Origin of the sequence: Rubripirellula reticaptiva (assembly GCF_007860175.1) — a bacterium.
Lineage (GTDB): Bacteria > Planctomycetota > Planctomycetia > Pirellulales > Pirellulaceae > Rubripirellula > Rubripirellula reticaptiva.
In genome coordinates this window covers 230,686-288,356 of sequence record NZ_SJPX01000004.1, presented here as the reverse complement: position 1 = coordinate 288,356, position 57,671 = coordinate 230,686, and the positions used below count along the sequence as shown (strand labels likewise).

General features: G+C 54.5%; 27 protein-coding genes (1 of these 27 running past the window's edge). 16 read left to right on the top strand and 11 right to left on the bottom strand.

Going from position 1 to position 57,671, the window contains the following annotated elements; translation table 11 throughout:
- Positions 1-11,981 carry the 3' portion of a PKD domain-containing protein gene (locus Poly59_RS18030; protein ID WP_186776362.1) on the top strand. It extends 10,252 nt beyond the left edge of the window, so 11,981 of the gene's 22,233 nt are visible here — the last part of the coding sequence; its start codon lies beyond the left edge, outside the window; it ends in the stop codon at positions 11,979-11,981.
- Positions 11,982-12,093: 112 nt separating this feature from the next.
- Entirely contained in the window at positions 12,094-12,708 is a 615-nt protein-coding gene (locus Poly59_RS18025) for a PEP-CTERM sorting domain-containing protein (protein ID WP_146535518.1), read from the top strand.
- A gap of 289 nt (positions 12,709-12,997) precedes the next feature.
- Here the strand turns inward: Poly59_RS18025 and Poly59_RS18020 are convergent, their stop codons facing one another.
- From Poly59_RS18020 to Poly59_RS18010, 3 genes are all read right to left on the bottom strand, one after another.
- Positions 12,998-13,714, bottom strand: a complete 717-nt coding sequence (locus Poly59_RS18020) for an SGNH/GDSL hydrolase family protein (protein ID WP_146535517.1) — start codon at positions 13,712-13,714, stop codon at positions 12,998-13,000.
- A gap of 78 nt (positions 13,715-13,792) precedes the next feature.
- Positions 13,793-15,259 carry a DUF1501 domain-containing protein gene (locus tag Poly59_RS18015; RefSeq protein ID WP_146535516.1) on the bottom strand — a complete coding sequence of 489 codons (1,467 nt, stop codon included), beginning with the start codon at positions 15,257-15,259 and terminating at the stop codon, positions 13,793-13,795.
- A 61-nt stretch (positions 15,260-15,320) separates the two neighbouring features.
- On the bottom strand, positions 15,321-17,780 hold the full coding sequence (locus Poly59_RS18010) for a PSD1 and planctomycete cytochrome C domain-containing protein (protein WP_146535515.1): 2,460 nt from the start codon (positions 17,778-17,780) through the stop codon (positions 15,321-15,323).
- Positions 17,781-18,282: 502 nt separating this feature from the next.
- Between Poly59_RS18010 and Poly59_RS18005 the strand changes: the two genes are divergently transcribed.
- The 5 genes from Poly59_RS18005 to Poly59_RS17985 all read left to right on the top strand — a co-directional run bounded on the left by Poly59_RS18005 (position 18,283) and on the right by Poly59_RS17985 (position 25,023).
- Positions 18,283-19,491 carry a XylR family transcriptional regulator gene (locus Poly59_RS18005; protein ID WP_146535514.1) on the top strand — a complete coding sequence of 403 codons (1,209 nt, stop codon included), beginning with the start codon at positions 18,283-18,285 and terminating at the stop codon, positions 19,489-19,491.
- Between the two features lie 162 nt (positions 19,492-19,653).
- Positions 19,654-20,334: a lysophospholipid acyltransferase family protein gene (locus Poly59_RS18000; RefSeq protein WP_146535513.1), complete on the top strand. Its 681-nt coding sequence runs from the start codon at positions 19,654-19,656 to the stop codon at positions 20,332-20,334.
- Positions 20,335-20,530: 196 nt separating this feature from the next.
- On the top strand, positions 20,531-22,066 hold the full coding sequence (locus Poly59_RS17995; RefSeq protein WP_186776361.1) for a GerMN domain-containing protein: 1,536 nt from the start codon (positions 20,531-20,533) through the stop codon (positions 22,064-22,066).
- On the top strand, positions 22,059-22,778 hold the full coding sequence (locus tag Poly59_RS17990) for a hypothetical protein (protein WP_146535511.1): 720 nt from the start codon (positions 22,059-22,061) through the stop codon (positions 22,776-22,778). Before Poly59_RS17995 ends, Poly59_RS17990 begins: the two co-directional genes overlap by 8 nt.
- Before the next feature lie 52 nt (positions 22,779-22,830).
- Positions 22,831-25,023, top strand: a complete 2,193-nt coding sequence (locus Poly59_RS17985) for a type II secretion system protein GspD (protein ID WP_146535510.1) — start codon at positions 22,831-22,833, stop codon at positions 25,021-25,023.
- A gap of 83 nt (positions 25,024-25,106) precedes the next feature.
- Here the strand turns inward: Poly59_RS17985 and Poly59_RS17980 are convergent, their stop codons facing one another.
- From Poly59_RS17980 to Poly59_RS17960, 5 genes are read right to left on the bottom strand one after another with little or no spacing between them, the layout of a single operon-like run.
- Complete coding sequence (locus Poly59_RS17980) at positions 25,107-27,296, bottom strand: biotin/lipoyl-binding protein (protein ID WP_146535509.1); 2,190 nt, start codon at positions 27,294-27,296, stop codon at positions 25,107-25,109.
- A 3-nt stretch (positions 27,297-27,299) separates the two neighbouring features.
- Positions 27,300-28,730: an efflux RND transporter periplasmic adaptor subunit gene (locus tag Poly59_RS17975; protein WP_146535508.1), complete on the bottom strand. Its 1,431-nt coding sequence runs from the start codon at positions 28,728-28,730 to the stop codon at positions 27,300-27,302.
- A gap of 14 nt (positions 28,731-28,744) precedes the next feature.
- Positions 28,745-29,638: an efflux RND transporter periplasmic adaptor subunit gene (locus Poly59_RS17970; protein ID WP_246151751.1), complete on the bottom strand. Its 894-nt coding sequence runs from the start codon at positions 29,636-29,638 to the stop codon at positions 28,745-28,747.
- 11 nt (positions 29,639-29,649) lie between these two features.
- Positions 29,650-31,647: a preprotein translocase subunit SecA gene (locus tag Poly59_RS17965; RefSeq protein ID WP_146535507.1), complete on the bottom strand. Its 1,998-nt coding sequence runs from the start codon at positions 31,645-31,647 to the stop codon at positions 29,650-29,652.
- On the bottom strand, positions 31,644-33,620 hold the full coding sequence (locus Poly59_RS17960) for a TolC family protein (protein ID WP_246151750.1): 1,977 nt from the start codon (positions 33,618-33,620) through the stop codon (positions 31,644-31,646). The genes Poly59_RS17965 and Poly59_RS17960 overlap by 4 nt, the downstream gene beginning before the upstream one ends.
- A gap of 297 nt (positions 33,621-33,917) precedes the next feature.
- Here Poly59_RS17960 and Poly59_RS17955 point away from each other — a divergent pair, with 297 nt between their 5' ends.
- The 3 genes from Poly59_RS17955 to Poly59_RS17945 all read left to right on the top strand — a co-directional run bounded on the left by Poly59_RS17955 (position 33,918) and on the right by Poly59_RS17945 (position 45,168).
- A complete protein-coding gene (locus Poly59_RS17955) occupies positions 33,918-41,111 on the top strand; it encodes a DUF4347 domain-containing protein (RefSeq protein ID WP_146535506.1) in 7,194 nt (2,397 codons plus the stop codon).
- Positions 41,112-41,178: 67 nt separating this feature from the next.
- On the top strand, positions 41,179-43,644 hold the full coding sequence (locus Poly59_RS17950) for a response regulator (RefSeq protein ID WP_146535505.1): 2,466 nt from the start codon (positions 41,179-41,181) through the stop codon (positions 43,642-43,644).
- A gap of 273 nt (positions 43,645-43,917) precedes the next feature.
- Positions 43,918-45,168, top strand: a complete 1,251-nt coding sequence (locus Poly59_RS17945; RefSeq protein WP_146535504.1) for an HD domain-containing phosphohydrolase — start codon at positions 43,918-43,920, stop codon at positions 45,166-45,168.
- Here the strand turns inward: Poly59_RS17945 and Poly59_RS17940 are convergent.
- Positions 45,154-46,590, bottom strand: a complete 1,437-nt coding sequence (locus Poly59_RS17940) for a DUF389 domain-containing protein (protein WP_146535503.1) — start codon at positions 46,588-46,590, stop codon at positions 45,154-45,156. The genes Poly59_RS17945 and Poly59_RS17940 overlap by 15 nt on opposite strands.
- 183 nt (positions 46,591-46,773) lie before the next feature.
- Between Poly59_RS17940 and modA the strand changes: the two genes are divergently transcribed.
- The 4 genes from modA to Poly59_RS17920 all read left to right on the top strand — a co-directional run bounded on the left by modA (position 46,774) and on the right by Poly59_RS17920 (position 51,502).
- On the top strand, positions 46,774-47,592 hold the full coding sequence (modA, locus tag Poly59_RS17935) for a molybdate ABC transporter substrate-binding protein (protein ID WP_146535502.1): 819 nt from the start codon (positions 46,774-46,776) through the stop codon (positions 47,590-47,592).
- Entirely contained in the window at positions 47,589-48,410 is an 822-nt protein-coding gene (locus Poly59_RS17930) for an ABC transporter permease (protein ID WP_146535501.1), read from the top strand. Before modA ends, Poly59_RS17930 begins: the two co-directional genes overlap by 4 nt.
- A 9-nt stretch (positions 48,411-48,419) precedes the next feature.
- A complete protein-coding gene (locus Poly59_RS17925) occupies positions 48,420-49,067 on the top strand; it encodes an ABC transporter ATP-binding protein (protein WP_146535500.1) in 648 nt (215 codons plus the stop codon).
- A 128-nt stretch (positions 49,068-49,195) separates the two neighbouring features.
- The gene (locus tag Poly59_RS17920; protein WP_146535499.1) at positions 49,196-51,502 is read left to right on the top strand and encodes a peroxiredoxin family protein; all 2,307 of its coding nucleotides are present in this window, start codon (positions 49,196-49,198) and stop codon (positions 51,500-51,502) included.
- Between the two features lie 20 nt (positions 51,503-51,522).
- Here the strand turns inward: Poly59_RS17920 and Poly59_RS17915 are convergent, their stop codons facing one another.
- Both Poly59_RS17915 and Poly59_RS17910 read right to left on the bottom strand, forming a co-directional pair.
- On the bottom strand, positions 51,523-53,439 hold the full coding sequence (locus Poly59_RS17915) for a DNA gyrase/topoisomerase IV subunit B (RefSeq protein WP_146535498.1): 1,917 nt from the start codon (positions 53,437-53,439) through the stop codon (positions 51,523-51,525).
- Between the two features lie 53 nt (positions 53,440-53,492).
- Positions 53,493-55,928 (bottom strand): DNA gyrase/topoisomerase IV subunit A, encoded by a 2,436-nt coding sequence (locus Poly59_RS17910; protein WP_146535497.1) that lies wholly within the window; start codon positions 55,926-55,928, stop codon positions 53,493-53,495.
- A gap of 441 nt (positions 55,929-56,369) precedes the next feature.
- Here Poly59_RS17910 and Poly59_RS17905 point away from each other — a divergent pair, with 441 nt between their 5' ends.
- Together Poly59_RS17905 and Poly59_RS17900 are read left to right on the top strand one after the other, a co-directional pair.
- Positions 56,370-56,939, top strand: coding sequence for a hypothetical protein (locus tag Poly59_RS17905; protein ID WP_246151749.1), 570 nt, complete (start codon positions 56,370-56,372; stop codon positions 56,937-56,939).
- 110 nt (positions 56,940-57,049) lie between these two features.
- Complete coding sequence (locus Poly59_RS17900; RefSeq protein WP_146535496.1) at positions 57,050-57,427, top strand: hypothetical protein; 378 nt, start codon at positions 57,050-57,052, stop codon at positions 57,425-57,427.
- Positions 57,428-57,671 lie beyond the last annotated feature (244 nt).

Genomic DNA, 57,671 nt, shown 5'->3' with positions numbered 1-57,671 from the left:
ACGACGAAATCGATGGCGGCAGCGGTACAGACCGCATGTTGTACGTGGGCGGTAATCTCGATCGCCGTGGCTTCGAAGTGCCCGATTTTGCGGCCTTGCGTTACAACACCGGCTTCCATCGCTACGAATTCACCAGTCTCGTATGGGACATTGGCCAGCAAAAGTTCTTGCATGATTACGTAGATGCCAACGGCAACGGCCAGCAAGATGCCAGCGAACCGGACCTGGCCACGTTCAAGCGTGACTATTTGTTCTATCAGACGAACAACGTCGAGAACACGCAAATCGAATTGCAGGCTGGCGACGATACCTTCCATGCGGATCCAAGTTACGTCTTCCCCGAAACGCTGGAAGAATGGGGCATCAAGCTTGGCAACTATCAACAAGGTGCCACCGAAGCAGGACTGAATATCAGCGGTGGTCCAGGTACCGATCAACTATTCGGCGGAGCCCTCAGTGACAAGATTAGTGGTGGTCCCGGCGATGATCTTATCATGGGTTCGCAGGGCAACGACGAGCTTCTTGGTGGCGGCGGCAACGATCAGATCTTTGGTTTGAAGGATACTTCGGCCATTCCGCTAACGCCGCGCCTACCGGGGCAAGTGATTGCCCATACTTCCTTCGGATTCTCGGAAGAATACCGTTACGAGTTGGTTGCGCCCTACTTTACATTGCCCGAGGCGGGACGCCCCGGTGTTTACCTAAACAGCGAAGAATACAAATCCGGTCCGATCGTCCACTTTACCTTCGATTCTCCCGCCGATCTTGGCCGAAATGTCGGTCGACAGGGTATTGCTGCTCAGCTGGTGGATGTCACCTATGCGAGCGGTGGAATCAATGCCGGTGCAGCCGCATTTTCGGCACCGACATCCAAAGTAAACGTTCAGCCGAACCTCGAATCCACTTGGACGGCATCGGCCTGGTTCCAGAATCTCAAGAGCAGTGGTCCACAACACTCAATCTTCAAGACGTTGTTGTATCCGACCGATGGGTTCATCTACGACCTGTCGATCGCAATCGAGGAAAACACGTCAAACCTGGGGATCTACATTGTGCGAGAGGGAACCTCCGCCTTTACTTTCTACGACAGCGGGTTTGATGTTTCGCCGAGTGAATGGGCAGATCAGTGGCACCAGTTGACGGTGGTAGCGAATACCGATGGTGCGACATTCTATCTTGATGGACAAAGCGTTGGGCAAGCAGTTATCCCAGCGGCGCTGCTCGATGCAGGCCAGCAGTTCAATGAGGTGAACAATCAGTTTTCGAGTGAGCTGGACGAATTCTATCTGTTCAACGAATCGTTTACACCAGAGCAAGTTGCCGAGCACTATGGAACATCGCAACAGACTCAGGCTCAACTCACTTCGCAAGCATTTGGTCTGGAGGGCGTCGACGCGAGCGAGCAGCTTTCTAGCTTGCGAACTGTCGGCGATTTCAATGGCGACGGCTACGATGATTTCATCGCGAGCGGCACAACGACTAGCTATCTTTTGTTCGGACCAGTTGATCTCGATGCCATCGAACAGATTGATCAAGTTGCGGACATCGTCATTGATCACACAGCTCTAGGGAGACCGGCGACAAGTCAAGGTGACATCAACGGCGACGGCATCGGCGATCTAGCGTTTGTGCGCAGCGAAAATGGTACGGCCATCGTCACCGTTGTGCTCGGCGGCAAGACCATGGACGCGGGTACGTCTCTCCTCGCTAAGCCATGGCCGCGAAATTGGAACGAAGCGTTTGTGTCAGGTTTCGTCAATAATGTGGGTACAAGCAGTTTCCGCACGATCAACTTGCAGGGTGCGCATTTATCTGAACGTGTAAACTTGCATCTTTTGGACATGACGGGTGATTCCCGAGATGATGTCGTTATCCTGGGAGAATCCACCGTTGGTGCGGAATCTATAGAACTGGGCTACTACACAATCGGTTACGTCTATTCAGGAGATGAGATCTATAACGTTGCGGCTCCGAATGACAATCGTCAGTTAGGTCTCTATGACCAATTAGCTCTAATCTCTTCGCCTGAATCATCAAATATCCAGGCAACCGTCGTTGGCGACGTGAATGGTGATGGCATCGATGATTTGCTGCTTGGCAATCGTTTGATGCGATACGTTTTGTCACAGACAATCAACCGCGACCTCGTATTCCGACCCAGTCTCGGATTGGCAAACGGAGGGTCCGCAGACCTTAGCTTCGTATTGAATGGGATTGTCGAAAACCTTCAAATAGATTTCGAGAGGTCCAATAACCAACTAGAAACGATAGTCACACAGATCAACCAAAAGCTGTCGCAATCGGCACTGGCGGGTTTAGTCTTTGCAAATATTGACCAGACTAACCCAGCGGACAAACTGCTTCGATTCGGTGTCACTGAAGGGCACAAAACGAAGCTTGTAGTACTAAGTAAAAACGGAAGCGCCCTGGGAATAGGTTATCAAGAACCCCCTTTCGACTATCCAACATTTAATTCGCAATTTGGCGATCAAGGAAACAAATCGATTCCTCGACCTGGAACTGTCACATCGCAACTCTTCTCTCTTAACAATATTGGTTTGGTGACTGACATTGATGTTAGTGTTGCGATTCAACACACTTGGACTTCCGATTTGACTGTAACACTAATCTCACCTGACGGGGAGCGAGTGAGGCTTGTATCTGGGGCCGGCGGGAGTGGCAACAACTTCGGAACCTTCAACCCTGGCGCCGGCATTGCATCGTATGCGAGGTTCGATGACTCTGCGGCGACAGCAGTTTCTGCCGGTTCTGCTCCATTTGCGACTGCGGGAGGGTATCGCCCAGATCAATCCTTGTCGGTACTTAACGGCAAAACGGCTTACGGAATCTGGACGCTTGAAGTCACGGATAGCCTAGGGATTGAAGTTGGCGGGCTACTCGTAAATTGGGGGCTTACCTTCAGAACGAATATCATGGCGGGGGCTCTTAATTTCTCCCTTAACAGCCCTCATATTTTTGGCGTGTCTGAAGAAATAATAAATTCATATCAAACCATCATATCACCGTTTTTGCCAAGTCTTTCCGATGACCTTGAACCAGACGATTACTATCCAGAAAATGATTTCCTGGCGTTGCAAAGCACACCCCGTCCAAAACGTTATGCAATAACCGTCACAACTTTTGGTAATGAGTCGGGAACGCCTTATGCGCTCGGTGACTTGAACGACGACGGTCGCGATGACTTTGCGATCGTCCAAGGTGTTCCAGGACAAAATCTTGGACAGAACAATATCTATTACGGCAACGCCGGTCGAACCGTAAGCGCAACTCCAAACGCCAGCATCGATGGATTTACAGGGGTCCTCACGAGCGGTGACTTTGATGGTGATGGTGCACTGGATCTCGCAGCGACAACAGCTGGAAAAGAATCGAGTTCGGTGTTCGTGTTCCATAACATGGCTGACGTCATCGAATCGAAGAATGCGAACGGTTTCGTTCCCCGTTTTTCTTTACATGAAGCCGACACGATCGTTCCCTACTCGGACGAATTCCAGTCGACGCGAAAGTTGTCGACTGTCGATCTCAACGGCGACGGTATCGACGACATCACGATCAGCAGTTCACTCGCGAAGAGCCAAAGCGGAAATATTCAAGCTGGACAGGTTTACGTCGCGCACGGGGCACTCAAACAGGTCGAACTGCCGACTGCGGGTATCTTTGATATCGAGAATTTTTCGGTTCCAGGCAGTGGTTCGTTCGTTGTAAATCCAGAGACGGGACGCACTGAGGTCTTTTCCAACGCAGGCGAGCCCTTCGAGCTACCGTCCGAAGGTGACGACAAGTGGTTCCGCTTTACGACGCTGGGAGACGGTAAAGCAGGCAACTATATTCGTCTGCTGACGGATGCTGCATCCCCGACGTTTGTCACCGAACAACCTGTGAATTCTCCGCGTCGTCGCGCTCAAGACCTGGACATTGCCCATTGGTCACATGTTTCCAGTGACAACATTGAGCAATCCACCAATATCCCGCACGTGAGCATTCAAGGAACTGGCGACGGTACCTACGACTATTACAAGTTCACAGCGATCGCTGGCAGTCGAGCGATCTTTGATATCGATAACAATAGCTTTGATACAGAGCTGTTCCTGTTCGACGCTAGCGGTAATCAACTAGCTACAGACGACGACGGTCAAGGTCCGGGCGCAGATTCAGGTCAAGGAACCGGGACTGCGTCGTTCATTGATCACACGTTTTCAGCGTCTGGCACCTTCTACATCGGAGTGGCAAAATATGATGCGATTTCCCAGAATGGAGAAATCGTAGCCAATAACGCAACTGGGGGCCCTATTCCCGCCGGGCAAACGTACACGCTACACGTTTCGGTGGACCATCACGAAATTAAGGGGCCAGTCGACTTGATCGACGCAAACGGCGGGATTGTCGCGGCCCATCAATCGGTGTTCGATCTGCGCAATGTTCCAGCCGGCACCTATTACCTGCGCGTGCATGATACAGCGTCCACATTTACCTTTGACATGGACGCTCCTTCTCGTGGACAATTCGCGGGTACTACTACGCTGCCAGATCGCGATTTGATCGATGGTGGAGATGGGGACGATTTGCTGGTCGGCAACAACGATATCGACCGCATCTTCGGTCGTAGCGGAGCGGACAGCATTACCGGTGAGCCTATCGAAATTCGCGATTCCACTCCTGGCGACGTGGTTGTGTTGACCACGCTCGAGGAAAGTATTTCTCAGGATACGCGGCCAGCAGTGGATCCATTGGTCGAAATAGAAAATGCGGCTCTCAATCGTGCGATAGCCAGTGCCCTTGGCAAGCCTGCAACAATTGACGCAAGTGGCATTCCACAGATCTACGGTCCGGTGCGAACAAGTGATCTTGTTTCAATTTCCACACTGGATGCCAGTGGACTTGGCATCCGAACATTGGACGGCTTGGACAAATTGACGAACTTGCAGTCGCTGGATCTTTCCGGTAACTCGGTAGCTAGTCAAAATACAACGTCGTTTGACGGCAAGTACGCAATCGTAGCGCAGAACAGCGAAGTCATTCTCGATTTTGGAGCCAGCAAAACGATCAGTGGGATTGCGATTTACAACGGTTTTGGCAATCGAGATGATGGCACGTACACACTAAGGTATTTATCTTCAACGGGCTTCTTTCTGCCGCTTGGCACTTGGACCGTCAGTGGAACAACCAGCGGGGGCAATGCAGGTGTAGACTCGTTCTGGCTCGTTTTCAACACGCCTATCACTACCAACGAGTTGTCGCTGACCGCGACTTCGTCCGATGGCGGCACGGTAAGCTATCGTGAAATCGAGGTTTTCGAGAACGGTGCGGCGCAGCCCAACATTGGCCCCGTGGCGGGGCACGTGAAGGTTGGATCCGGTAGCCAGCTTTATCTCGCTACTCATCAAACCGAGACCGGATCTGATACTTCGACGAATCCGGAAGTAACCAGTGGAGGTGGTGGTACTTTGGTACCGTACGCGGCTGTGGGCGGAACGTATCCCGTCAATGGATACGGTGCAGCCAATTTGAATAACGGCGACATTGTGCAGGCGAATTTTGCTCAGCTTACGACGCTTAGCAGTTTACGATCTCTCAACCTGAGCGGCAACGAGAACGTGACGGACATTCAGTCACTCGATGGGTTGTCCAAGCTCAAGGATCTCAATCTGCATGGTACGGGAATCGCGAATCCGTTCACGACTCAAATTGTTGAACAAATTGGCCAAAATTCGACGCCTCCGCAGCCGATCGACGATGGACCTTGGAGCCTGCAAGCGAACGCGGCAATACCGACCGCGACCACGATTCCGCATATCACAATTCAGGGAAACTTGAATGGGTTTGGCAGCAAAAGATTCTCGTTTACCGCGTTAGAAGGTTCGCGAGTGATATTCGAAGTACCGCCTCGCGCTTTCATCATGGGGCTCTATCTCATTGACGATACGGGTGCTAGCAGTGCTTCGCATGTTGCAGCTCCAGGGTCAACGGCGCTGATCGATTTCACCATTCCTGCTTCGGGCACGTACGTCATACGGGCGTACAATTTGTCAGCAGGGTCTCCCAGTAATTCACCGTACACACTGTACTCGTCCGTTGAGAATCACAATAGCATTCTGTACGCACCCTCCGACGCGATTGGTAAACTGACCAGTCTCCGCAGCTTGACTCTACCTATATCGGGTCTGTCGCCAGCGAACCAAAATTTGACTTCGCTCGAAGGCAACTTGGTGACACTGACAACGGCCTCCTCAGGTGCCTGGAAGGTATTCGATCCAGCAGGCGCGCCGGTCGCAACGGGAACGGGAACGACGATTACCTTCACGCCAAACGGTACTGGCAAGTACACGGTATCGCACGCGGCAACTGGTGCGTTCCCATTCTTCTCTCAAAACCTGGCACCCGTGATCGCAGGCACACCGCAGACGGTGAACTTGAATGAGGGTGACAGTAAGACGGCGGACGAGTTGCTGGCTGCAGCGGGCCTGACTATTACCGACCCAGGTTTAACTCCACCGACACGACAGGTAACCGTCACCGACGCCAGAGGTGTTGTGACCGATTTGACCACGGGCTCGTTAGCGATGAACAATGATGTCATCGACTTGGATCCAGCCATATTGGATGGGGCTTCTGACGTAACGATCGCGTTTTGGCTACGAACTGCGACGACACGCTTTCAAGCTGTCTTAAGCGCCGCCAATGCACAGGTTCCATCCGGTGACAATGAACTGTTGATTGCAACACAAGGCAATACCGTCAGCTTCTATCACCGAGGCAACATCACCACATTCACATCCGCCACTTCGTTTAGCGACAACCAATGGCACCATTTCGTTATCCTTCGCAATGGCTTAGATACTTCGGTAGCGGTTTACATCGACGGGCTGCAGATTGGCAGCACGCAAGCGATGCCACTTGCACCATTGCAAGTCGCGGCAGGTGGTTTAATCGTAGGCCAAGAGCAAGATAGTGTTGGAGGAGGCTTCGATCCCAACCAGGCACTGGATGGCAAGCTCGACGAGCTAGGGATTTGGCGTCGAGCGTTAACTGCCCAGCAGATCGCCAAGATCCATGCCGAGGGTGTCGTTGGCACCGAAGCCGATCTTTCGGCCTACTACCCACTCAACGAAATGGGTGGGGATATTGCCGTGGATCGCAGTTCCAACGCTCGCAACGGAGTCGTGAGTTCACTCGATGTCGCCACTCCATTCACCTGGTCCACCGACAGTGGCGTAAGTCCGATGGCTTTTGCGGCCATTGACGAAGGCGACTTCACGTTGACCGTTATAGCCCACGATGACCAAAGTGCAGCGGATCGAGCTGAGGCAATGATCCAGGTTGCCAACGTCGCTCCCACACCAGTGATCGTCCAACAGACAACCGGAACGCTCATCGCGGGGCAACCGGTGAAGTATGACGCGCTTTCATCCACCGACCCCGGCGTGAATGACAAGCTATCGTACTTCTGGGAAGTCTCATTCAATAGCGAACCTGCGGGTTTTGTGTCGTCAGAAAGTAACTTCGAGTTCACGCCGATGTTCGCTGGTTCCTACGTTGTTACGTTGACGGCAACGGACTCTTTCGGGGCGGCTACGTCGACGATGTCCACCATCTCAGTCAATCCGTCGATTGCGGTGGTTGCGAACCAATCCGGTGACGAAGGCGACGTGTTCATGTTCGATTCGTCGAGCGTTTCGCAGAAGGCCTTGAACGCGACTCGCACCTATGCTTGGCAAGCCTTCGCTGCCGGCTTGCCCGATATCGCCGGCACGGAATCGACCTTCGCGTTCGCGGCCGCGGACAATGCGACATACTCGGTTGAACTGACGGTAACTGACACCATCGGCGCAACTGCGTTTGCCACTACCCAGATTGTCTCGACCGTCGTTACAAGCAACGTCACGCCGACGATTGCCTTTGGGGCGACGACGTTTGGAACGGAAGGCGTTCAAGTCACGTTGGCACCGGTGATTCACGACGCCGGCTCAGCCGACACGTTGACTTATTCTTGGACAATCGTCGACGAAAATTCGAATCCAGTCTCGTTAACTCCTGCTGCGAATCTGCCAACTGTCAGCTTCATTCCGCAGGACAACGGTACTTACACCGCTACATTGACGGTGACGGATAAAGACGGAGCAGCAACCTCGCCGACGAGTACGCTAATCATCGTTGCGAATCGAGCTCCCGTGGTGACCGCTCCCGCCGATCAGACGATCGACGAAGGCGTGAACAATAACGAAGTCACGATGCAATTCACGGTTAGCGATGTAAGCGCCGACGGTGATTTCAACTACGAGTTGGATTTCGGCGATGGGACGTCTGAAACTTACACATATCCGGGCACCTATGATGTCTACGTGCAGCACAAATATCCAGACAGCGGTGTATATGTTGCAACGCTGAAGGTGACGGATAAAGACGGCGGCGTTGGAACAGATTCAACGAAGATCACCATCGAAAACCTGGCACCGCAAAATGTAACTCTGTCCGGTCCAACGACAGCGAACGAAGACACCACGGTGACATTCACTGGCACGGCGTCTGACATCAATGGGTTGATTATTGGAACGGTAGATCAAGAACCATTGCGTGGCCAAGTCGACTATGGCGATGGAACTGTGTTGCCAATTCGAATGCAGTTGCAACGTCCTCCAATGGCTGGCCCAGACCTCTTTGCGGAAGTCGAGCCGAACAACACGTACGCGACGGGGCAGGATCTGGAGGTTCTCCCTTGGAAAGAGAACAGTCCGATTCCAATCGTTGGTGGTTTCCCGGGCGTTAGCGTCCGCGGGTTGGGCGACGGAACCGACGACTGGTACCGCTTCGTTGCACCGCAATACGGCTTTGACGTTTTCGCTGTTCGCGATGCCAATTTCGATGCGGTGCTAACCATTGTCAATGTTGATACTGGAACGCTATCTACCGGTGACATCTGGGCAAACGAACTGAACTATATCGAACTTTTCGCAAATGCAACCGCTGAGTACGCGATCCTAGTACAACGTTCGGATGGAGCGGGAGGCGCGACGACGTTGCAAGCTGGTGACGAGTACACTCTCGATCTGGCAGTTGAATTCCATCCGCTTGCGATTGCGCAGCTCAACAACTACGCCTTCACCTCCAAACACGTCTACGCTAATCCAGGCACGTACAACGTGACGGTGACGGTTCAAGACGACGACGGTGGCAGCACGACATCGAGTGTGTCAACGATTACGATCGCCGATACAACATCACCAACGGTATCCGCACCGCCTGTTGTGCCGAATCTTCGCAACACGCCGATTGACTCTTTGGTCATCACTTTCAGCGAAGGCATTCAGAACTTTGGCATCAACGACCTTGTGCTTACTCGCAATAGCGGCAGCAATCTATTGCCCGGCGGTGCGACACTCACCGACAATGGTGCAGGCACATGGACTCTCGGCAATCTCGACTTACTGACGTCGAGTGACGGACGTTACGAGCTAGTTTTGAACAGTTCGACGTCCGGAATCACCGATTCAGTCGGACACGCTCTGGCGAACGGTTTGCGACTCACCTGGAGCGTCGACCTGACGGCACCTGCGGTCACCGTGGAATCGCTGACGACGATCAATAGCAGCCCTCGTTTGACGGGTACAGTCAATGATCGAACGGCAAGCATTGCCGTTACGATCGATAGCAACACGTACGCCGCCGAAAACATGCACGATGGCACGTGGCGTCTTCTCACCGACCAGATTGCTCCCCTAGCGGTGGGTGTCTTCAATGTGGATGTCGTGGCGACAGACCCGCTGGGCAACTCACTTGCGGATACGACGAACAACGAACTGGTGGTTATCGATGCCCCGTCCACTTCGCAGTTCGGTACCGAAGTTGTCGTGACATTAGGGTCAGGCGTTTCCCACTCCATCGTGGTTCGACGAAGTGGAGACGACTTGCTGGTGATTGATCAGGCCGGACCTTCCTTGCTGAGCAACACGTTGCTGGCGACCACAAGCTCACTGACCATCTTAGGGTCTAACTTGGACGCTGATGCGATCGTCATCGACTACGCGACGGGCGGCTATTTCCGGTTGGCCGGCGGAATCGATGTGTTCGGCGGCAGCGGTGCGGGTGACTCGTTGACTGTAACAGGGACGGGGAATACTCAGTCGGTCTACTCGATGGATATGGCGCCGCTCGGAAATGCTCGGTTGACGAACTTTGATGTTGGCGGATCGAACACGATTCGATTCAGCGACTATGAAGCATTGACTTTTGACGGCATGCTGACGTTTGCCGCGACGAGCGTGCTAAACATTGGAAGCAACGAATCCTTGACGATTGGTTCAAGCAGCCCCGTGGATATGGGGAGTCTCACGCTCATCAACGGCGGAACACTCGCGTCGACAAGCACAATCGTCTTAGGTGCGGCGGAATCCTTGATCGGCTTCGGCTTAATCGACGGCCCGTTCGCCGGCGAAACAGGATCGTTGATTCAAGCACTTGATTCCCTCACGATTGGGAATGCGTTGTCCCCGATCGGTTTTGCAACGCGAGGCGAACTACAAGTTGGCACCAGTACGGTAACGCTTCTCGATTCCAATCAAGCGGTCTTGGGATCACTCACGACGTTGGGCTCTGGCGGTGTTGCGGGCACATTGATATCCGCCAACGGCGTACTGATTGACACCGGAAATAACTTGACCGGCTTCGGCACGCTCAACACGCCCGATGATATTGCCCTGTTATCAATGATCAACGGCAGCGTCACGGGCAACAGCCTGACCGGGCCGGTCGAACCGATCACGCTTCCCGGTTATTACAAAGGCGTCGGGAACCTGAACAACGTCAGTATCACCGGCACGTACAGTCCAGGTTTCAGCCCCGCGCAAATTATCAGCGGAAGCGTAGACTACGCTTCTGGCGCCGACGTCATTTTAGAAATTGGCGGCACGACGCCCGGTAGCAGTGGCCATGACCAAATCGTTCACACAGGAACTGCCTCGCTTGATGGTGATTTGAAAGTCGAACTGATCAACGGATTCGTGCCCGCACTGGACGACTCGTTCACGATCATGACGTCGACCGAAGGGATTAGCGGCACATTCGCTGTCGAAACGCTGCCAGCTCTATCCGCTGGCCTGGGCTGGGACGTGGTGTATTCCGCAGGCGAAGTTCGCTTGGATGTGATCGGCGTCGACGATACTCCGCCGACGATCACGGAGGTGAAAATCGCTTCGTCGTCGTGGTCGTCCTTCTTCAAGTCATTCGTTGACCCGATCGACGCGGAAGGCTTGTCGCTGCCCGGTGCTGATCAGCTCAAGAATATGACTTGGTCCAAACTGGACACGATCATCGTTGAGTTCAGCGAGGACGTGCAGCAGTTTGGCGGATCGGATATCGACCTCAGCAACCTTTCGCTGGCGGGTCTCAACATCCTCGACTACGAAGCTTCACCGGGTCTGACCGCAATCTATACCGACGGTGGCGGGGCGGGGCCGTTCAAGCTGACCATCCAACTCGACAGCAGTGTGGTGTTCGGCGCTGAAAAATTGCTGCTCACCATTAACGACTCGGTTCAGGACACCAGCGGCAACTTACTCGACGGCGATTGGACTGAATCGATCAGCACGGTGTCGGGAAATACAACTGCCGGAGGCGACTTCACCTTCCGCATCAATGTGCTTCCCGGTGACACGTCGGGCGATGGCTTCTTGCTCGGGGATGACACCGACAACGTTGCAGCAGTGCAGTTCACGTTCGCCGGCGGTGACGGCTACGATCCGTTCACGGACATCAGTGGCGACGGCTTCTTGCTGGGGGACGATACCGACACGGTGGCAGCGGTCCAGTTCAGCTTCTTGCCTTTCGGCAACCCAGTTGCTCCGCCGGAAATTCCCAGCCCAAGTCCGTTGATTGCTTCTGCTGATTCGTTGTCGCTGCTCAGCGAAGAGGAATCCGAAGAAAGTTGGGCCGATTCGGTGGACGCCACCCTAAAAGAATTGTTCTGACTAGGCTGATGCTTCGCGATCGTTGTCTCGACAATTTTTCTTCGCGTTGCTTTTAAATTCCGTTCAATAAAACGGAAGAATCCATATTTTGTCACTCGGTAAGTAGGTAGAGATGATCAAGAGAATGTTGCTAGGACTTGCTGTTGCTTTGGCAATTGGTTCTAGCGGTGCATGCAATGCGGCCATCGTGGTTTCGGGAGAATTTTTCCCCGTCACCGAGCAATTCACAGGCGATGTCGCGATTGGAATTTATGCCACATCCAACGTAGATACGGTAATTTTGTCGTACAACGTTCCGACGTTGTTTACGAACCCGGCGGTTGCGAGCTTCGTGAGCTTCGAAGCAACCAATTTTGGATTCGGAACTGAAACGGCGAATGTCTTGAGTGCTCCATTTGCCGCGAATCGCGGTTTTTCAGGAGCAGCCGGAAATGTGCCGGCGATTGCCAATCAGCGATTGAAGGTTGGCGAGATTACCTTTTCGGTATCCAATGCCCCTGCGGGACAGACCGAAGTCGGTCAATTTCTCAACACAGGCTTCGATGCAAACTTCTTTCAGTTCAACACTTCCCAAGGCACCGTGAACGCCAGCAACGGGCTCGCGACTGTCGGAAACCCCTCGCTTGGAATTCAAGCCACAGCAGTGCCCGAGCCATCTTCGTTGGGTGTACTTGCGATTGGTTTGGTGGCCAGTACTTTTCGTGGTCGCCGCAAGCGAGTTGCCTAGTAACACCGCAAAGATGCGATTGCAATTCTGAAATTTCGAGACGATGGCGATGGCCCAAACGGACTGGCCATTGGCTCGACGCCACGTGGAACCGGGGTCTGGATTGCAAATGATCGACTTGAGCAGCGGCCACGTCGTCGACGACGTGGCTGCAATTTAAGGATCGCGTGGTGAAGGGAACCTACGACGTCTTCGTCTTCCCCGACAAAACTCGCCCTTTCACTTGCGCGTGATTCGCTTTCATAAATGTGTCAACTGCGAGCGTTGAAGTCTCTGCCAAGACGTCTATTTACTCTTCAGCCGGAACCAATAGCTGGACAAGCAGCTCGGCAACCACTTCATGCCCATCACGATTGGGGTGATTTGGCTGAGAAAGCAACGAATCAATGTCCGTTCCGCTCTCAACACGCTTTCGAAACGCGTCATAAGAATCGACCAGGGGGACGTTCATATCCTGAGCGATTCGCCGGACCTGATCGGCATGCTGAGCCAACAACGTTGCTTGGTCCGAGATGTCTTCGTTGGAATCGGGTGTCGGCGTCAGCAACACGACTTGAACGCCGGCATCCTGGGCCTCGCCGATCATCGACCGCCAAGCCTGCTCGGAGTCGTCCAGGCCCGCAAATCGATCGTTTAGCGAATAGTCGATGAAAACCAAATCCGGGCGCATCGACAGCACGTCGGCCTTGAATCGCTTGGCACCGCGAAGCGAATTCTCGCCGCCGATGGCGGTCACGCAAACGTCGATCACCGCGGTCGGAAAATGCTGGCAGAGTTGCCGGTGCAGCAGGCTAGGGTAAGCATCAAACGTGCGAACATTGCCGTCACGAAAGTATCCCGCGGGCACCGAATGACCATGAAAGACCAGCCGAACCGTTCGGTTCTTGGGCCACTTCTTTCTCAGCTCAACCCGTAACTCGTCAAATACGGGATCCGCGCCGAACACGTTCACCGCTGGCGTGACCATCAACACGAAACCCGCAATCAATAGGGGGAACCGCTGCATGAAACGAACTCCGAAGACGAATCTGCCGTCACCAACGTTTGCACGGAGACGGCGGAGGACCAATAGGCTCTCAACTCGTTAAGCGATGATTTCGTGGATTGGTTCGATCGGTTCGACGCCGACGAGTTTCTGTTCCAGCCCACTGTAGAAGTACGACAGGTGGTTGGGATCGAGTCCGAGTTGGTGCAGGATTGTGGCGTGCAAGTTCTTGACATGCAGCGGATTTTCGACCGCAGCAGCACCTAGTTCGTCGGTCGTTCCGTGGCTGACACCGCCCTTTATTCCGCCGCCTGCCATCCACATCGTGAAACCGTAAGCGTTGTGGTCTCGGCCGCTGCCGTTGGCATACTCGGCAGTCGGTTGGCGTCCAAATTCGCCTCCCCAAACCACCAGCGTTTCGTCGAGCATGCCGGTTCGCTTTAAGTCGGCAAGTAGCGCAGCGATCGGTTGATCGGTGTGGCCGGCGTGTTTGTTATGGTTGACTTCCAAGTCACCGTGGGCATCCCAGTTGTCATCGTTGTGGGCGCCACCGCTGTACAGTTGTACGAAACGGACACCGCGTTGAACCAAGCGACGCGCCATCAAGCAGCGAGTCCCAAAATCGCGTGTGCCTTCTTTGTCGATGCCGTACATGGCAAGTGTCTGAGCGTCCTCGCCCGCTAAGTCGACGGCCTCCGGCGCAGTCGACTGCATATTGTATGCCAGTTCAAAGCTGGCGATCCGCGAAGCCAAGTCATCGTTTCCGGACCGACCAACCAAATGACGGTTATTCGCATCCTGGATCGAATCGATCAGCTTGCGTTGTAAGCCTTCGGGAAAATCAGCGGGCGGTGCGAGGTCCAGGATCGGCGCACCTTTGCTACGGAAGACCGTTCCTGCATAAGTTGCGGGCATGTAGCCGCTGGACCAGTTTTTTGCGCCACTGATGGGGCCACCGGTCGGGTCCAACATGACCACAAAACCGGGCAAGTTTTCGTTGACGGTCCCAAGTCCATAGTTGACCCACGATCCCATTGCTGGGTTGCCCGACAGAATCTTGCCGCTGTTCATCATCAGCATTGCCGAGCCGTGAATTGGCGAATCGGCCGTCATCGAGTGCAAGAAAGCGATGTCGTCGACATGTTTGGCAACGTTCGGGAACAGCGAACTGACCCATTTGCCGCATTGACCATGCTGTTTGAATTTCCAACGCGGTTCCACAATCCGTCCCCCCGCTTTGTGACCTCCGCGACCAAACGTCTTGACGTCGACCGTCTTGCCGTCCATGCCGATCATCTTTGGTTTGAAATCGAACGTGTCGATGTGGCTGGGGCCGCCATACATGAATAGAAAAATCACCGACTTCGCCTTGGGAGCAAAGTGAGGCGGTTTGGCGGCAAGCGGATTTTGGAATTTTGTTTCGCTTGCACCCGCGGAACTGGCAAAGAACCCGTCACGAGACAGCATCGAAGACATCGCCGCAGCACCAAATCCAGCTCCGGATTGCCAAATGAATTCTCGACGAGTGCGCCCACAGAATCCGGTTCGTTTTCGATTTTCAGTCATGGATCTTTTAGAAGTTAAAGCTGCAGTTGGAATTCAAACAATGAAAAGTCGCGAGACTTGATCAATCGACGAATAGGAACTCGTTCCAATTCATCACCGACAAGCAATACAACTGGACGGCTCGCGTTCGCGATAAACCGTATTCATTTTGCAGGGCAACGATCAATTCGTCGCCCGACTGTTCCTCGTCCTCGGTCGCCTGACGCTGCAACACTGCGCTGATTGTTCGCCGGACAATTTCGGGATTGTCCGATGCGTCAGTCAAGTCACTCGCGCCGATCGATTCGGCCAACCGAGCCCCTTGCTGGTGAATGAAGTCGCTATTAAGTAACGACAGAGCCTGTCCCGGTTGCAGCGTGGTGAAACGTTCTTCGCACGTCAGGTCGGGATCGGGAAAATCGAACGCCGTCAGCAATGGCGTCAGTAGCGATCGCTTGACATGAATGTAAGCACTGCGCCGATTGCGTTGATCATCAGGCGAGTCGCCCCAACCTTCGCCAGGCCTTGATTGACCGGCCAACACTTCGGCGGACAACTGCGGATAGAAACTGGGGCCGCCGATACTAAGGTTCAGTGAACCATTCGCCGCAAGAATCGAATCACGAACTTCTTCGGCAGCCAATCGGCGCGGATCAAATCGCCAGAAACGATTGTTGTCCGGATCAACCGACTCGCCCTTTTCATGGCTGGCCGATGACATTTGATAGGCGCGACTGGACATGATCAGGCGGTGCATCGATTTCAATTTCCAATCTCCATCGATCAATCGCCGAGCCAACCAATCCAACAGCACCGGGTGTGTCGGCGGGGTGCCGAGTTGTCCAAAGTTATTGCTGCTGCGAACAATCCCACGACCAAAGTGAAACTGCCACAATCGATTTGCCATCACACGTGCCGACAACCGATTGTCCGGGTCCGTCATCCACTCGGCCAACACGCGGCGGCGACCGGCTGTTTTGGCTGCCTCGTCGAGTTCAGGGAACGTAGGCGTTTCGCTGCCAAAGATGGTGGGAAAGTCTGGCTCGACCGGATCGGATGGCGAATGTGGATTACCACGGAACAGCACAAACGTCTGTTCGGGTTTGGCTTCGCAGCGCGCCAGCCCCATTACCGTTTCACGTTTTGGCAAAGCTTTGCGAAGCATTCGGGTATCAGCTAGTTCATGCACCAAACGCTGATAAGCCGTCCACTGATCGGCGTCCAAGAATTGCTGCAACTTGGCATCGAGGACTTTTTTGCGGGCACGCGGCTTGCCTTCGGTAGCACGCTGATCCGGGCCTTTCATCTTTGCGATGCCAGCCTGCTCGATGTCGTGCATTTCAGATTCGATGCGTTTGACTTCGTCGTCGATTCGTTGGTGTTCGGCAGCGATCGCAGGCGGAGTAATATCGATCTGGTTATTCGTCGACCCGTCACCGCGGGTCGCAAACGACGTCACGTCAGCCAAGAATGCTACCATGCTGTAGTAATCAGCCTGCGGGATCGGATCGATTTTGTGATCATGACAACGGGCGCAATTGATCGTCAGACCGAGAAACGCTTGTCCGGTCGTCGTGATGATGTCGTCAATCTCGTCGAAACGAGCTTGCAGTGGATCGGCCGGTTCATCGTCCCAGATCCCCAGCCTGTAGTAGCCCGTTGCGGTCAGCGATTCTTGGGTGACGTTATCCAGTTCGTCACCGGCAAGTTGTTCGCGGACAAATTGGTCGTACGGTTTGTCTTTGTTGAACGCGTCAATGACGTAGTCGCGGTACTTCCACGCGTTTTGCTTGGGGTTGTCACGTTCAAAAGAATTGGTTTCGGCGTAGCGAACCAAGTCCAACCAGTGCCGCCCCCAACGAACGCCATACTGAGGCGAATCGAGTAATTCATCGACGAGTCGCTCGAATGCCAGTGGATCTTCATCTGCAACAAACGCTTGCACCCGAGAAAAACTGGGGGGCAACCCAGTCAAGTCATAGTAGGCACGACGGATCAATTCTTGGCGAGTCGCTTGCGGACTGGGGCTCAGCCCGACATCGGCAAGCGAATCGTAAATGAACGCATCGATTGGATTTTCGTTCCAATCCAAATCGGCCACGACAGGTGGCGTCGGATCCTTCATGGGCTCGAACGCCCAGTGGTCACTCCAATCCGCCCCTTCGGCGATCCAAACCTTCAACGTCTCGATTTCTTCGAGTGACACCGGATCGCCTTCGGGCGGCATCTTTTCGTATTCGTCGTCGGACGTAATTCGAGCGATCAGGGCACTCGCCTCGACGTCGCCGGGCACGATCGCAAAATCACCAGACTCAGTTTCGGCGTAGGCTGACTCTTGGTCGACGAACTTCAAACCGCCTTCGGCCTTGTCGGGACCGTGACAGGCATAACATCGCTTAGCCAAAATCGGCTGCACTTGGCGTGCGAAGTCGATCGATTTCGAATCTTGCGCATCGACTGCCGAACCGCCGACCGAAAGGAACAGCGCGAACGGTATCAGAAAAACGAACGAAGTCGCGGTTCGACGAAAACTTGTCGTCATCGGGATCAAACCAGGGATGGCGGAGGAGGTGGGTGGTGGGCAGGAATGCAGACACCAACAGGATCTCACGAATCATTAGTCCTGAACGAGTCCTAAACTGCGGCGAGTCCTGTCCCGTTATCCTAGCCATTGAAGAACAAACGCCCAAGCGTTTAACAGCAATTCGATGAGCAACTTTTCGTGTGACCGCGTCTTCCAAATGTCTGATCCGGCATTACGGATGGCATACCGCGTAGACGTCCGTTGCCATCATCGGAAGAATTCGCACCTGGCAAACAATCTCAATATTTGAATTGCATTTCGGAAAAAATGGCGTTTTAATGGTTTCCACCGCGACACGCGACTGAGATCCTTTTCAACCTGCGTTCTTCAACGCCGAACGCGTGCATGGGGAATGACAGTTGCAGATGCCCAGATGAACCAGTTTCGGTTCATTTGAAGCAGCATTCGGCTTCGCAATCGCGTTCCCACCATCTGATCAGTTTTCCCTGTTAAGTTTGTGATGAACGAAAAATCTCAGTTGGATCTTCCCGCGGCATCCATTCTGGATGTCCCAACCGGGCACGACCGCCCAAACGTATTACTGATTGTTGAAACGGCCATGTCGTTTGGCCGAGGTGTGCTAGAGGGAATTAGCCGTTATCTGATGCAGAACCCTGGGTGGGCAGTGCAACTGAACATTCACGAGTTCCTAACCGCGCCACCGACTTGGCTAGAGCAGTGGGAGGGTGATGGCATCATCACTCGATCCACGACACCAGAAATGGCCGACCTGGTTTTACGGTGGGGGATTCCGACGGTGAATTTGACGGACATTTACGGCGAACAGGGAATTCCGTCGATACTGTGCGACCACCAGGCAATCGGCCGAATGGCGGCTGAGCATTTGATCCAGCGCGGACTGACAAGCTTCGCTTTCTGCGGCTTCAGCGATCACTATTGGTCTTCCGAACGCCAGTTGGGATTTACAACCGCGGCTAACGAACACGGATGTGAAGTTCACACGCATTTGCTGAACTGGTCCAAAGCGCGCCGATTTGGGTGGGAGAAACAGCAGGCCCAGATCGTCGATTGGCTGAAGAGACTGCCCAAACCAATCGGTGTGATGGCATGCAATGATTTTCGCGGCCAGCATGTCCTGGAAGCCTGCCGGACTGCGGGAATACAAGTTCCGGATCAAGCAGCAGTGATCGGCGTCGACAACGATCAGGTGATCTGTGATTTCTGTCAGCCGCCGTTGTCGAGCGTCATTCCGCCGGCAGAGCAGATTGGTTTCGAAGCGGCGTCATTGCTTGATCGTTTGATGAAGGGCGAAAAACCAAAGAATGCGAATCGACTGATTCCCCCCATTGGAACCACCGCTCGTCAATCGACCGACGTGTTGTCGATCGAGGACGCTGAGGTGGTGATGGCAATCAAGATCATTCGCGAACGAGCCTGCTTGGGCTTGAACGTGACGGATATTTTGCAAGAAGTTTTGATTGCCCGCAGCTCGCTAGAACGACGCTTTCGCAAAGCGATCGGACGCTCGCCCCAAGCCGAAATCCGTGACGTCCAAATGAAGCGTGCTCGCCAGTTATTAGTCGAGACCGACCTTTCCCTTGCTCAAATCGCTTCGCTGACCGGTTTCAAACATTCCGAGTACTTCAGCGTCGTTTTTAAACGCGAAGTCGGCCAGACGCCGGGCCAATACCGATCGATGATGAGCTAGCACTGGCTTGCGGCGCAACAGGGCCTGCCGAGATGCGCGCGTGAAACACACCAGGTGAGCGATCATCTTATCTTTGCAATCGAGTTTTTGACGTTTGCCGGGACCGGGAAACTTCGTATATCCAGGGGCCACGCATTTGATTTCTGTACCCTCGAAAGCCCCATGATGAAACGGATTGTCCCTTGGCTCGTCGGATTTGCCGTCTACGGACTTCGATTGACGTGCCGGGTTCGAGTCCACAACGACCCCCGTGGACGAATTCGAAGTCAAACAGGCCGCACTTATGTGTTTGCCCAACTGCATGCCCACCAAGTGGCGGCAGGGATGTTCGGCGATCCCGGAACCGGTGCGATGGTTTCCCGGTCCGCCGATGCTGAAATGATCGTGCCCACGCTTCGGTTGTGCGGTAAGACTCCCGTCCGCGGCAGCAGCGGCAAATCACGCAAAGGCGGCGCAACCGCGTTACATTGCCTTGTCCGTCACGTCGAATCAGGTTGGCCGGCAGTGATCGCAGTCGATGGTCCGCGTGGACCACGTGGGTCCGTTCAGAAGGGTGCGGGTTTCTTGGCCCAAAAGACAAGGACGCCCGTTTTGCCGGTATTGGCGATCCCAACACGTCGCTGGATCCTTAGCCGGACTTGGGACCGAATGCAGATTCCCAAGCCCTTTGCGATTGTCGACGTTTACTTTGGCGAACCAATCGACGTTGGCGCGGACGACGACATGGACGAAATCGCCGAAACCGTGCGGCGTTCGCTCCACGAACTCGAACACAGAAACGATCTAACCGAGCGGCCTGATTCGCCAACACCGAAAACCGCGATTCTCTTGCGTGCTGCTTAAGAATCAAACTGTTGGCGCTATCAAAATTCGGCATAACCGGAACTTGTGGCATGGCCCGACCGCGCTCGGCCCTAGCTAGGCCTGAGCGTTCAGATTGCATCGACCCGAACAACTGATCCAACCGACTTGATCCCTGAAGGGTAGTGCCACGTCCATGGGCGTGTGCCATTTTAAGTCTGTTGGGACCGATTCGACGATGGCCGATCCGATTCGCAAAAAAGGGAGCCGAACCACACATCCAAGTGATGTGGTGGCCTCGCGTTGCTTTGGTCTGCGCATCGAAAGCCACTTGCTTCAAGTTGCAATCGCGACACCTATCGGTAACGATCGCTATAAAATCACGATCGATAGCCTTGCCTGTCCTGAACCGGATGGATGGCTGAACTGGGATGGACGCTTTGCGTTAGTTGAGGCGTTCGAAACGCTCGTCGACCGACACGGCATGCAGCGGCATCCCATCGCCGTATCGCTGGACGGTGACTTCTGTGTGACTCGGGTTACGATCGGCACGGCCAGTGAGGTTGATCACGAACTTACGATGTTAGCCGATCGGATTCCTCGCTATCTACAACTTGGTCCGGGCGAAAAAGTAACCGGCAGTGCTCGCCGAAAGATTGACGCGACCACCGACTACGCGGTTACCGGCGTCGTAAACCGATCGCTGATTCAATTGATTTATGACTCACTTCGAAACGCGGATATCGAAGTCATGTGGGTCGAGCCGTCCTTGGTAGGTATCGCCCGGTTGGTTGGCGAGCCCACTTTGTGGGGCGATCAACCGATCATGATTGCTGACGGAACGGGCAAGCAATGGGATGTCGGCATCGCTAGCTCTGGTCGTTTGCTATTGGACTATCGACCGGCTAGCGCCAACAGCGAACAAGGTTTGCGTGATGCACTCGATGGACACATCACACGACTGAAGCGATTTTGTCACCGCCACTTGCGAGGTGTATCTGGCGAACTGAAAGAGATGTTGATCTGTGGCGATGGCACACGACCACAACTTGCGGTTGATGCAATCGGTCATGATTTCGACTTGCAACCGAAAACCCTGCGAGTCCCAGAACTCCCTAACATCTTCGAGATTAGCGACGAAGATCGTCAGTCTAGTTGTGTACCGGCCGTCGCAACAGTGTTCCCGCTGCTGACGCGGGTTCAAGCCAGTGATGTTCCTGACCTGTTAGTTCAGGTTCGCCGAGCACCGGATTTATCTTGGCCTCAACAAGCAGCCAAGATGCTGTGGCCAGTTGCCGTTGCCAGCATCTGCATGATCACTTCCTATGGCCTAGTGTCCAAAGAACGGCGCCGACACGCCGGAACGAAACAAGGGCGTACTGAACTGCAGTCCCAGATCGTCGCCAGTAATATCAAGTTCAGCCAACTTGCGCGCAAACGTGAACAGCTCGATCACTTCAAGTTGATCGAAAAACAAACAACAGAGCCGGACTGGTCTGAGATGCTGACCAACGTCACGCAAAGCTTGCCCGAGATGGCCAAGCTGAACGAGTTTCGAATTGAATCAGGCGGTCAAGTTCTGATGGACGGTACCGTCATCGAAGAATCCATTGTGTACGAAGTCGTCAACACATTGCGGCGATTGCCGGGGGTGACACAGGTTGCCCTAAAAGGAACGACACCTGAACAAGACACTCAATCGACTCGCTTCGCCATTCGACTGACGACCAAGCAAGCCGAGCGTCCATCTCAAATAGGAATCGACGATGAATAAGATCGATTCCAAATCACCCAAAGGCAAATCTCATCGGTCGAGTGGAAGATACTCCAGCACCGCAGCTCAATCGCTGATGGCGGGGATCAGCTTTGTGTTTGTCATCGCGTTCGCGCTGCCTTGGATTAGCGAGTACTACGAACTACAGCGGGATGCTGCCGAATTACAGCAACTTGAAACAACCTTGATCGACACCCAGCGACGCCAAAATTCGCTGAACCAAATCGAAAAACAGCTTGCTTCCGAGATTGATATCTTCATCGAACAGAGCATCGACGATTCGAACATCGAGACGGTACGTGAACAATTAATCGAAATTGTACGGTCGTCAAAAGCGAGATTGCGCCGACTTGAAATCTCGCCCGGCGAATCACGAGCCTGGGCACATGAAGGCGATGACGCCAGAAACGAATCCATGCCGATTTACGGCGAGAACTCTACGTTTGTCTTTTACACTCACGAAGTAGAACTACAGGCGGACGGATCGCTCGATGCTGTTCGCCAAATCATAAGCGACGTCACTAGCCATGGATGGCTGATGACGACAAAGACGCTGTTGACCGCACCTAGCGGAGTACAGGCGTCACCGATGAACTTGGAAATCCGATTGATTGTGTACGGTTTAAGGCCGGCCGCAACGAACCCGGATTCCGAGGACGATTTAACCCAGGAAGAACTTGCATTGCTTGGCGATTCAACCCACACGCGTTGATTTCCGAAGTCCTTCACTGCCCGTTTGCCCGACGATTGAAAGAAGACTTGCCATGGACGGCAACGAAACAAATAACAATCCGATTCGCGTTCGACGATCCATCGTCATTGGCATGGGTTTGCTTAGCGCAACCTGCCTGTCGTCGATCGCAGTCGGCCAAACGCCGCGTGCCTTTGACCCATCGATCGATGCGCGACCGATCGAATTAGCCCATGCGTGGCCGGCGGGCGAGGGTTCAATTGTCCGCCCGCGAGCGAAACTGATTTCCGCGAAAGCGTCTCCGTTCACCGCAGCGCTGACGGCAGCGGCGGCTGAAGTTGACGAAGACCGCAGGGCAACCAATGCGCCCCAGCCTTGGGTTTCCACGCCGCTACCAAATTCCGACGCCGCACGTACTTCACATGCAACATCGTCGCCATCGGATGCGCAGGCAAGTCAATCGGCAGAGCCGCGTACCGTTGATGAAGCACTCCAGATGCGAGGCACCGTCTCGTTTCGCAAGACACCGCTTTCGGAAGTTGTCTTTCTGCTAAGCGATCTGTGGAAGATCAACATTGTTGCCGGCGAAGAAGTTTCCGGTGAAGTCAGCGGTACGTTCTTTAACGCGCCGCTTTCGGAAGTGCTAGCTGCGGCGTTAACTTCATCGGGATACAGCTATCGAAAAACGGGAAGTAGCCTCGTCGTTTTATCGGCCGATCAAGTCGGCATGGATGATCCATCGTTCATCTCAGAAACCGTCACCCTGCCTTCAAGTCTGCGTGACGATAACTCCACGCTTGAAGCTGCTGAGATGCTGCTAAGCGAACGAGGCCAAATGAAGAAAATTGGCGTCGACATGGTGCTGGTCATCGACAAGCCGGAACGTATCGAACGTGTCCGCAACCTGTTTGCTTCCCTATCGCCAACGACGTCGTCAACGGCCTCAGCGACGGTTGAATCTTCATCAACACTCGCTGACACGGCTTCCGAATTGCCTGCCCCGCTTTCTACGAACGAGCCAGTGATCGCGGGAATCGCCTACTTTACCCCTCAATTCACCGAAGCGGATGAACTGGCTGAACCGCTGCGAATGACACTTGGTGATTCAGCGATTGTTGCGGTCTACTCGCAAGAAAACCGCATCATGGTCAAAGGCACGCCCGCGGAACTTCAAACCGCTTCCGAAATCGTCACTCAACTCGACGTGGCTCGCCAACAGGTTCGCATCACAGCGATGATCTATGACGTCAGTCTCAGCGAACTGGAACAGATCGGCGTCAACTGGTCACGCGAGGTGCGTGGGATCGCCAACGCACAGAACGAGGCCTTGGTCAACGTGACCGAGAACGTCTCGGATTTCTTAAAAGCATCATCCAGTATGACGACGACCGGCGCGGCCAGCGTCGGAATCCGAACGATCACCGGCGCAATGGAATCCTCGGTCTTTCTGGAAGCACTCGATTCCACCTCCGAAGCCAAACTGCTGGCCGACCCTTCGATCACGGTCGGTGACCGCCGCGAAGCTTCGATCCGAATCGTTCGCAAGATTCCTATCGTCGGTGCAAACCCGGTTAGCGGTTCCAACGCGGTCTTCACCCAAACAGAATTCGAAGAAGCCGGTGTGATCCTAAAAGTCAAGCCTCGCATCAGCCGCGACGGCACAATCGAAATGGAAGTTTCGCCGGAATACAGCGTCGTTGCCGAGATCACGTCAACCGGCCCTGTGATCGACAGCCGAACTGCTCAGACGTTCGTGCGTGTGGCCAACGGACAAATGTTTGTCCTCGGTGGACTGCGACAAAAATCGATTGTCGAATCCAATCGAGGAATCCCATTCCTTCGCGATCTAAAATATGTCGGCGGACTGTTCCGCAGCCACGATACCGAGGTTCGCGAAAGCGAGCTAATCGTGTTCTTGAAACCGGAAATTGTCACGCCCTACTTCACTGGCACGCCACGTGAACAACGAGCCGCTCAGGTCACGGAATGCCAACTTGACCAAATCCCCTACGCCGAAGCCTGTCCGCAATCACCGTATTGTCGGGACACTCGCTGCCCGAATCACCACCCAAGACCTCGTCTCAACGCCGGTTCATCTGGCTTGATGATGATCGGTGGCGACGGCATTTACGAAACCACGAATCAGTTCCCCAGCAATATCCAAAACATTGAAGTCGAAGCAGAAACGCGAGTACCAACGATCATCGAAACGACAAACCATGAGTACTTTCCCCCCGTCGTCATCGATGCTCGCATCAGCCCTTAGGGAGTGCAGGATCTTATCAGACGAGGAAACAAGGCGAACCCTCAAACCGGCCTCGCGGCGATCCGACTTTAAATAGCCTTAGTTCAACGTGATGTATCGTCATCAGCCTGGTTCCAAAGCTTGGCAACCGAAACGCGGATGCGCTGAGCAATGGGATCGTTGCGATAACCCAACATCGCCTCCCCATGCATCCCGGCCGGAACATCAATCGGCCCCTGATCGGGCAAACGAAAGCGTGCTCGAAAGTGTGGTTCTAACAAACGGACCGAGTCGTTCGCGTCTGTCTGATGACTCTGTTTGACCGCCATCGGGCCACCATTGATCGCGGCCAAAGAAGGATCAATCAACCGGTCGGTCGCGCGAGGTTCAATTCGATCCAGCCGAACGTTCATTGGTCGACCGTCCGCAGTCCATAGGATCACTGGGCGATCGCCAATTGCGTCGGTGGCTTCCACACCCTCTTGCGACACCATCGCCAAAACCTCTTTATCTCGATCGGTTGCCACCACCATAATCGCGTCTCCCTCGCCGACGTAGGTCCCAACCAATTCGTCGAGATGGCGTCCGATGACTCGGCCATCGCGATCAGCTACCACACGCAAACTGTCGACTTGATCTCGTACCACCACGATCTGCAACGCTAGCGAAGCCTGCTTTTCTCGCAAGATCATTCGCTCGCCCGCGTTCCTTTCTTCGATGGCTTGTCGCAATCGGATCTCCGTTTGCTGGTGAGCCAGTTCCAGCTCTTCTAACCGGTTCGCCACCGACCGGTTTTCCAATTCCATCAACACGTCCCCCTTGGTAACGACGTCGCCGTCTGCGACATGAATTCGCAGGACAAAACCCTCGCAACCGGCACGCACCATTGTTTCAGGTTGATACTGAACGATCGCGGGCGCGTAGGTAGCCGTCGGAATCGGAACCACCAATAACATCGCCGCGATGGCCGCCACAGCGGTCCATCCCAACACGCACCCGCGAACCCACAATCCGGGCTGGGTCGTTTTCAAACGCGATGAATAGGCCGCCAATTGTTTTGCCGGTTGCAGAACCCACATCAAGATTCCCAACATTGCGATCACAACGCCAGCTCCCGCAAACATCGTCGATGCAGCAATCGCCAGTGACACGCAAACCATCACACGCCAAACCATCGCTGCGGTGCCATAGCCCACAACAAAGTGCCTTCGCCATCCCATCAAGTTGCTGTCCGCAACATCCTCGCCCACCAACCAACGCCGTATCATCCTGCCGAGCGAAGCGTTCCCTTCGGCTGCCAAATTCGGCACCTCGATCAAATCGGCGAGAATGAAATAGCCGTCGAACCGCATCAGAACATTGGCGTTGAAGATGATCGTCGATAGACCGGCTGTGATGATGACGTTGGACATCAAGAATCGCCATTGAACCGAATCCGGCGATAGCGACCAAGCGATCATTGCCAGTGATGCAATCACCCACTCAGCAAACATCCCAGCCGCCGAAACATAAATCCTTGCTCGACGCGATGGCATTCGCCAGCAACTCGTCACGTCCACGTAGGCGATGGGCGCAAACAGAATAAACACCAGACCCGCTTCACCCACTTCGCCGCCTTGCCGGTGGCACGCGACCGCGTGTGCCAATTCATGGACCAGCTTCAATCCAATCCAGACGCCCAACCACCAACACCAACTCGACGGATAAAAGACTTCGGATGATGACGCCCAAAACTCATCCCAGCAAAACGCTAACGTCAACGCGGCCGAACAGATCACTCCGACAGCCCCTCCCACAAAACCGCGTGATGCCAGTGGACTGGCCAGCGGCATCACAGACTCCAACCGATCATGAAAACCCGGCAAAGGAAATTTGATCCAAAACGGATTGAGTCTTTTGATCCAAGTCGACACCCCCGATCTCGCCGCTGATCCCGCCGGCGCATCGACCGGTCTCGCACCCGGTTGTCGAATCGGTGATGGAGATGCGGCTAGACTTGCCAATTCGTTTTCAAGCAACCAGCGCACGATCGCCGTAGACTGCTGAATCGACAGCGCCCGCTTGCCCAGCCTTGAAGCCGCCAATCCACACGCTTGGGCGATCGAAGTTTCTCCATCCAACAGCGAAACAAATACGTATTCTTCGTATCCGATGCGAAAGAACCGCCTCAGCGAAGGAATTTCGACCCGATAAACGCACTCACCTCGCTCACGTACAGGCCAAAACCGAACGTCGTCCGCAACGCGAATCGTTTGCTGAGCCAAATCAAGGGTGTGAGTTTTTTGCTTGGACAAGGTTTAAAGCCTCATCGCATTTCGCATCAAATAATACGCTTTGTGGAACAGGTTCCAAGCAAGCGTGTGGCGAGTGCTAGTGATCGTGGCTCGCCCCTTCATACCGGGCCGTAGCAAATGGTCGGGATCCTCGACTACCACCTCGCCAACAAACACGTTTTGCTGATCACGCAGCTCCGATCGCGGATGTACCGAGTCAATCTTTCCAGCGAACGACTTACCCGGCAAAGCGTGCACATAAAAATCGACGGGCATGTCGACTCGCACCATCGAATAGTCGATTTCAGGCACCGCCAGCTCGACGCGCATCTTGCCAAGCGGAGCGATCTCGAACAACGTCTCGCCGCGTTTCATCGGGATGCCCTCGGACTCTTTCCAGTCGCCGCTAACGACCACGCCATCGATTGGGCTACGAATTTCCAAATTACCACGGCGAAATTCAAGCAAGTCTTTTTGCAACTGCAAACGATCGACTTCGAGAGCCGCAATCTTGCTGCCCGCAAAATCGTGCTCGACCATCAAGCCCATGCGTTCTTGATTGGCTTGATGCAACTCTGCTTGCACGCCCGCTAATTGGAAATCAATCTCACGAGAATCGATCGTTGCCAGCAACTCTCCCGAATCCACTTGGTCGCCAGGACGAACATTGGATGTCTTCAGTACCCCGTCAAACCCAACTGCAACGAAGCGACGTTGGACAGGTTGCAGTTCCAATTCGACCGAGACGCGATACGAAAACGGCAACAACAAAACGATGCAAGCGATGATTGCGACGGCCCATCCCGTCCGGCGGCGAGATCGATTCGCCGAACTGGATAGAGATCCAATCCATTGCTGAACCCGTGTCGGTGCAATTCGCTCGATCGCCGACAATTTGCCAAAAATCAGTGGCCCCACGGTGTCCAAGAACTGGTCGACGGTTTCATCGGTGGCTGTGGCGACGATCAGAGCGCCTCTTGCGATGCCGTCGGTGTCCTGTAACGAGACCGCCGTCACTCCGGCTGATGAAATCCGTTTTGCTAACTGCTTCAGAGTCAAGGTCGCATGACGCTGGCCAAGATCCGACGACGGCCACTTGGCTGTACCGCCGCGGACGCCGACTTCTTCGGCAACGGATTCCAACATCAATTTGACTTCTGCCGCGTCGCTTGCTGCGACAGACTGATGATGACTCGCTCGGAACACGGATGCTTTAGCGGCCGGACGCCACAACAACCAAACTTGATCGATGCCCAAGTGCCGAGCGATCAAGCGAGTCACGACATCAGCAGCCTCGGTCGGGTCAAGATGGCGATCGAGCTCGCATTGGATCTCGATCGCAGCAGCCAAGACACGCATTTGCACGCGAGCCGATTCCATCGGTTCACGCGGATCGCTATCCCGACCACCAGTCGCCTGGGAATTCTTCGTCAGGGAGGCTTTGGATTCAACCATGCTGCAGACCCACGCTAGTGACGCGGACTTTCCGATTCCGCGTTTGCGGAACGCATGGGCACATCCGCGACGTTCAAATCCCAGCGACAAACCACACCACTAGGGATCAATCGCTCGTCATTAGCAATCCGAACTTTGACGGAAACCGACGCACTCTCGGGGTCGGCGATGGGCGAAACGAATTCGATTGTGGCGTCGCACTGCTCGTCGTTTGCACCATATCGCAACACCACTTGCTGACCAGCTTTTAGATCCTTCGCGACTGGAAAGGGAACCGAGAAAACCGCCTTCAACGATTTCAGCTGAACCACTCGCATGATGACAGGATCATTGGGCGACACAAATTCGCCAACCTCTTTTCGAATCGCAACGACAACACCATCAATCGGCGATTCAATCCGACGCTGCCTGATTTGTGCTCGGACGCGTTCGTATTCCAATCGGCGCACCTCGAGTTCTTCTTCCACACTTTGCAATCGCGCCGTGGCTTGGTGAAAGTCGGCTTCGGAACGTTGAAGCTCGCGATCCGACGCGTTCCCCTGCTTGCTTAGCTTCCGATAGCCTTCCAACTGGTTCTGGCGAACTTTTACTTCCGATTCGGCGGCCATCCGCGAACCAGTCGCATCCTTCGCCGTCCGAGCCAATTCCAACGACTTTTGCAGCACCCGATCATCAAGCTGCGAGAGCCACTGCATTTGCGACACTTCATCGCCTTCACGCACCAGCGTTTGGTTGATCACGCCAACTTCCGGCGAGGACACATCGACGACAAGATAGGGTTCCGAAAACGCCTCGATCTCGACCGCGATTGCCGTCGTCCAACAAACCAGCACGCTACACCATGCGGCCACGCACAGCAAACCTTGATGCGTGAACAAAGTGCGACGGATTGAGATTGAAAACATCATGTTTACGTTCCTTAGAGTCCCAGTTGGATGCAACCGCGAGGCGTTCCGCTCGATCGTTCGAGCAAACGTTCATCGTGTTGATCGGACTGCATCAACTGCATCCGCGAAGCAGACTGTTGTCGCTGTTGTTTCTGTTGGACTCGCGCGATTGATTCTTCAATTGCTAGGTCACCCGCGCGGCCATCCCGATCCCAACGTTTAATCGCTCGTGACACCCATGGCGCATGATCGGCGACTAGGCAGTCGTCACTTGCAACAAAGAATCTTGCACTGCCCGGATCACCGCACCGCGCCGAACGTCCAACCAGTTGTCGATCGACACGCGCGAGCAAGTGGTGATCGCAGGCGATAACATGCAAACCACCCTTCGCGAGCACGGAATCCTCCACAACGATGTCAGTGCCGCGGCCAGCAAGATTGGTGGCAACCGTGATTGCACCACTTTTTCCAGCACGAGCAACGATGGCGGCCTCGTCTTCATCTTGCACGCCGTTTAGCAACTGGCATTTCAATCCTCGTGCTTCAATCGCTTCTGCCAATTCATGGCTAGCTGCGATGCTGAGCGTACCGATGAGAACAGCACGCCCTGATCGAACCAGCGTTTCCGTCTCGTCGACAATCGCTGTCACTTTTTCGCGACGAGAGCTCGCGACACAGGCCGGAAACAATTGACGGCGTGACGGTACTCGCGGCGACAGACTTACCACCGGCAAACCATACACGTCGGCAAACTCTCGCTCGCAACCATCAACGGTCCCCGTCATCCCCCCGACAAACGAATAGTTGCGATAGAACGTTTGCCGAGTAATTCGAGCAATCGGCCGAGTCTCTGGCTGCACTGGCAAGCCTTCACGAACCTGAATGGCTTGATGCAGGCCACCCGACCAAGATCGGTCCGCGTGGATTCGTCCTGTCGACGCATCCGCAATTCGAACTTCGTCTTCACAAACGATATAGTCGACATCTCGCTGGTAGCAATACTTTGCCCGCAGCGCCAAAACGACGTACTCGTGCCACGGACGCAACAGACTATCGTGCATCACCATTTCGCAGTGATGGTAGACATCGTGAAGTCCTTCCTCGGTCAATTCAACGTTACCGCTTGACGTGATCACAAACGAAACGCCACGGACCAGTCGACCGGCCCACTCGAATGCTTCGCGGTGGACTTCTTCGTCAACGGCACTTCCCGACCCAGCAGCACTCAGCAACAGCGGTGACACAGCATCGTCAATCAGAACGTGATCAATTTCGTCGACAATCGCCACACACAGACCACGCTGAAACATCAACTTTGTTGGACTGTCGCCAGCTAATCGAGCCAGCGTCAGCCGTCCTAGGCCAGACAAGTTAGGATCGCCCATCAAAACTTGGTCGCGCAGATAGTCAAAGCCGAACGTGTGACCAGCGGCATACGTCACGTCGGCTGAATACGCATCACGGCGCTGCTGGGGCGAAACTTTGTCATCAACCACTGCGGTAAATGCACCAAGCGACGCAAACGACGACTGCAATCTCGCTTGATCACGTCGGGCCAAGTAGTCGTTCGGAGTCGCGACGTGGACGCCCCGTCCGTGCAACGACTTGAAATACACGGCCGCGGCGACTGCCAACGTCTTGCCTTCACCGGTTTGCATTTCTGCTATCGCGCCTTGCCCAACGACCAGGCTTGCAAAAATTTGGGTATCAAAAAGTTCCAGCGACAGATTTCGCCGAATCGCTTCGGTCATCCCAGCGATCCCCAAAACCATTAACTTTTCGTATTGAAGTTGCTGGTCGCGATCATGGGTGCCACTGAACAATTTGATTCCGCGGCCCATCTTTCCCAAGCGTTCACCATGTTCACGAAGCCGTGACGATGACACACCGCGAAGCGAATCGGCAACCAGCCGCGTCTGGGTGACCATCGCATCGATACGATTCCGATCACTCAGCAACGTCGCTTTTTGCTTTGCTTTTGCAGTTTGTTCCGACGATTGTCCAAACAATCCCGCCCATGCACCTCTCATTGCGAAATCACCTCGTCCGAGACAATTTCGCCTGATTCCAATTCGCTTGAATCCACGGGGTCGCAAAGCAATTCCTCGGCAATCATGCCGTCCTGGATCGCTTCGTCGGGAACTCCGTTTATACCTGCGCCGTCAAAACGCAGCAGCACGCCCATCGACCGTCGCAGTTGGACCCACGAAAGCGCATAGGCGACCTGTGCTCTAACGAACGATTCTTCTTCGTCCGTCAGACGTTCTTGCGCGTCAAGCAAATCTTCGATCAGCAGAACCGCCGACTCGTTCGGATCGGGCAGCCACTGCCAACGCTGCTTCAGATAGTCAACCTCGCGATTGGCTGCGTCGATGGCCTGCTTTTTGGCGATCATTTCATTGAACGCCGTATGCGTTTCGCGAACCGCCACTTCGACTTCGGTAAACGCTGTTTCGGCGGCCTGTTGAAATTCAAAAATCGATCGAGTCAGTTCCCATCGATTCCGGTTCAGTCGTGCTTCGGCCGCGCGATTGCCAACGGGACGTTCAAACAGCAACCCTGCAGCAAAACTTGGCCTGCCGGTTGAAAACTGATTCTCAAATGCACCAAAGGTGTTTGAATTCGTATCCAGTCCCGCGACATAAGTGCTAAGAATCAAATCCAAACGCGGCAAGACTTGGTTCTTGGCCACGCCAACCCCTGCCGAGGTCGCTTGAACTTTGCGAATTGACTCGGCAATGTCCGTGCGATTATCAAGCGCCGTGATGGTCGCTTGTCGGGTCGACAACGTGACGGCTTCGACCAATGGACGTTCCGACGGCAACAGTTCCCAGCGGTTGGTTTGCAGCAACTGCGGATCACCGGTCAGCAATCGTAACTGTGCCTGCGCGTTGCGAATTTCCGTTTCGCTACGGACCAAGTCCGCACGACGGCTAGCAACGGCCGCATCGGCGCGAAGAATCTGTCGTTTGAATGCATCGACTTCGCCTCGAGCACGAAGAATCTCGGAGAGCTCGGACGCATTGGCTAGCAACCGGCTTCGCTGCAACCACTGGGCACGCGATTGGTACAGATTCCAGTAGGCTGCCGAGACGTCAACCAGATGACTTTCCAGACTGCTGCGAACTTCGCTCGTGGCGATTTGAACATCAATCCGAGCCAGCAGCACACGAATATCATTGACTGCTCGACCGCGATCTTTCATCAACGGCTGAGTGACGTTCACTTCCAGCCTCGTCGTCCCCTGTGGATTAGGGACCAAAAAGGTCGAGTTGTTGTCTTGAAATCCGCCTCGCTGGATCAACTCGAATTGAGTCCCCGCGTGCCCCTTCTTTCGTAGCCCCATCGACGAAGAGAAGGTTTGGTCTCGGTAACGACCAAATGCGTTACCGGTCGTAAGCAAGCTTCCAATCGGGTCGCTGGTGTCAGCGAACTTGCCCTCAACGAATGCGAGCGTGTCAAAGTTGGCATCGGCAATGACCAAATCGTTTTGACGGATGTGCGGCTGCGTCAAAATCCCGCGAATGTATGGCGACGACGCGATGGCGGTCTGCGCTAGCCCGCCAACGTCAACTTGCATGGTCTGCGGTGCGATCCCAAGCGGACCCGCCAGTAAGGGATCCCACCAGTTTTCCAGCGAGACGACCGAATACGGATTTTGTTCGATGACTTGAGCATCGATCGGTTCAGGCGAGTCGGGAATCCCATAGGCACGGGCGCGATACGAATGAAGTTGGCCGTCGAAAGGTCCGTGGCTGATCGGTGGAGGAATGTCATCGAATGATGACATCGAACGCGACAGGGATGATGGCGGGACCATGATCGGCGTCGACGATGTCTCCCAAACCTTTTGCAACGTCGCGATCGAAATCGGCTGGGGTGTGCCTGTGCGTTGAATCTCTGGCTGCTGTGGCGTCTGGGCCGTGCTCGGATGCGCAGTCGCTACCACAACCATCGAACCGATGGCAAAGAGTAGCGGTTTGCAGCAATTCCGTAGTTTCACGTCCGTTTCCCAGTCAACGTTTCCCGGTCCATCGGGCCGGCGCATCAGCAGCCATAGTCCATGCAGGACGAGTGCATAATCGTGTCAATCGGCAAACTCACCGCATTCACTTCAATCCGTTTGGTCAACAAACGTGTCATACAACCGTTTTGATCCGAAAAGTCTCTCGCGGCGATTCCGGTTGGGCAAGGTTTTGGGTTGATTCGCCGGATTGAAAACAGCGTGACCGCTAGAAGCTCCTACATTTCCCTCGGACAGTAAAGTATCACGCCTGAAAAACGAACTGACTCGAACGCGATGGCAAAACGACAGAACGATTGGCGACGATGGCTTATGTCCATCGACGAATGGAGCACACGGGGAACCCGTTTGTTCGCTCGTCCCCAGCGTCGCTGCGGCCTTGGTCCCCAATTGCGTTTGAGCAGCCTTGAACCTCGCATTCTGTTCAGCGCCACGCCAATCGACTTCAGCGCCATGGACGGCCAAGACCAAGCCGCAATGGTGATGGAAGTCGAGCCAGAACAGTCCGACGAGTCCGCCACAGCCGAATCGGTCTCGATCGCACAGCTGGCCGCATCGGATACGTCGCAGCCCACTGAACTCGTCTTTATCAATTCGGATGTTGCCAACATCGATCAGATCTTGGACGATCTTGGTGCGTCGGAAAAGAATTATGAAGTCTTTGTTCTGGAAGCCGATCGCGATGGCATCGACCAGATCAACGAAATCCTAGACGGACGCAGCGAAGTCTCGTCACTGCACCTGTTCTCGCACGCCGAAAACGGCGCAGTGCGTCTTGGAAACGTTTCGCTTGGATCGAACAACCTTGCTGCGCATGCGTCGCAGATTGCTTTATGGCAATCGGCATTGACGTCCAGCGCTGACATTCTGATTTATGGTTGCGACTTGGCGGCAACCGAAGATGGTCGCTATCTGATCGACGCGATTGGCACCTTAACCGAAGCCGATGTCGCCGCCAGCGACGACGATACGGGACACGCCTCGTTTGGCGGCAACTGGAATTTGGAATTCGCGACCGGTTCGATCGAAACCGAAATCGCGACCAGCGCCCAACTGCAACAGGACTGGCTAGGAAAACTCAGCACCATCACGGTCACCACATTTGCCGACACGATCAATGGCAGCGATGGCGTGACATCTCTGCGCGAAGCAATCATTGCTGCAAGCAGCGGCGATACGATCGTCCTGGGGACCGGAACGTATGTCCTAGCGATTTCCGGCACAGGCGAAAACAGCACACTTACCGGTGACTTGGATATCAACAAGAGTCTTACCATTATCGGTAACGGCGCCGGCAATACGATCATCGATGGCGGTGCCCAAGACCGAGTTTTTCACATTGACAACGTCTCCGCGACCGTTGCGTTTTCGGAATTGACAATTCAAAACGGATTCACAACCGGTAACGGTGGTGCCGTTTACATCGAGGACGGCACGGTCAACCTAAATCGCGTAGCCGTGCAGAGCAACCGAGGTGCGTTTGGCGCTGGGATCTATGTCAACACCAGTGCCACGCTCAACCTTACCGATGTCGTGATCCAAAACAACGGCGACGGCGGGACCACGCGAGGCGGTGGGATCGACCTGGACGGGACCGCAAGCCTACTGAGAGTAACGATCAGCGGAAACCAAGCGGGTTCAGGTGGCGGTATTTACAATTCCGGGACGCTGGACATGAGCAACGCTACGCTCGGCGGCAACAACGCGTTCTCGTCCGGTGGGGGCGTCTACAGTACCGGCACCACGTCGATCACGAACTCGACAATCGCCTTCAACAACGGCGGCAGCGGCGGCGGCATTCGTCGACAAGGCGGATCGACCAGCATCGTTAACACCATCATCTCGAACAACTCCGCATCCTCGGCGAACGCAGACGTTCAGGGCTCATTTAACAGCCTCGGCTTCAACCTGATCCAAGACGTCACGGGGGGCAGCGGATTCGTTGGAAGCGACATCGTCGGTTCGAGCGCGAACCTGGGCTCACTCACCGACAATGGCGGCTTTGGAAAGACGCACGCGATCACAACGTCCAGTCTTGCCTACAACGCAGGAACCACCACGGGCGCACCGACCAATGACCAGCGTGGCGTCGAACGAAGCTCGCTGGTTGATATCGGCGCATTTGAACTACGTGAACTGAGTTCGACTTCTGAATTCCGCGTCAACACCACAACCAGTTCAACGCAAGAGACAAGCGGCCAGGATCGGGGAAGCCAACAATCCGTCGCGATGGCAGACGACGGCAGCTATGTCGTCGTGTGGTCAAGTCTAAATCAAGACGGTGACGGTTGGGGCGTCTACGCGAGACGTTTTGATTCATCCGGTATGGCGTTAACAGGCGAGATCACCGTCGCCGACTTACCAGCAAACAATCAAAAATGGGCACGCGTCGGTTCCGCCGACGACGGCAGCTTTGTCGTGACCTGGACGCTGACCGACGCCCTCGATTTACCGCAAGACGTGTACGCCCAACGCTTTGACGCCAGCGGAAACGCCCTCGGCGCCAACTTCGTGGTCAACACCACAACAAGTGGCACCCAATCCAACTCAAGCATTGCCGTCAACGGCAGCGGTGACTTCATCGTCGCCTGGGAAGGCAACGGCGTTGGTGAGACCGACGGAATTTTCTATCGTCGATTCAACGCAAACGGGACCGCGATCGACGGCACCGAAATACGCGCCAACTTTGACGATCTTGGCGACGAAAATGAAGCCAGTGTCGCCATCAACGACAGCGGACAATTTGCGATCGCTTGGGAATCCGCAGGCGAAATCTATGTTCGCCATTTTGCCGCCGGTGGAACAGCTCTCCATGACGACGTCATGGTTGACAGTAACGTGGCCCCAGCGATGGGGCCAACTGTTGCGATCGACTCGCTTGGTCGGGCCGTGGTCGTCTACCGAACCAACGGACTAGTTGGACTAGGCGCCGGTGTGTGGGGACGTTCTTTCAACACCGATGGAACCGAGCGATTGTCACTTTTCCAAGTGAGCAACCAGTCATTTAGTTCGGACAACACGCAACCGTCGATTGCGATGGCTGACAATGGCGACTTCGTTGTCGTTTATCATGGCGACGATAACGGCGACGGAGACGGAAGTTCAGTGAAGTTCCGCCGATACGACGCGGACAGCGGCGCAATCGCGGCCGCCTCGCAGGTCAACATCAGCACCACCGGCGACCAACAGTTTGCATCCGTCGCCATGCTAGACATGGACAACTTTGTTGTGACGTGGAGCGGAAACGGCACGCAATCCGGAAATACAGACACCAGTGGAGTATTCTCGCGTCAGTTCCATCTTGAATCGCCAACGCTAGACCTTGACGCGAACAACAGTTCGGGAACATCCGGCAATGACTTTGCACAAACCTTTGTCAATGGCGGCGGAGCGGTCTCGGTGGCCGACACGGACGCCACGATTATCGACTTTGACAGCACCCATCTGCAATCGCTAACGATCAAGATCACTGATCGACAAAACGGCGCTAATGAAGTGCTATCGGCGAATACGTCGGGCACTTCAATCACGGCAAACTACTCCGCTGGCACGCTCACGCTTTCAGGCTCGGACACGTTAGCTCGCTACCAGCAAGTCCTTCGCACCGTCACCTACAACAACAGCATCAATCCGGCGACTGGCACCAGTCGCACCATCACGTTTGTTGCCAACGACGGCATTTCGGTCAGCGAAGTTGCAACGACAACGCTGACCATTTCCATGCCGGTGAACCTGGCGCCCACCGACATTGCGATTTCCAATTCCACCGTCAACGAAAACACAAACACAACGGGCGGAAACAGTATCGGCGTACTCTCAGCCACCGACGCGGACTCGAGCGCCCCCTTTACTTGGGCAGTCGTCGGAGGCGCTGATCAAGCTCGCTTCTCGATCGGCGGAGCATCCAACAACGAATTGATCCTCACCGACGGTGTGCTCGACTACGAAACGAAGTCCTCCTATGTGGTCGACGTGCGTGTCACCGATTCCAGTGGAAACCCATTCATCGAAACGTTGACCATTTCTGTCACCGACATCAACGAGGCTCCCACCGTTTCGCTGAGCCTCGCGACAACGACACTGGCTGAAGATACGGATACCACATCGGCGATCGTCGTCTCGACGATCACGGTCACCGATGATGCCTTGGGAACCAATACCTTAACGCTGTCGGGGAGTGATGCGTCACTGTTCGAAATCGTCGGCAATGATCTAAGGCTGATCGCGGGCGCGGCGCTCGATTTTGAAACCAAGAGCACGCTTGATGTCACGGTCAACGTCAATGACCCGGCCGTCGGCGGCAGCCCCGATGATACGGCCTCGCACACCCTTACGATCACGGATGTCAACGAAGCGCCTAGCGTTTCGTTGACCCCCGTGATCACAACCTTGAGCGAAGACACCGACACGACTTCGGCGATCGTGGTTGCAACGATCACCATCACCGACGATGCACTGGGCAACGAAACGCTATCGCTGTCGGGATTGGACGCCGCCTTTTTTGAGATCGTCGGAAACGATCTTCGTTTGAAAGCCGGCGTAAACCTTGACTTTGAAACCAATCCAACGCTGAACGTCACGGTCGAAATCGACGACGCGACGATTTCTGGATCGCCCGACGATTCGGCCGGTCACAGCGTGACCATCACCGATGTAGTCGAGACTCCGACCCAGGTGCTCACACCGTCGAACGATACTTATCTCAACAAAAACCAATCCGACTTCAACTATGGAATCTCCGAAACGTTGGTGATCGACCATTTGGGCGGCAGCATCGGCGATTCACGCATTCTATTGCAGTTTGATTTCAGCAGCATTCCGGTCGGCGCCACGATTACCGGGGCAAACTTAACGATGCAAGCAACCGCCGGCTCGGGTGTATTCGACATCGGTGTCTACGAAGTCACCGAGTCATGGGTCCAAGGCAACCAAGACGGTGCAACTGGTTTCCCTAGCTGGGACAATCGAACCAATACGGCAACTTGGAACGGCGGCACGTTTGACACAACTGCGGTCGCGACCTTCAACGCCACCACCACCGGTCAACATGCCTGGAACATCACCACACTTGTTCAAGAGTGGGTGATGGGATCAACCGTCAACCATGGTTTGATCCTCGGCAGCGAAAACACCAGCGGAAACTCGTACACGTATTCCAGCAGCGAAGGTGCATCGGCGCCGCAGCTACAACTCTTCTATACAGTCACCAATGCTGCGCCCACGGACATCGCCCCAAACACTTTCTCGGTGACCGAGAACACTGACACGACGGCTGGAATCAGCCTTGGTGGGCTTACCGCGACCGACTCTGACGTTGGCGAAACGTTCACTTGGGTAGTCGTAGGTGGTGCCGATGAAACAAAATTCACAATCAACGGATCCAATGAGCTTGTTCTCAGCGATGGGATCGTGGACTTTGAACGACAAGGCTCGTATTCCGTCGTCGTCCGCGTCATTGATTCGGCAACGAACATTTACGACGAAACGCTGACGATTGACGTAACCGACCAAAACGAAGCTCCATCGATCTCACTGACGCCAATCGTCACGAACTTGGATGAAAACACCGACACCAGCTCGGCCATCACCATCGCCACGATTGTGATCAGCGACGATGCACTGGGCAGTGAAACGTTGACGTTGTCGGGCAACGATGCAGCGATGTTTGAAATTGTTGGCAATGAGCTACGAGTGATTGCCAACGCATCGCTGGACTTTGAAACCAACGACTCACTTGACGTCACCGTCAACATCGATGACCCGGCGATCGCTGGCAATCCAGATGATTCTGCGAACTACACCGTTACCGTCAACAACATCAACGAGTCTCCCGTCGTCACACTCACGCCGGTGGTTGCCAACCTGGATGAAGACACCGACACCACGTCGGCGATCGTCGTGGCAACCATCACCGTGACGGACGATTCGGTGGGATCTGAAACGTTGTCGTTGTCGGGCGCGGATGCGGCAATGTTCGAAATCGTCGGTAATCAACTTCGCCTGATCGCCGGTGCATCGCTCAACTTTGAATCGAATGCATCGCTTGATGTCTCGGTGGACGTCGACGACACGTCAATTCCCGGAAGCCCTGACAACTCCGCCGCCCATACGATCACGGTTGGTGACATCAACGAAGCTCCGTCGATCTCACTGACGCCAATCGTCACGAACTTGGATGAAAACACCGACACCAGCACGGCGATTGTGATCGCTACGATCGTGATCAGCGACGATGGACTTGGCAGTGAAACATTGACGTTGTCGGGAGACGATGCGGCGAGTTTTGAAATTGTCGGCAATGAACTACGACTGATTGCCAACGCGTCGCTGGACTTTGAAACCAACGACTCGCTTGACGTCACCGTCAGCATCGATGACCCGGCGATCGCTGGTAATCCAGAAGACTCTGCGTCGTATAACGTCAACATCGGTCCGTCTAACGAGGCGCCGACCGGAATCAATCTCGACAATTCGAGCGTCGCGGAATCTGCAGCCGGGGCGTTCGTCGGGACTCTAACAGCCATCGATCCCGATGCCGGTGACCTACACACTTGGTCCGTTGACGATGCAAGGTTCGAAATCATTGCCGGCCAACTGAAACTAAAGAGCACGGAATCGTTGGCCTTCGATACTGAACCCACCGTCAACGTGATAGTGCGAGCAACCGACATCGGGGGCCTCTTTAGGGATGCATCGTTCGTATTGACGGTCAATGCTAGGGAATCCTCCACCGTTCCGTTGCTGCCGTCGGGACTGTTACCGGATGCTTCGAAATCAACGGATTCGACCAGCACGTCGGGCGACTCGGATGACGACTCTGGCAAAGAGGCATCTAGCGATTCCGATAGCGACAAAAACGTGATCGTCAGCGGCATCGTCACCTCAAAAAATTCCGATGACGACGATGACGACAAACCAAACATGGTGATGCCGACCGCCGTCGAGGCTTCCTACACTTCGTCGACGGTTGCTCAGTCGAGCAATCCAGCGGCATTGGCGGCAATCCTTTCCCAAGACGGAAGCGATATCGATTCCAGAAATTCTCTCAACGAAGAAGATCGCCAAAGCTCCAAAGATTCTGAATCCCGAAGCAACGTTCTTGACACGCAATCCGAATTGACGCAGTCCCAACTGAACTACATTTTGCTAACCCAACCGGGCGCGATGTGGAACGAATTGGACCAACATCGAAACCAGCTTGAATCCCAAATCCAAGGTGACCTGATCGTCGTAGGCGCAACCGGAGCAGCGGCCTCTAGCGTGACCGTCGGTGTCATTGCTTGGGCATTACGAAGCGGTGTTCTGGCGTCTGGATTGCTGGCTCAGATGCCGGCCTGGCGCGCTGTCGACCCGTTACTGATCATGCAAGGATCGGGAGAAAAATCCGATAACGAATCTCTCGAAGAACTCATGGCTCGCCGCAGCGAGGCCCTCGACAACCAGTCAAATAACGATTCCGACGGAACCTAACCTCACCTATCCATCGTGACCAGCGATTGCGAAATCAGCGATCACGATGCCCACCTAACGACTCACCATGAAACGTCTTTACTCACGAATACCGATTCGCCTCCGTATCTCGTTCGGCCTTGTCGGACTGATGGTCGGCACGCTGCTGTGCGCCAGCGCGTTTGGGTTCTTTCCGAACGAGCAGCGTGAAATCCTACACGGTCGTTCGAAACTTTGTGAAGCGTTAGCGATCAACGCTACCGTTTTGATGGCCGAAGAAAAATCTGAGGCACTCAACATGGTCCTGCTGTCGATCGTCGCTCGAGACCAACAGATCGCCAGCATCGGTTTTCGATCGGACGAAGGTGACCTGTTGGTCGCTACCGAAACTCACGACACCGCATGGACAGTTGGTGCCGACGTGGATGCGGATCACATGTCGGTTCCCGTGTTTCGAAACGGTGAACGATTCGGACGTTTAGAAGTCGCATTCCAATCAACCGGTGGATTCTGGGGTTTGAATTATTGGGCACCCGCGTGGCTAATGATCGTGCTGATACCGTCCTGCCTGATTCAGTTTTCGTTCTTTCTGCGTAAGGCGTTGGAAAGCCTTGACCCGCACGGCGCGGCTCCGAAACATGTGCGTGATACGTTTAATCGCTTGGGCGTCGGTCTTCTGCTGATCGACGATCGCGATCGAATCATCTTGGTCAATCAATTGCTTGCCGATTGCTTGCAGCGTGACGTGAAAGAAACTGAGGGTCAAAAAACATCCTCGATTCCTTGGATCTGCGAAGGCGAACTGCCATGGGACGAGTCCCTGCGAACTGGCCAGATGGTAAACGGCCGATTGATGAAAATCAAAGTCGGTGACCACCATCGCACGTTGAACGTCAACAGCACGCCCATCATTGGCTGCGGCACGATGGTCACGCTTGAAGACATCACAGTCTTGGAAGAAAACAAACTCGAACTTGCCAAGGCGCGTGACGCTGCCGAAGCGGCGAACCAATCCAAAAGCGCGTTCCTGGCCAATATGAGTCACGAAATCCGCACTCCGATGAACGCCATTTTGGGCTTCACCGAAGTTTTGCAGCGGAACATCGAACACGACGAAAGCAAGCGTCGAAAACATCTCAACACCATTCACTCGAGCGGCACGCACCTGCTGAACTTGATCAACGACATCTTGGACCTTTCCAAGATCGAAGCCGACCGATTGGAAATCGAGTCCATTGCGACCGAAGTCGATCGCATCGTCGCGGAAGTCGTCACGGTCATGCGAATTCGTGCCGAAGAAAAATCGATCACGTTGGAATACGAATTTGATGGAATGATCCCCAGGACCGTCCAGACCGACCCTGCCCGTTTGCGGCAGATCCTGACGAACTTGGCCGGCAACGCAATCAAGTTCACCGAAAACGGCGGGGTCAAAATTGTCACGCGATGGGACAACACCGGCGGTCACCCTGTCATGGTTTTCCAAGTCGTTGACTCGGGCATCGGCATGACAGCCGAGTCCACCGAAAAAATCTTTAACCCATTCTCGCAAGCCGACGCTAGCGTGACCCGTCGTTTTGGCGGCACAGGACTGGGGCTGTCGATCAGCAAACGATTCGCCGAAGCGCTCGGCGGCGGTATCGCCGTCACCAGTCGCGTGAACGAGGGAAGTGTATTCACAGTCACGATCAACGCCCCTTGCGAAAGCGAAGTTGAACTGCATTATCCCAACATCGAAGAACTGGAATCCGCCACCGAAAGCGAAACGCATCTTGCGATTCGATTGCCCAACATGCGAGTCCTATTAGTCGATGACGGCCAAGAAAACCGCGAATTGATGAGCGTCATTTTGGGTGAGGCTGGCGCGTTGTACAAGACAGCGGAAAACGGACTCGAAGCCGTGCAGTTGGCAACCGCCGAGGAATGGGACGTGATCCTAATGGACATGCAAATGCCCATCATGGATGGGTACACCGCAACACGAACGTTGCGAGATCAAGGCTATGACAAACCCATCATTGCCTTGACCGCGCATGCAATGCAGCACGCCGAACAAGAATGCCTGGATGCCGGTTGCACAGGATTTCTCACCAAGCCCGTCGACTTTGATCGATTGATTTCAATGCTCGCAGAAATCGCAGGACTCGAGGTCAGCATCGAAACGGGCGTTGCTCAAATCCAAATGCTTGACGCTTTGCCGGCCCCTGAAGAATCCGTTAACGAACCAATTCGTTCGACCCTGCCGATCCACAAAGAGCGGTTCCGAGAAATCGTCGCCCAATTCGTCGACCGACTCGACGAACGATTCGACATGATCGAAAAAGCGATCGTTGACGAAGACCGATCCTTGCTGACCGAAATGGGTCACTCATTGAAAGGTTCAAGTGGCAACTGCGGGTTCGCAGGAATGTCCGAACGCGCGGCTCACCTAGAAACCCTGGGCTCGGATGGTGACCTAGAAGAAATACGCCAAACCCTAGTCAGTCTTCGCGAAATGAGAGCACGAATCGAAGTGCCCGAATCCGTTGACTGTACGGAATCAAACGCGACTTAGCCGCCAACCGACAAACCATTTGCGTCAGATGAACCACCGGGACTGGTAGTCGCCCGCGTCATCAATACGATCGACAAAATAGATCACAGGCGAAACCCTTGACGAGCTTCGCTGCCCGATCACTAAGTGCCGTCTACAACCCAACGAACTGTTACAACCCTCCTGTCAAAGTACGAATTCGTATCACTCTGCCCCACAACTTCTGGAATGTCTCTGTACCGGCCTAGACTTTAGGACTAGAAGGCAATTTCGGAAAAGAGCACTCGAATCCCTATGATCAACATCACTCCAATTCCTGACACATTCAGCGCTTCCGACCAGGACCCAACGAAAAGCACGTTGGTCTTGGGCGTTGATTTTTCGCCTGCCTCTGCCGAGCGGAGCAGTTTGGCCGTCCGAGAATCGCAAGTCATGATCGTGGATGACGAATCAACCAACATCGAAATTTTGCGTGCCTATTTGGAAGAAGACGGGTTTTCAAACTTCATCACCACCACGGACTCGACCCTTGCGATCGATAAGATCCGAGACCAACGCCCCGACATCGTATTGCTTGACATCAATATGCCCAAGGTATCCGGGTTACAGATTCTTGAAACGATGAAATCCGATACGGAACTCAAGCTGATTCCGACCGTGGTGTTGACCGCCAGCACTTCGCCCGAGGTAAAACTGCAAGCATTGCGTTCGGGCGCTTCTGATTTTCTTGCCAAACCTGTCGACCCCAGCGAGCTGATTCTGCGCGTCGAAAACGTATTGGCCGTAAAAGCTTATCAGGATCACTTGGCTCAGTATTCCGAACAACTTGAACGACAGGTCCGCGTTCGAACCCGCGAATTGATCCGTTCACGCCAAGAAGCCATTCACTGCCTCGCTCGAGCCGGTGAATACCGTGACGATGATACCGGACAACACGTGCTTCGCGTGGGACGATACGCCGCGCTGATCGCTGATGAACTTGGGTTTCCTCGCGCCGCGATCGACTTGATCGAACAGGCTGCTCAATTGCATGACGTCGGAAAGATTGGCGTCCCCGACGCGATCTTGCACAAGCCCGGAAAACTGGACCCGCATGAGTTCGAGATCATGCGCGGCCACTGTGGAATCGGTCGCCGAATCATCAACCCGCTAAGCCACGAAGAATCGATTCGACTGAAACAACACACGTCGGTCGGAATGCAAATCATGAGTTCCACGACGTCGCCGGTGCTGAAGCTAGCGTCAGTGATTGCAGCGACTCACCACGAAAAGTGGGATGGATCGGGCTATCCCAACGGACTTGCAGGAAAAGACATCCCCATCGAAGGACGGATCGTTGCAGTCGCCGATGTCTTCGATGCACTCAGTTCGCAGCGGCCGTACAAAGCAGCATTTCCGGTCGATAAGTGCCTGGAAATTTTGACCGACGGTCGCGGAACTCACTTTGATCCCACCGTGTTGGATGCGTTTATCAAACGCAAAGACGAGGCCATCCAAATTCGCCAAGGCTATGTCGACGCCAGCGACGTGTCATTGCCCGAGTGACATCTCGGCTTCGGACCAACGCAGAAGCCAGATTAGTGCCAACAACACGATACACAAAAGGCTCGCCAAGACTCGCAACGACCACCGTGACCGAGCATCAATTTTGGTCTCACTGCGCATCCCACGTGCCCACAAGATAAACGACGATCCAATCATGATCGTCAGCACGTTGACCGAAACCAGTAGCAGCGGTCCGGCAATCGGAAATCCTTTCTCGGTCGGATACCAGTTTCCCATGGCAATCTGCAAACCAGCAGTGGAAATCGGTGGCACCAAAGCCGCAGCAATCGCTGCACCAGCAAGCGCCGATGATAAGTGCGTCCGTGTGCGGGCATACGACGCCGCAAGTCCGCCAATCATCCCGACACCAAAGTCGAGTGGCGAGGGTCGACATCGCGCCCACATCTCGTCAGTCGCCTTCAGTTCTTGAAACAGCCCCACCATCCATCCCATCAAGATGCTGGATAAAAGCGCGCCGATGAAACCGAGCACAATCGTCAACAGCGATGACTGAAACAGCGGCCGGTTACCATGAGCGAGCGCTAAACCAGCACCCAAGATTGGCGTCATCAACGGTGCAATCAGCATCGCGCCGATGATGACAGCCGCCGAGTCTTGCACTAATCCAAACGCGGCCATCATCGCCGCAGCAGAGATTAGGGCAAAGAATTCTAAATTTGGCCGCGATCCAATTTCGACGTCTTGCGCCAGCGCCGTCCGCTGTTCGCGATCCATCGGTGGCGCGATGGATGCAAACCACTTTCGAATTCTCGCCGCGGCGTTGTCGATCAGCGTATCGCCATCTCGCACGACAGCAAAGTTAGCCACCGACGACTGCGATATTCGCTTTCTGGCCCATCGATAAAGTGATTCTGAATCACTTAGCGGATCAACGCCCACCAAGACCAAATCACCCTCGGCAGCATCCGCCGCCAGATCATTCGATTCATCACCTTCGAAACGATAGGATTCGTCTGAAGCAACGCCCAGCATCGATTCCCCAAGCCGGGTCGAAATCGATTCCTTGCCGCTATCGATGCCATAGATTCGACCGATCGATTCTGAACCGACGTCGCTGCCCACGTGAATCCATAGAACGTCACAGGTCGCACGCTCGAATAGCGTTTGCTGCCAACTGTGGTCGTTGGACTGGTAACAAATCAGCAGCCTTTTGGCGTGCGATTCGGCAAGGTACTCCAATACCGCGTCAACTGACTCGTCAACGGTGTCCACCGTCAAGCGATCCGAAGAAACTTCCAAACGTTCAGCTGCGGTTCGGCGGATTTGTTCGGTCAGAACGTTCCGATCCAGCCCTCGAATCGCAATCCGAATGAGTGTTTCATCATTGCGAGCCAGTCGCTTGCACCAAGACAGGGCCAAACGAAACTCGTCTTCGCAACCGATTACCAATACAACGCTCATCCGATCTAGCCTTCAATTTCTGTCGCGGGGTTACCGCTGGACGATTCGGTTGCAAACGACAACCAAGTCCATTGGTGCCGGTCCCGCGTGCCCGTTGCTAAGATATGCCGTGGGCGCTGAATCATACGGTATTTTCAGCTTGACCTGTGACGAGACCTCCCCCACTTTGGAACACCAAACGTTATGACCGGAAGATCGAAATTGATCGCCGCGATGGGCGGTTCGATTCTTCTTTGGAGCCTGTCGCTGGGAATCCTAATCGGCACCGATCGCACCCATCCAGCGGGATCATCGACCAGCGGTCGCCGTCCGTTGATGCTGTATTGTGCGTCCAGTAATCGCAGCGTTATCGAAGCATGTTGTCGCCAGTATCGTCGCCAAGGCGGTTGCGAAGTCATTGTGCAATACGGCGGATCTCAAACCCTGATGTCGTCCATCGAAATCACGAACACGGGCGACTTGTTCTTGCCGGCCGACGACAGCTACTTATTGCAAGCTGTGGCAGATGGCCGGGTCAGCGATTCGTTTGCCATCGCGTCGATGAACATCATCGCGGTCGTGCGGCGCGACAATCCCAAATCGATTGCGAACCTTGACGATCTCAGCCGCCTCGATGTGCGATTGTCTCAGGCCAATCCCGATACTGCCGCCGTCGGTCGTCTGACCCGTGACCAACTTACATCGATCGGCCGGTGGGAAGAACTTGATCGTGCCACCGACACCTACCACACATCGGTGACCGAAGTCGCCAACGATGTCGTGCTAGGGTCGGCTGATGTAGGGGTCATCTTTGACGTGATGCTGAACCAATATCCCGACCTTCAAGCGGTTCGAATCAAACAACTCGATGGCCAGGCGGCAAAAGTATCGATCGGCGTCCTATCGTCGAGCGACCAACCCGATCACGCGATCGAGTTTGCCGAGTTTCTGTTGAGCACGGCAGGCGGCCAAGCGATCTATCGTGAATTTGGCTTTCACTCGGCCGAGGAAAGCCGCCCATGAAACCGCGTTCCGATGTACCGTTCTTTATCGTGATGGTGGGGTTGTCATCGTGCTTCGTCGGCCTGATTGTGTTGCTGATCTTAGCCGATGTTTCCTTCACTTCGATTCATCATTTTCGGCAAGCGATTTCAAAGCCTGAAATCCTAGCGTCGATTCGATTGACGCTGTTGACCTGCACGGTATCCGCGATTTCGTCGATCTGGGTCGCCACGCCACTAGCGTATCTACTATCACGATTTCGATTTCCAGGTCGCGTGATCGTGGATTTGATCGTGGACGTCCCATTGGTTCTTCCGCCCTTGGTCCTTGGCTTGAGTTTGTTGATCCTATTTCACCTGCCAGTTGGCGATTGGACACTGGAGTCGTGGCTGCGCGACACCACAGGCGTTGCTGTGACTCACCATTGGCCGGCGATCGTGCTGGCACAGTTCTGTGTCGCATGCGCGTTCGCCGTCCGAATGATGCGAGGAACGTTTGCGCAGATCGACCGACGGGCCGAGGACGTCGCCCGCACGCTGGGCTGCAATCACGGACAAGCGTTCTTTTACGTGGCGCTTCCGCAAGCCGGGCCGGGGATGATCGCCGCGACCACCATCGCCTGGGCACGATCGCTTGGCGAGTTTGGCCCAATCTTGGTTTTCGCCGGAGCGACCCGAATGAAAACAGAAGTCCTATCAACCAGCGTCTACTTGGAAATGAGCGTTGGTGAACTTGGATCCGCAGTCGCGGTCTCTCTATTGATGGTGGGAATCGCAATTGCGGTCCTGGTCGGAATGCGTTTGATCGGCAACGGCATCACCAAGGACACGTTGCAGTGATTGAACGCAATGATTGAATTAAACAAACTGCATGTTGTTGCTGGTGACTTCGCGTTGGTGGACATCAACCTTTGCATCAAGCCCGGCCAATACGCCGTATTGATGGGCGAATCGGGCGTGGGAAAGACCACGATTCTGGAAGCCATTTCTGGTTTGCGTTCGGCGAGCGCAGGAACCATCGTCGTCGGCGATCGCAATGTGACGACAATGTCGCCAAGTCAACGAAACGTCGGCTACGTCCCCCAAGACTTGGCTCTGTTCCCGACGATGACGGTGCGAGAACACCTAGAGTTTGCTCCACGACTGCGCGGCCAATCTCAAAAATTGATTGCACAATCGGTCGATCCCCTGGTCCAGCGTCTCAGCATTTCTCATTTAATGTCGCGAAAACCCGCCCGGCTTAGTGGCGGAGAAGCTCAACGAGTTGCACTCGGCCGCGCACTTTCGTTCCAACCCGACGCACTGTTGCTTGACGAACCGCTCAGCGCACTGGACGAATCAACACGTGCGACTTTGCAATCACTGCTTCGGTCAATCAATCGCGAAACCGGCGTTACGATCCTTCACGTTACTCACGATGCGACAGAAGCCACCGCACTTGCTGATGTCCGCTTTCGACTATCCAGCGGCAATCTCGACTTGGACGTTATTCGGTAGCTCGATCACGGTCGAACCCAGGATCGACGAATGGATGTCGATTTGCCGTCCAATGCAACTCGAAACGCGAATCGGGATTACAATGCGGGCGTCCACTCCCGCCGAACATTCCCCCGCGAATCCCACCCATGCTGCTACGCATTTTCCCGACCGCAACGCTCCTATTCGTGTGCCTATTGGCAAACACAATCTACGGCTCTGATGACCTCGCTGGGCCAGACGAAGTCGAAGCCGGGCACAGCTATCATGGCGAGGCATTCAACGAGGGGCCGCGGCAGGCGGGTCAGATCCTTGCCGGCATGCCAAAAATCACATTTCCAACATCAACCAAGTCAGGATCCGCCCAGCAGTTTTTCGAACAGGGCATCGCGCAACTGCACGGATTTTGGTACCTAGAATCCGAGCGATCCTTTCGGCAAGCTGCTAGCGAAGATCCGGCCATGGCGATCGCCTACTGGGGAATGGCCATGGCAAACATCAATAACCAAAAGCGAGCTCGCGGGTTCATCGATGAAGCCATGAAGCTTCGCAATTCCGACACCAGCAAACGCGAAAAACTCTATATCGAAGCTCTTGACCGGATGACCGAAAAAGTCTTTGACGATGAAGACAAACGCAGCAAGGACGAAAAGAAAGAAGCTAAACAGAACCGAACCGAGCGATACTTAAGTGACCTCGAGGAAATTCTGCACCAATATCCCGATGACATCGAGGCGAAAGCATTCCTGGTGTTGTCACTTTGGCTGGGTGACCGTGACGGCGTCAAGCTAACCAGCCGCCTTGCCGTTGATGCGCTGCTTCGTCAAATCGTTGACGCCAACCCGATGCACCCAGCTCATCACTATGGCATTCACCTTTGGGATTCCAAACATCCCGATAATGCACTTGAATCAGCCGCCAAGTGTGGTCCATCAAGTCCAGGGATTGCCCACATGTGGCACATGCCGGGTCACATCTATTCGAAGCTGAAACGGTACAACGACGCGGCGTGGCAACAAGAAGCGTCGGCCCGAGTGGATCACTCGCACATGATCCAATCGCATTTGATGCCCGACCAAATCCACAACTTCGCGCACAATAACGAATGGCTGGTACGCAACCTGCTGTTTGTCGGACGCGTCGATGATGCTTTAGATTTGTCCCGGAACTTAATCTCGCTGCCTCGACATCCCAAGTACAACACAATGTCCAAGGGCGGCAGTGCCAAATTCGGCCGCGAACGCTTGATTCAAACTTTGACGCAGTATGAGTTGTGGGACGAATTACTGCATGAATCGGGCGGTGACTATTTGGTGCCCACCGATAACGCGACTTTTCAAGAGGACTGGATGGGATGGTCGGCCGTTGCTCAGTTCAAAGCGAAACTCGGAAAGCCAGCCGAAGGAGCCCGCACACTACGAGCACTCCAGCGGCGCCGTCTCGCATTGCAGGGGCAACTACTAGACTTGGCGGAACAAAAAACGAAGAAAAACGAAAACACCACGACAGAAGAACAAGAAGACACACCGGAACTGCCGTCGCGAGACAAAATCAAGAAGCACATCGCGGAACTGACTAAGATCATTGCTCGCGTTTCGGCCGCCTCGGCCAGTCGCCATAAGGATGCGGCTGCATTCAAGAGAAGTGCCAAGAACGCGAAACTTGATCCAGTGCTCGAGGCTCGATGGCTTGCTCGAACAGGCGAGCATGATGACGCAATCAAGCTTGTCCGCAAGGCCGTGAAAGACAGCCCATCCCAAGTTCGACCGTTGGCCGTGCTTGTGGATTTGTTGTGGGAAAGTGGCAAGCAGGAAGAAGCCACCAAAGAATTCGAAACACTGCGCAGCGTTGCCGCCGTCGCCGATATCGATACGCCGATCTTGGCGAGGCTGGGTCCGGTTGCAGCACATGCCAAAATCGACGGCGATTGGCGAATCACGTCAAAACCCGCAGCGGATCTGGGCGATCGACCACCGCTGGATCAACTAGGCCCGTTTCGTTGGCATCCTTACCAAGCCGAATCGTGGGGCGCCAAGCGGGCCGACGGAACACTGGTGGCCGGCGACGAATTCGATGGAAAGCCACGCATCTTGGTCTTCTATCTAGGCTTCGGTTGCTTGCACTGCATGGAACAATTGCACGCGATGGAACCCAAGACCCAAGAGTTCAAGGACCTCGGGATCGAGCTTGTCGCGATCAGCTCGGAAACCGTCGAAGAACTAAAAACCGGGCAAGACAACTTCGAAGCCAAAATGTCGATTCCGCTGTTGTCTGATGCCAAACAACACGTTTTCAAATCGTTCGGTTGCTGGGATGATTTCGAATCCCAGCCACTGCATGGAACATTCTTGATCGACGCGGCGGGCAACGTCCGCTGGCAAGACATCGGTTACGAGCCGTTCATGGACATCGACTTTTTGGTCAACGAATCGAAACGATTGCTCGAACTGAAGTAACGCTGGCAAGCTTGCCGACGTTACACGTCAATCGCTTCAGCGTCTTCGGCGCGTTCCATGATGAAACGGAATCGAGCCGATGCATCGCGGCCCATCAAGTCGCTGATCACTCGATCGGTTTCTAAGTGATCGTCAATTTCAACTTTGACCATCCGCCGGGTGCGAGGGTTTAGAGTCGTGTCCCAAAGCGTCTTGGGCATCATCTCACCAAGTCCCTTGAACCGCGTGATTTCTGGCTTCGCACGAGTTCCATGCTCGGCGATGATGCGTTCGCGGTCGGGTTCATCGGCGGCCCAGTACGTTTCCTTGCCAATGTCGACTCGGTACAGCGGCGGAACGGCAATGTACAACCGCCCGGCCGCGATCAGCGAAGGCATGTGACGATAGAAAAATGTAAGCAACAGAGTCGTGATGTGGTGACCGTCGCTGTCCGCATCAGCAAGCAACACGACCCGGTCATAACGAAGCTGGGTCAAGTCCATGCTCGCCCCGATTCCGCAACCAAGGGCGGCGACGAGGTCCTGGATTTCTTTGTTTTCGAGGATCTTCTTGAGGGTTGCGCTTTCGGTGTTGAGCACCTTTCCACGCAGCGGCAAAATCGCTTGGTGGTTCCGATCGCGGCCCTGCTTGGCACTGCCACCGGCCGAGTCACCTTCGACGATGAAGAGTTCCGAATCACCTTTGCCGCCTGAAACACAGTCCGACAACTTGCCCGGCAACATGGTCCGCTTGCTACCACCTTTGCGCGAAATCGCATTGGATGCAGCACGAGATGCTTCGCGAGCACGGGCTGCAGCGATGATCCGCGCGATCACCGAATCGGCCACGCTGCGGTTATTGTTCATCCACTGTTCCATCGCCGGTCGAACGACTGCTTCAACAACCGCTTGAACTTCCGAGTTATTGAGTTTGTCTTTCGTTTGACCTTGGAATTGCGGTTCCGAAATGAAGATCGAAAGGATTCCCACCATGCCCTCGCGAATGTCTTCGGTCGCAATTTTGACACCTCTTGGCGTCAACGAGTGCGTGTCGATGTAGTTGCGAACGGCTTTATTGAGTCCGCTGCGAAAACCATTTTCGTGGGTGCCGCCACTGCCGGTGGGAATACCGTTGACGTAGCTGCGAACATGTTCGTCGGTTGATTCGGTCCACTGAACGGCGACCTCGACACGGGCTTCGGAATCGTCTTTTCGAAGCGTGAAGGGCAGTTCGTGGATCGGGCGTGCGTTTCGTTCCTTCAGCACTTTGCCCAAGAAGTCGACAATCCCGTTTTCGTGATGGAACGTGTCTTTCGTCTTTGCCGATTCGTCGACATAGGTGACTTTGACACCACGATGCAGAAAGCTGGCCGTTTCCAACCGCAACCGAATCAGTCCACTGTCGAAATCGGTTTTAGGGAAGATTGTTGGATCGGGCGTGAACGTGATCGTCGTTCCGGTGCCTCGAACGGCACCCTTCAATTTTTGCAACTTGCTGGTTGGCTGGCCTTTGGCGAAAGTCATCCGGAACTGAGCACCGTCACGTTTGACCACTGCGACAAGTTCTTTGGACAGTGCGTTGACGACCGATGCACCGACGCCGTGCAAACCACCGGCTGTTTTGTAATTTCCCTCGTCGAACTTACCGCCCGCGTGCAGCACCGTCAGCACCGTTTCGAGCGCCGATTTTTTTGTCTTGCTGTTCCGATCGACGGGGATACCACGACCGTTGTCGGATACCGTCACCGTACGACCATCGCTATGAAGCGTGACGGAAATTTCGGTGGCATGACCGTTCATCGCTTCGTCGACACTGTTGTCGACGACTTCCCAGATCAAGTGATGCAGTCCCTGCATGCCGACGCCGCCGATGTACATTCCGGGACGTTTTCGAACGGGCTCAAGCCCTTCCAAAACGGTGATGTCGTCGGCGCCGTATCGTTTAGTTGCGGTAGACATGGGGGGAGCAGGTTTTAGGGGTTAGGTATTAGGTAATAGCGTCCAGTGAGGACTCATTCCTCGTCTTCCAAAATGGGCGGCGCACCGGGGGGTTGCGTGACGATCTCTTCGATCTTTCCGTTCTTCTGGATTTCGTTGCCTCGTCCGCCTCGCGATGTGATGCGGTACTTGGCGGTTGAAATCGTTTTCTTGGCACCACGATTTGTCACGACGGTCATCAAATCGCGATCGCCGGTCGACGGCTTGAATCCCAACAACTGGTCATCGGCCGCCATTCGGATCAACGTGACCCCTTTTCCCGGCCCTGACAAATAGTTGACCTCTTCGGCCGAACAAACCATCGCCCGACATTGGCGAGTCACGGCCAAGATGGTCTCGGTTCCATGAATCGCAGCGACATCAATGACATAGGCAGGACTGCTGACGCGTGCATAGCGTCGCCCACTGCGAGTCGATGGCTCGGCGAACGACTGCAATCCAAATCGCAATGCGAATCCATTCGACGTGGCTGCGAATCCGTGAACATGCGGGCACAGATCGGGCTTTTTGGGGTCTTCGTTAATGTCACCGATTACGCGAGGATCGAATGACATGACGGAAACGATCTTCTCGCCGTCTTTCAACTTGAACAGTTTTTGAATCGGCTCGCCAAAACCCGTCGACGCTGGAACATCGATCATCCGAGTCGTGTAACAAACGCCCAGCGACGAAAAGAAACCAATTGTTTCACGAGTACTGCCGGCGACACACGCCAGCACACTGTCGCCTTGCCGCAAACGACTCTTAGCCGGGTCTGCAATCTGTTTTTGCCGTTTCACCCATCCGTCGGTCGTGACCAGAATGTGGCACTCTTCGGCAATGATGAAATCTTCGGCGGTGTATTCTTCCTCCTCGACAGTATCAATCGTCGAGCGGCGTTTGCCCGCATCAGTCTTACCAAAATCTTCGATTAGTTTTTCGATTTCGCCGCGAACGATTTGCCAACGTCCCGACGAGTTCGTGTCGGCGGTGTCTTCGGCGAGCAATTTGCGAATTTCGCGTGCGCGTTTGTTCTTGTCCTTCAGTTCGTCCAAGATCAAATTGATTTCGAGCCGAGCAAGTCGGTACAGCCTCAATTCCAAGATCGCATCGGTTTGTTCTTCGTCCAGCCCGCCGCCTTTCGCGTCCGCTGGAAACTTCTTCATGATCTTGGTGGCCGCGTCGGCTTTTCCGTCGCTCTTGCGAATGATGCGGATGATTTCATCGAGCGCATCAAAGATCAACGCAAAACCGTTGAGAATATGAATTCGCTTTTCAAGCCAGCAAAGCTCGTTTTCCAGACGCTTGGTGACAACGTCTAGACGGAAGTGCAAGAAATGCCACAGAATTTCTCGCAAACTCAACCGATTCGGCGCACCGACTTCGGGGTTTTCTGTCGGCACCAGGCACGTCAAGTTGACGTTGAAATTATTTTGCAACTGAGTGTGCTTGTACAAGTACGCCAGCACTTTGTTCTCGTCGGCGTCTTTCTTCAGCACCAAGTCGACACGGATGTCTTCGGTCGACAAGTCACGGACTTCGGTTACCAGTGGCAACTTGCCGCTGTAAATGATCTCCGCGATCCGTTCGACCATCAACGCCTTGTTGACGCCAAACGGAATCGAGTCAATTTGCAGGACTCGGTTTCCATCGATTTTGACAAGTTTGCAGGTGCCACGCAGTTTGACGGTACCAGACCCCGTCGTATAGATATCTCGCAGTTCGTCTTTGGTATTCGTGATCTGGCCACCGGTCGGAAAATCCGGCCCTTGGACGGCATCCTTCGCGACCAGTTGATAGTCTTTGACTTCGGGGTCACGCAGCAATTTCAGCAGCGCATTACAGACTTCGCGCAGATTGTGCGGCGGAATATTGGTGGCCATCCCCACCGCGATGCCTGTCGAGCCGTTGACCAATAAATTCGGCATCCTGCTAGGCAAGACGACCGGTTCCTCGCGACTGCCGTCGTAGTTCGGTTTGAACGCGACGGTACGGGTCACCAAGTCGGCAAGCACTTCGGCGGCGATGGGCGTCATGCGGCATTCGGTATACCGCATTGCTGCCGCATTGTCGCCATCGACGCTGCCAAAGTTGCCACTGCCGTCGACCAGTGGCATTCGCAAACTGAACGGCTGAGCCATCCGAACCATGGCTTCGTAGATCGAGCTGTCACCGTGCGGGTGAAATCGCCCCATCACGTCGCCGACGACCTTGGCACACTTCACGTGTTTGCTGGTCGCGGTCAAATTCTGACCACTCATCGTGTACAGAATCCGCCGCTGAACCGGTTTTAATCCGTCACGGACGTCCGGCAAGGCTCGGCTGGTGATCACCGAAAGCGAATAATTGAGATACTTCTCCTGGGCCGCTTGGCGCAGCGGAACCCCAACCAGATTTTCACCCACGGCATCAAATAGCGAATCATCGGCTGATCCGCTGCGATTTGTCTTTGCCTTACGACGCTTTGCCACGTCCTAGTCTTCCTTGTCAGTGAATGAAGCCGTTTTTTCGATAACCGAGCGTTCTTCGGCGGCCTTCTCGAAACCTAAGCCGAGAAGTTAGGCAGTTTATGCGGATCACGCCAGACGAGTCGACTAGGCCAAACTTGATCGTTTGCACGGAACCGAACGATTCTTCCCGAGCCACCGGTCGAAACGAACCCAACGATGGGGGAAAGCTTGGGGCGGGCCAAGCCAAAGGTCATCCCGGCGCCCGGCTTTAGCCGAAATCAACGAAGGCTCGGGTCACCAATGATTGGCACCCCAAGTCGAGGGTCACCCGACCCACAAGCCTTATTTGATCTTCGGCACTCACTGATTTTCAGTGCGGCCCACTGAAAACCAATCCAGCCCAACCGACCCGGCCCGATGGCGCGGCCGAAGCGGAATGCGGTTCACGGAGGAACCCCAGCCATGAAACTACTATCCATCCGAAGAATGGTTCCCGCCTTGGCGGTTGCGATCAGCCTGTCGGCCGTTACGGCCGCCCTTGAAGCGCAAGAGTACATCGTCAATGAACAGGTCATCAGCGACGTGAAGGTTGAAGGCGGCTTCCACAATGAATCGTACGCTGGTGACTCGTATGCCGGTGATTCGTACGAAGGCGGATCCTGCGCCGACGGTAACTGCGGCGGCAGCGGCGGCGAGGTCTATGTCGGTGACGGTGCGGTCGCTGGTGGCGTTGTAAATCGGTCGTACGGAAATCCCGACCTATTTTACAACTACTACACCCAGGGCAATGCCAACGGCGTCAACGCCAAGATGTATTTGTCGCCAATGCCGGTACCACCGAACGTGGGCCACACCCATTTGACGTACCAACCATTTTATCCCGAAGAAATGCTGTATTGGCACAAAAACAAGTTCCATAACTACTATGACAATGGTCGTGGTATGAATCGCACCCGTGCGATGTACTACAGCCCACCGGTTCGTCAAACGGCCAGCAACATCTACTGGAACTTTTTGCGAATCCCTCGCTAATTGAACTTTGATCGTCAAACCGGGACGCATCCTGGCTCTGCCTCGGACGCGTCACCACCAGTACTGGCTTGGCGAACTTGACATTCCTTTAACCACTGAGAACTGAACTCATGATCTCCCGAATCATTCTTGCCGCCGGCTTGGTTGCCTCGGCGATCACGATGAGCGGTTCCACCGCGTCGGCTAGCGACCCATTAGCCGTAGCCCAAGTTTGGAATCACAACTACGCGATGAACCGTCCTTGGCACGGCAACTACTACAACCAGAACTACGGCCAACCTTTGGCACTGGTCGTTCCGCCGACCGCGCACATGCGTCAAACGTATTCCTGGGGCGTCAGCCAAAACAAAACGTATCCGATCTATCATCAGTTCGGACGCAGCGCAGGTTCGCCAGCAAATGGTGGACGTGGTCAGTTCCAACCAACACCGCTATGGCCTAGCCACACCGACCAGTTCGGCACGTACTACGTACGAGGCCCTTGGTAGTTTGAACACATGATCTCGCTGCACAGATATCGTACTGTGCCGTGAATCACAAATACGCGACAGATCAAAGCCGAGTCATCTTCAAGATCGAAGATGACCCGGCTTTTTTTGTGGAGTGACTCTTCCCTCGACAGCCAGTGCGAACCTATCAGGTTTGCGAAAACTCTGACGCTATTTCCGCCTACGCACGTTTTAGGTTCTATCTTTGCGTGGGTCTTCCTACTTTGGATGCTTGAATGCCACT

Coding starts and splice junctions, on each gene's coding strand:
- Poly59_RS18025 (WP_146535518.1), top strand. CDS start 12,094: ATGATCAAGAGAATGTTGCTAGGACTTGCTGTTGCTTTGGCAATTGGT.
- Poly59_RS18020 (WP_146535517.1), bottom strand. CDS start 13,714: ATGCAGCGGTTCCCCCTATTGATTGCGGGTTTCGTGTTGATGGTCACG.
- Poly59_RS18015 (WP_146535516.1), bottom strand. CDS start 15,259: ATGACTGAAAATCGAAAACGAACCGGATTCTGTGGGCGCACTCGTCGA.
- Poly59_RS18010 (WP_146535515.1), bottom strand. CDS start 17,780: ATGACGACAAGTTTTCGTCGAACCGCGACTTCGTTCGTTTTTCTGATA.
- Poly59_RS18005 (WP_146535514.1), top strand. CDS start 18,283: ATGAACGAAAAATCTCAGTTGGATCTTCCCGCGGCATCCATTCTGGAT.
- Poly59_RS18000 (WP_146535513.1), top strand. CDS start 19,654: ATGATGAAACGGATTGTCCCTTGGCTCGTCGGATTTGCCGTCTACGGA.
- Poly59_RS17995 (WP_186776361.1), top strand. CDS start 20,531: ATGGCCGATCCGATTCGCAAAAAAGGGAGCCGAACCACACATCCAAGT.
- Poly59_RS17990 (WP_146535511.1), top strand. CDS start 22,059: ATGAATAAGATCGATTCCAAATCACCCAAAGGCAAATCTCATCGGTCG.
- Poly59_RS17985 (WP_146535510.1), top strand. CDS start 22,831: ATGGACGGCAACGAAACAAATAACAATCCGATTCGCGTTCGACGATCC.
- Poly59_RS17975 (WP_146535508.1), bottom strand. CDS start 28,730: ATGGTTGAATCCAAAGCCTCCCTGACGAAGAATTCCCAGGCGACTGGT.
- Poly59_RS17970 (WP_246151751.1), bottom strand. CDS start 29,638: ATGATGTTTTCAATCTCAATCCGTCGCACTTTGTTCACGCATCAAGGT.
- Poly59_RS17965 (WP_146535507.1), bottom strand. CDS start 31,647: ATGAGAGGTGCATGGGCGGGATTGTTTGGACAATCGTCGGAACAAACT.
- Poly59_RS17955 (WP_146535506.1), top strand. CDS start 33,918: ATGGCAAAACGACAGAACGATTGGCGACGATGGCTTATGTCCATCGAC.
- Poly59_RS17950 (WP_146535505.1), top strand. CDS start 41,179: ATGAAACGTCTTTACTCACGAATACCGATTCGCCTCCGTATCTCGTTC.
- Poly59_RS17945 (WP_146535504.1), top strand. CDS start 43,918: ATGATCAACATCACTCCAATTCCTGACACATTCAGCGCTTCCGACCAG.
- Poly59_RS17940 (WP_146535503.1), bottom strand. CDS start 46,590: ATGAGCGTTGTATTGGTAATCGGTTGCGAAGACGAGTTTCGTTTGGCC.
- modA (WP_146535502.1), top strand. CDS start 46,774: ATGACCGGAAGATCGAAATTGATCGCCGCGATGGGCGGTTCGATTCTT.
- Poly59_RS17930 (WP_146535501.1), top strand. CDS start 47,589: ATGAAACCGCGTTCCGATGTACCGTTCTTTATCGTGATGGTGGGGTTG.
- Poly59_RS17925 (WP_146535500.1), top strand. CDS start 48,420: ATGATTGAATTAAACAAACTGCATGTTGTTGCTGGTGACTTCGCGTTG.
- Poly59_RS17920 (WP_146535499.1), top strand. CDS start 49,196: ATGCTGCTACGCATTTTCCCGACCGCAACGCTCCTATTCGTGTGCCTA.
- Poly59_RS17915 (WP_146535498.1), bottom strand. CDS start 53,439: ATGTCTACCGCAACTAAACGATACGGCGCCGACGACATCACCGTTTTG.
- Poly59_RS17905 (WP_246151749.1), top strand. CDS start 56,370: ATGAAACTACTATCCATCCGAAGAATGGTTCCCGCCTTGGCGGTTGCG.
- Poly59_RS17900 (WP_146535496.1), top strand. CDS start 57,050: ATGATCTCCCGAATCATTCTTGCCGCCGGCTTGGTTGCCTCGGCGATC.